46 protein-coding genes and 1 pseudogene are annotated in these 57,671 nt (G+C 71.9%); 29 read left to right on the top strand and 18 right to left on the bottom strand.

What is annotated here, in order from left to right; genetic code table 11:
* Positions 1-146: 146 nt before the first annotated feature.
* Genes AB0C96_RS33670 through AB0C96_RS33660 form a run of 3 tightly spaced genes read right to left on the bottom strand, consistent with a single transcriptional unit; the run spans position 147 to position 3,998 of the window.
* On the bottom strand, positions 147-761 hold the full coding sequence (locus AB0C96_RS33670) for a TetR/AcrR family transcriptional regulator (RefSeq protein ID WP_362922792.1): 615 nt from the start codon (positions 759-761) through the stop codon (positions 147-149).
* Between the two features lie 35 nt (positions 762-796).
* Entirely contained in the window at positions 797-3,004 is a 2,208-nt protein-coding gene (locus tag AB0C96_RS33665; protein WP_362922790.1) for a YhgE/Pip domain-containing protein, read from the bottom strand.
* Positions 2,976-3,998 carry an ATP-binding cassette domain-containing protein gene (locus AB0C96_RS33660; protein WP_362922788.1) on the bottom strand — a complete coding sequence of 341 codons (1,023 nt, stop codon included), beginning with the start codon at positions 3,996-3,998 and terminating at the stop codon, positions 2,976-2,978. Before AB0C96_RS33660 ends, AB0C96_RS33665 begins: the two co-directional genes overlap by 29 nt.
* Before the next feature lie 270 nt (positions 3,999-4,268).
* On the opposite strand from AB0C96_RS33660, the gene AB0C96_RS33655 reads away from it, so the two are divergent.
* The 3 genes from AB0C96_RS33655 to AB0C96_RS33645 all read left to right on the top strand — a co-directional run bounded on the left by AB0C96_RS33655 (position 4,269) and on the right by AB0C96_RS33645 (position 6,570).
* Positions 4,269-4,754: an SAV_6107 family HEPN domain-containing protein gene (locus AB0C96_RS33655; RefSeq protein ID WP_362922786.1), complete on the top strand. Its 486-nt coding sequence runs from the start codon at positions 4,269-4,271 to the stop codon at positions 4,752-4,754.
* 390 nt (positions 4,755-5,144) lie between these two features.
* Positions 5,145-5,900 (top strand): methyltransferase, encoded by a 756-nt coding sequence (locus AB0C96_RS33650; protein WP_362922784.1) that lies wholly within the window; start codon positions 5,145-5,147, stop codon positions 5,898-5,900.
* Positions 5,901-6,159: 259 nt separating this feature from the next.
* Positions 6,160-6,570: a DUF3040 domain-containing protein gene (locus AB0C96_RS33645; RefSeq protein ID WP_362922782.1), complete on the top strand. Its 411-nt coding sequence runs from the start codon at positions 6,160-6,162 to the stop codon at positions 6,568-6,570.
* A 284-nt stretch (positions 6,571-6,854) separates the two neighbouring features.
* Here AB0C96_RS33645 and AB0C96_RS33640 read toward each other — a convergent pair whose 3' ends face one another.
* The 4 genes from AB0C96_RS33640 to AB0C96_RS33625 all read right to left on the bottom strand — a co-directional run bounded on the left by AB0C96_RS33640 (position 6,855) and on the right by AB0C96_RS33625 (position 12,639).
* Positions 6,855-9,287, bottom strand: coding sequence for a DUF3488 and transglutaminase-like domain-containing protein (locus tag AB0C96_RS33640; protein ID WP_362922780.1), 2,433 nt, complete (start codon positions 9,285-9,287; stop codon positions 6,855-6,857).
* Between the two features lie 121 nt (positions 9,288-9,408).
* Complete coding sequence (locus AB0C96_RS33635; protein ID WP_362922778.1) at positions 9,409-10,806, bottom strand: DUF58 domain-containing protein; 1,398 nt, start codon at positions 10,804-10,806, stop codon at positions 9,409-9,411.
* Positions 10,806-11,837 carry a MoxR family ATPase gene (locus AB0C96_RS33630; RefSeq protein ID WP_362922777.1) on the bottom strand — a complete coding sequence of 344 codons (1,032 nt, stop codon included), beginning with the start codon at positions 11,835-11,837 and terminating at the stop codon, positions 10,806-10,808. Before AB0C96_RS33630 ends, AB0C96_RS33635 begins: the two co-directional genes overlap by 1 nt.
* A gap of 241 nt (positions 11,838-12,078) precedes the next feature.
* Positions 12,079-12,639 carry a carbonic anhydrase gene (locus tag AB0C96_RS33625; protein WP_362922775.1) on the bottom strand — a complete coding sequence of 187 codons (561 nt, stop codon included), beginning with the start codon at positions 12,637-12,639 and terminating at the stop codon, positions 12,079-12,081.
* Between the two features lie 422 nt (positions 12,640-13,061).
* Between AB0C96_RS33625 and rsmH the strand changes: the two genes are divergently transcribed.
* From rsmH to AB0C96_RS33545, 16 genes are all read left to right on the top strand, one after another.
* Complete coding sequence (gene rsmH, locus AB0C96_RS33620) at positions 13,062-14,039, top strand: 16S rRNA (cytosine(1402)-N(4))-methyltransferase RsmH (RefSeq protein WP_362922773.1); 978 nt, start codon at positions 13,062-13,064, stop codon at positions 14,037-14,039.
* Positions 14,036-14,776, top strand: a complete 741-nt coding sequence (locus tag AB0C96_RS33615) for a septum formation initiator family protein (RefSeq protein ID WP_362922771.1) — start codon at positions 14,036-14,038, stop codon at positions 14,774-14,776. Before rsmH ends, AB0C96_RS33615 begins: the two co-directional genes overlap by 4 nt.
* A gap of 7 nt (positions 14,777-14,783) precedes the next feature.
* Positions 14,784-16,802 (top strand): penicillin-binding protein 2, encoded by a 2,019-nt coding sequence (locus AB0C96_RS33610; protein WP_362922769.1) that lies wholly within the window; start codon positions 14,784-14,786, stop codon positions 16,800-16,802.
* A gap of 18 nt (positions 16,803-16,820) precedes the next feature.
* Positions 16,821-18,581 (top strand): UDP-N-acetylmuramoyl-L-alanyl-D-glutamate--2,6-diaminopimelate ligase, encoded by a 1,761-nt coding sequence (locus AB0C96_RS33605; protein ID WP_362922767.1) that lies wholly within the window; start codon positions 16,821-16,823, stop codon positions 18,579-18,581.
* 107 nt (positions 18,582-18,688) lie between these two features.
* Positions 18,689-20,146 carry a UDP-N-acetylmuramoyl-tripeptide--D-alanyl-D-alanine ligase gene (gene murF, locus AB0C96_RS33600; RefSeq protein WP_362922765.1) on the top strand — a complete coding sequence of 486 codons (1,458 nt, stop codon included), beginning with the start codon at positions 18,689-18,691 and terminating at the stop codon, positions 20,144-20,146.
* A 5-nt stretch (positions 20,147-20,151) separates the two neighbouring features.
* Complete coding sequence (gene mraY, locus AB0C96_RS33595) at positions 20,152-21,216, top strand: phospho-N-acetylmuramoyl-pentapeptide-transferase (RefSeq protein WP_362922817.1); 1,065 nt, start codon at positions 20,152-20,154, stop codon at positions 21,214-21,216.
* On the top strand, positions 21,213-22,676 hold the full coding sequence (murD, locus tag AB0C96_RS33590) for a UDP-N-acetylmuramoyl-L-alanine--D-glutamate ligase (protein ID WP_362922763.1): 1,464 nt from the start codon (positions 21,213-21,215) through the stop codon (positions 22,674-22,676). Before mraY ends, murD begins: the two co-directional genes overlap by 4 nt.
* Positions 22,677-22,739: 63 nt before the next feature.
* Positions 22,740-24,212 (top strand): putative lipid II flippase FtsW, encoded by a 1,473-nt coding sequence (gene ftsW, locus AB0C96_RS33585; protein ID WP_362922761.1) that lies wholly within the window; start codon positions 22,740-22,742, stop codon positions 24,210-24,212.
* Between the two features lie 6 nt (positions 24,213-24,218).
* Positions 24,219-25,310, top strand: a complete 1,092-nt coding sequence (gene murG, locus AB0C96_RS33580; RefSeq protein WP_362922759.1) for an undecaprenyldiphospho-muramoylpentapeptide beta-N-acetylglucosaminyltransferase — start codon at positions 24,219-24,221, stop codon at positions 25,308-25,310.
* Between the two features lie 22 nt (positions 25,311-25,332).
* Positions 25,333-26,148 (top strand): FtsQ-type POTRA domain-containing protein, encoded by an 816-nt coding sequence (locus AB0C96_RS33575; RefSeq protein WP_362922757.1) that lies wholly within the window; start codon positions 25,333-25,335, stop codon positions 26,146-26,148.
* A gap of 283 nt (positions 26,149-26,431) precedes the next feature.
* Entirely contained in the window at positions 26,432-27,664 is a 1,233-nt protein-coding gene (gene ftsZ, locus AB0C96_RS33570) for a cell division protein FtsZ (protein WP_362922756.1), read from the top strand.
* Between the two features lie 14 nt (positions 27,665-27,678).
* Entirely contained in the window at positions 27,679-28,419 is a 741-nt protein-coding gene (gene pgeF / locus AB0C96_RS33565) for a peptidoglycan editing factor PgeF (protein WP_362922754.1), read from the top strand.
* Complete coding sequence (locus AB0C96_RS33560) at positions 28,416-29,156, top strand: YggS family pyridoxal phosphate-dependent enzyme (protein ID WP_362922752.1); 741 nt, start codon at positions 28,416-28,418, stop codon at positions 29,154-29,156. The genes pgeF and AB0C96_RS33560 overlap by 4 nt, the downstream gene beginning before the upstream one ends.
* Before the next feature lie 123 nt (positions 29,157-29,279).
* The gene (sepF, locus tag AB0C96_RS33555) at positions 29,280-29,900 is read left to right on the top strand and encodes a cell division protein SepF (protein WP_362922750.1); all 621 of its coding nucleotides are present in this window, start codon (positions 29,280-29,282) and stop codon (positions 29,898-29,900) included.
* A gap of 72 nt (positions 29,901-29,972) precedes the next feature.
* Positions 29,973-30,266 (top strand): YggT family protein, encoded by a 294-nt coding sequence (locus AB0C96_RS33550; protein WP_030415214.1) that lies wholly within the window; start codon positions 29,973-29,975, stop codon positions 30,264-30,266.
* 49 nt (positions 30,267-30,315) lie between these two features.
* On the top strand, positions 30,316-31,410 hold the full coding sequence (locus AB0C96_RS33545) for a DivIVA domain-containing protein (RefSeq protein WP_362922749.1): 1,095 nt from the start codon (positions 30,316-30,318) through the stop codon (positions 31,408-31,410).
* Positions 31,411-31,618: 208 nt separating this feature from the next.
* Here AB0C96_RS33545 and ileS read toward each other — a convergent pair whose 3' ends face one another.
* The gene (ileS, locus tag AB0C96_RS33540) at positions 31,619-34,756 is read right to left on the bottom strand and encodes an isoleucine--tRNA ligase (protein ID WP_362922747.1); all 3,138 of its coding nucleotides are present in this window, start codon (positions 34,754-34,756) and stop codon (positions 31,619-31,621) included.
* A gap of 619 nt (positions 34,757-35,375) precedes the next feature.
* Between ileS and AB0C96_RS33535 the strand changes: the two genes are divergently transcribed.
* The 4 genes from AB0C96_RS33535 (at position 35,376) to AB0C96_RS33520 (ending at position 39,613) form a co-directional block, all read left to right on the top strand.
* Positions 35,376-36,113 carry a TraR/DksA C4-type zinc finger protein gene (locus AB0C96_RS33535; protein ID WP_362922745.1) on the top strand — a complete coding sequence of 246 codons (738 nt, stop codon included), beginning with the start codon at positions 35,376-35,378 and terminating at the stop codon, positions 36,111-36,113.
* A 127-nt stretch (positions 36,114-36,240) separates the two neighbouring features.
* Positions 36,241-36,843, top strand: a complete 603-nt coding sequence (gene lspA, locus AB0C96_RS33530; protein WP_362922743.1) for a signal peptidase II — start codon at positions 36,241-36,243, stop codon at positions 36,841-36,843.
* Positions 36,844-36,970: 127 nt separating this feature from the next.
* Positions 36,971-37,912, top strand: coding sequence for an RluA family pseudouridine synthase (locus tag AB0C96_RS33525; protein WP_362922741.1), 942 nt, complete (start codon positions 36,971-36,973; stop codon positions 37,910-37,912).
* A 90-nt stretch (positions 37,913-38,002) separates the two neighbouring features.
* Positions 38,003-39,613, top strand: coding sequence for a Na+/H+ antiporter (locus AB0C96_RS33520; protein WP_362922740.1), 1,611 nt, complete (start codon positions 38,003-38,005; stop codon positions 39,611-39,613).
* A gap of 7 nt (positions 39,614-39,620) precedes the next feature.
* On the opposite strand, the pseudogene AB0C96_RS33515 reads toward AB0C96_RS33520, so the two are convergent.
* A pseudogene (locus AB0C96_RS33515) lies at positions 39,621-40,491 on the bottom strand (mechanosensitive ion channel domain-containing protein).
* 111 nt (positions 40,492-40,602) lie between these two features.
* Here AB0C96_RS33515 and AB0C96_RS33510 point away from each other — a divergent pair.
* On the top strand, positions 40,603-41,208 hold the full coding sequence (locus AB0C96_RS33510) for a dienelactone hydrolase family protein (protein WP_362922738.1): 606 nt from the start codon (positions 40,603-40,605) through the stop codon (positions 41,206-41,208).
* A 70-nt stretch (positions 41,209-41,278) separates the two neighbouring features.
* On the opposite strand, the gene AB0C96_RS33505 is transcribed toward AB0C96_RS33510, so the two are convergent.
* From AB0C96_RS33505 to AB0C96_RS33480, 6 genes are all read right to left on the bottom strand, one after another.
* Positions 41,279-42,922, bottom strand: a complete 1,644-nt coding sequence (locus AB0C96_RS33505; RefSeq protein WP_362922737.1) for an alkaline phosphatase D family protein — start codon at positions 42,920-42,922, stop codon at positions 41,279-41,281.
* A gap of 89 nt (positions 42,923-43,011) precedes the next feature.
* Complete coding sequence (locus AB0C96_RS33500; protein ID WP_362922735.1) at positions 43,012-43,935, bottom strand: thioredoxin domain-containing protein; 924 nt, start codon at positions 43,933-43,935, stop codon at positions 43,012-43,014.
* Between the two features lie 39 nt (positions 43,936-43,974).
* Entirely contained in the window at positions 43,975-44,295 is a 321-nt protein-coding gene (locus AB0C96_RS33495; RefSeq protein ID WP_362922734.1) for a hypothetical protein, read from the bottom strand.
* Between the two features lie 249 nt (positions 44,296-44,544).
* Positions 44,545-45,399 (bottom strand): thioredoxin domain-containing protein, encoded by an 855-nt coding sequence (locus tag AB0C96_RS33490; protein WP_362922733.1) that lies wholly within the window; start codon positions 45,397-45,399, stop codon positions 44,545-44,547.
* A 147-nt stretch (positions 45,400-45,546) separates the two neighbouring features.
* Positions 45,547-46,206, bottom strand: a complete 660-nt coding sequence (locus AB0C96_RS33485; RefSeq protein WP_362922732.1) for a hypothetical protein — start codon at positions 46,204-46,206, stop codon at positions 45,547-45,549.
* A 153-nt stretch (positions 46,207-46,359) separates the two neighbouring features.
* Positions 46,360-47,721 carry a DUF2252 domain-containing protein gene (locus AB0C96_RS33480; RefSeq protein ID WP_362922731.1) on the bottom strand — a complete coding sequence of 454 codons (1,362 nt, stop codon included), beginning with the start codon at positions 47,719-47,721 and terminating at the stop codon, positions 46,360-46,362.
* A gap of 265 nt (positions 47,722-47,986) precedes the next feature.
* On the opposite strand from AB0C96_RS33480, the gene dnaE reads away from it, so the two are divergent.
* Positions 47,987-51,529, top strand: coding sequence for a DNA polymerase III subunit alpha (gene dnaE, locus AB0C96_RS33475; protein ID WP_362922729.1), 3,543 nt, complete (start codon positions 47,987-47,989; stop codon positions 51,527-51,529).
* A 156-nt stretch (positions 51,530-51,685) separates the two neighbouring features.
* On the opposite strand, the gene AB0C96_RS33470 is transcribed toward dnaE, so the two are convergent.
* Positions 51,686-51,853, bottom strand: a complete 168-nt coding sequence (locus tag AB0C96_RS33470; protein ID WP_362922728.1) for a hypothetical protein — start codon at positions 51,851-51,853, stop codon at positions 51,686-51,688.
* Positions 51,854-52,126: 273 nt separating this feature from the next.
* On the opposite strand from AB0C96_RS33470, the gene AB0C96_RS33465 reads away from it, so the two are divergent.
* From AB0C96_RS33465 to AB0C96_RS33450, 4 genes are all read left to right on the top strand, one after another.
* Positions 52,127-53,425, top strand: coding sequence for an NYN domain-containing protein (locus AB0C96_RS33465; RefSeq protein WP_362922726.1), 1,299 nt, complete (start codon positions 52,127-52,129; stop codon positions 53,423-53,425).
* A 142-nt stretch (positions 53,426-53,567) separates the two neighbouring features.
* Positions 53,568-54,500, top strand: coding sequence for an ABC transporter ATP-binding protein (locus AB0C96_RS33460; RefSeq protein WP_362922816.1), 933 nt, complete (start codon positions 53,568-53,570; stop codon positions 54,498-54,500).
* A gap of 88 nt (positions 54,501-54,588) precedes the next feature.
* The gene (locus AB0C96_RS33455; RefSeq protein ID WP_362922814.1) at positions 54,589-55,389 is read left to right on the top strand and encodes an ABC transporter permease; all 801 of its coding nucleotides are present in this window, start codon (positions 54,589-54,591) and stop codon (positions 55,387-55,389) included.
* Positions 55,390-55,457: 68 nt separating this feature from the next.
* On the top strand, positions 55,458-56,153 hold the full coding sequence (locus tag AB0C96_RS33450) for an ABC transporter permease (RefSeq protein WP_362922724.1): 696 nt from the start codon (positions 55,458-55,460) through the stop codon (positions 56,151-56,153).
* Between the two features lie 57 nt (positions 56,154-56,210).
* Here AB0C96_RS33450 and ybaK read toward each other — a convergent pair whose 3' ends face one another.
* Complete coding sequence (gene ybaK, locus AB0C96_RS33445; RefSeq protein WP_362922723.1) at positions 56,211-56,705, bottom strand: Cys-tRNA(Pro) deacylase; 495 nt, start codon at positions 56,703-56,705, stop codon at positions 56,211-56,213.
* Between the two features lie 16 nt (positions 56,706-56,721).
* Positions 56,722-57,462, bottom strand: a complete 741-nt coding sequence (locus tag AB0C96_RS33440) for an LON peptidase substrate-binding domain-containing protein (protein ID WP_362922721.1) — start codon at positions 57,460-57,462, stop codon at positions 56,722-56,724.
* Positions 57,463-57,671 lie beyond the last annotated feature (209 nt).

Below are 57,671 nucleotides of genomic sequence, written 5' to 3'. Positions count from 1 at the left end.
CTGCCCTGGTCGGATCGGCGGGGGAACGATCTGTGCCAGGGCGGCGCACTCTTTGGTGCGGGCCCACGGGGGAATCGCGGGTGCGCACCGTACCTGACCAATGCGGTGCGCACTCACTCCCCTCGGACGGCCGAGGCGCCCACCCCCTACGCGGGCGGGCCGCCGACCCGCCCCTGAAGCAGCCGCGACAGCGCCGCGTGCACCTCGTCGATCGACCGGTCGGGCTGGTACGACTGCCAGTCCAGCGCGGCCACCAGCACCATCCCGAACAGCGCCGAGGCGGTCAGCGGGATGTCGATCTCCTCGCTCAGCTCGCCGTCCGCCACCGCCTCCCGCAGCACGTCCTCCACCACCGTGATGGCCCGCTGCCGCACCACCATCAGCGTCGACTGCCAGGCCCGGTTGGTGCGCCACAGCTCGGCGACGTAGAGCTGGGTGAGCGCCGGGTAGCGGGAGATGAAGTCCAGGCCGGCCCGGATCATCGCGTCCAACGCGTCGATGCGGCTGCCGCCCCGCTCCGTCACCTCCTCCGCGGCCGCCTGCAAGGAGGTCGCCAGCAGCTCGATGCCGTGCCGCAGCAACTCCTCGAAGAGGACGTTCTTGCTCGCGAAGTTGTAGTAGACGGTGCCCTTCGCGACGCCCGCCCGCTCGGCGATCTCGTCCACCGTGGTGGAGGAGAAGCCCTGTTCGGCAATGAGCGTGACCGCGGCCTCGAAGAGTTTGCGGCGGGTGGCGTCGCGACGTGTGCTGGAGCTGTCCATGGGGGCGATTCTGCCGGTACCGGCGTTCTCCGCGCTCACAGGCTCAGCTCCGGGTGGAGATCCTTCATCCGCACCACCTGGCGGCCACGCGCCGACAGCGACGTCAGCGCGAGCGCCCCGACCGTGAACGCCACCAGCACCACACTGCCCTGCCACACCGGCGCGAGCTCCCCGCCGGTGATGAGCCGGCGCAGCCCCGCCACGATGTAACTCATCGGCAGATAGGGGTGGATGGCGCCGAAGAAGCCGGGGCTGGTCTGCACCGGGTACGTACCGCCCGCCGAGGTCAGCTGGAGCATCAGCAGCGCCAGCACCAGGATCCGCCCGGCCGGCCCGAACTGTGCGTTCAACCACTGCACGATCGCCGAGAAACAGGCCGTGACCAGCACCAGGAAGCCGAGCGTACCGGCCGCCCGGGCCATCTGAAGGCCCAGCGCGAAGTGCAGCACGGACATCAGGGCCGCGGTCTGCAACACCCCCACGCCGACCACCGGCAACCACCCGGACACCGCCACCCGCCAGGAGGACGCGCCCATCGCCAGCGCCCTCCTGTTCAGCGGCTGGATCAGCATGTACGCCACCATGGCGCCGACCCACAGCGACAGCGGGATGAAGTACGGGGCGAACCCGGTGCCGTAGTTCGGCGCCTTGTGGGCGGAGTCCGAGGCGAGTTGCACCGGGTCGGACATGACCAGGGTGCGCGCGTCGCGGTCCCTCTTGCCGTAGTCGGGGATCTGCTTCACCCCGTCGTGCAGCCCGCCGGCCAGCTTTCGCGAGCCGTCGGAGAGCTTGAACAGCCCGCCGTCCAGGGTCTGCGCGCCGCTCTTCAGCTTGCCCACGCCCGAGTCCAGGTCGCCCATGCCGGAGGCGGCCCGGCCCGTGCCGTCGTGCAGTCGGTGGGCCCCGTCGTCGAGCTTGCCCGCACCGGCGGCCAGTTGGGCGTTCCCGGCGGCCAGCCGGTGGGCGCCCGCGGCCACCTTGTGCGCGCCGTCGTTGAGGTCGTTGATCTTCTTGACCGCGGCGTCCATGTCGGCGCCGAGCGTCGGGCCGTGCTTCGCCAACTCGCTCGCCAGGTCGTGCAGGGTGGCCAGGTCCCGGTCCAGCCGGTCCAGGTTCTTCTGGTCGTGGGCGTACCCGCTGATCTCCTCGGCCTTGTCCGCCGCGGCGGCCGCGTCGTCCTTGAGCTGCTTCAGCTCGTCGCAGGAGGTCTCCAGGGTGATGCCGCTCTCACAGCGCGCGTGGTAGTACCTCGCCAGGTGGTCGGAGATCCCCCGGGAGAGCTTCGCCCCTGTGGAGGCCGCCGCCGGGAGCGCGCCCAGGTGGTCACGGACCGCCTGCGAACCGTCCGCGACGAGCTGCGCCGCCTCGCCGATCTCCTTGCCGTGCGCATGGATGAAGGGCCCCACCTTGCCGGCGATGCCGTTGACGGTGTCGGCCAGCTGCTGGGTGCCGTCGGCCACCTGCCGGGAGCCGTCGGCCAGTTGGCGCGATCCGTCGGCCGCCGTACCGGCTCCCCGCGCCAGGTCGGAGCTGCCTCGGGAGAGCCGCCCGGCGCCCGCGTCGAGGTCGCCCAGGCCGGTGACGAGTCGGCCGCTGCCGTCCTTCGCGGTGCCCAGCCCGTCGGCCAGTTTGCCCGCGCCGTCCTTGGCCCGCCCGATGCCGTCCCTGAGGCGGCCGGCGCCGTCCGCGGCCTCCTGGGTCTTGTCGTGCAGGGTCGAGAACGAGACGAAGATCTTGTCGAAGAAGGTGCGCGAGGCCTTCTTCGAGGCCGCCGCGCGCACCTCGGAGAACACCGTCCGGGAGATCTGCCCGACGATGTAGTTGTTCGCGTCGTTCGTCCGCACCTTGAGGGCGCCGGTCTCCGGGTGGTCACCGGAACTGGAGGCGATCCGCCGGCTGAAGTCCTTCGGGATCGACAATGACAGGTAGTACGTGCCGTCCTCGACGCCCCTGGCGGCCTCCTCGGCGTCCACCGGGCGCCAGTCGAAGGTGTGGCTGTCGGCCAGCCCGTCGACGATGCCGTCGCCCGCCGAGATCCGCTTCCCGTCGACGTCGGCGCCCTTGTCCTCGTTGACCAGCGCCACCGGGATCTTGTCCAGCCGCCCGTACGGGTCCCAGAAGGACCACAGGTACAGCGCGCCGTACAGCAGCGGCAACAGCAGCAGGGCGACCAGCGCCGCGCGCGGCAGCTTCCCCCTCCCGAACCGCTTCAGCTCAAGCGCGGCCAGCTTGGGCGAGCGCATCGGCCGCCCCCTCCTTGTCGTGGTCCCGGTCGTCGTCGCTGTCGTCGGTGCCGGTGTCGTTGCCGTTGCCGTTGCCGTCGTTGGTGTCGGTGTCGGTGTCGGTGTCGGCGTTGGTGGCGTCCGTGGTGGTCGTGGTGTCGGTGTCGGCGTTGGTGGCGTCTGTGGTGGTCGTGGTGTCTGCGTCGGTGGTGGTGGTCGTGTCGTTCGAGGCAGTCGTGGTGGTCGTGTCGTTCGAGGCAGTCGTGGTGGTCGTGGTGGTCGCGGCGTCCGTGGTGGCCTCCTCCGGGCGGTCGCCCGTGCGCACCAGCACCAGGTCCGTGCCGTCCTCGGGTGGCTCGCTGCACACCGCCAGCACCGTCGTGCCGGCCGCCGCGAGGCCGCGCAGCATCGCCCAGGCCGCCGCGCGCTCCTCGTCGGACAGCTTCAGATCGGTGTCGTCGACGGCCAGCAGCCGCGGTCCGCCGATCAGCGCCAGCGCCACGGACAGCCGCAGCGCCTCCAGCCGCTCCAGGTCGCGCACGGAGGTGCGGATCCCCTTGGGCAGCGACTCCAGGTCGAGCCCGGCGGCCTTCAGGGCGCCGTCCACCAGGGCGCGGGCCTCGGCCCGGCGCTCCCGGCGAGGCCGCAGCAGTTCCCGCAGCGAACCGCCGAACCGGCCCTGCAACAGGGCGCGTTCCCGCAGGTGCTCGCCCACGGTCAGCGCGGGATCGAGCTCGGCGACCCCCGGCACGTGCGCGAGCGCGGTGACGGACCGGACCGCGGCCATCTTCTTGGGCAGCGGCAGCCCGCCGACCTCGGCACCGCCCGCGGCGGATTTCATCCGGCCGGTGAGCGCGAGCAGCAGACACGTACGGCCCGAGCCCGAGGGGCCCTGTACGGCGATCAGTGAGCCGGGCCCGGCGGTGATGTCGACGTCCCGGAATGCCCACCCGCGGGGGCCCTTGACCCCGAATCCCACGGCCGAGACCGCCGCCCCGTGCGAGGTGCTGTCCACGATCCCTCCCTGAACTGACTGGTCAGTTCAAAAAGTATGCAGCATCCCACCCCCCGTTCCGCAAGGGCTGGTGGGCAATTCCGCGCCACAGCCACTCCCGACCCGCCCCCAACCCACGCCCAGCCCACTCCCAGCCCACTCCCACAACCGTCCCCAATCCGACGAAAGTGCAGCTCAGGGCCGATTGTCAGTGGTGTACCTCACGATGGGCTCATACGGTCCGAATCAGCATTCGGCCCCGAACCGGCATGCGACGACAGGAGGTTCGTCATGGCAGCTCGTCCCACCGGGGGCAGCTCCGCTGCGTACGGTCCCCCGAGCGATGTCCACCCCGTCCTGCGCAGAGCGACCGCACCACGCGCCGCCCTCGACCTGCTCGCCCAGGCCCAGCAGGGTCTCGACGAAGCACAGACCCTCGACACCCCCAACGAGCAGTTCGCCACGGCCCATCTGGCCGCACTGCGCACCGCCGCCGCCGTCCTCGCCGTCCGCGGCCGGCCGGAGACCACCGTGCGCCGCAGGCAGCGTATCCGCAGCGCCTGGGAGGTCCTCCCCGAGGTCGCCCCCGAACTCGCCGAGTGGAGCGCCCTGTTCGCCGCCGGGGCCGACCGCCGCGCCAAGGCCGAGGCCGGTATGGCCGGTGCGGCCAGCCGCCGCGACGCCGATGATCTCCTGCGCGATGCCGCGATGTTCCTGCGCCTGGTGGAGCGCATGCTGCTCCTCCAGTCGTCACTGCCGCCCCAGCGCGCGGGGTGAACGACCGGACGGGCCGGCCTGCGGTACGACCCCATGGCGCAGATCGGGGGCGCTGAGGACACAGACCTCCGGCCCTGAGAGCACAGACCTGCGGCCTTGAGGGCGCAGAACTGCCGGCCTTGAGGGCGCAGACCTGTGGCCCTGAAGGGGGAGGCGGCGCCCGGCGGGGGAGTGGTGGAGGAGCGGGGTGGGTGGGTTGGGGCGGGGCCCCGGGGGAGGGGAAGGGAGAGGAGCGCGCCTCCCGCCGCGGGAGCCGAGCGCCTCCCGCCAACCCCCCTCACCTGCCCGTCCCACGTCCCTCCCGACGGCGCCGCGATCGGCGGATGGCGTGGGACGGAATAGGGTGGTGGGCAACTGGATGTTCATGCCCCCGCCGAGGAGCCACCCGCCGTGTCTGACCCGCTGCGCCCGCGCGCATCCCTTCGTACCGCCGTGGTCTGGGACGTCCTCAAGGACGCCCTGGAGCGCCGGGTCAAGGCCGCCGGGCGCGACGCCCTGGACGTCCTCGACACCGGCGGCGGCTCCGGCAACTTCGCCGTGCCGGTCGCCCGCCTCGGCCACCGCGTCACGGTCGTCGACCCCAGTCCCAACGCCCTCTTCGCCCTGGAGCGCCGCGCCGCCGAGGCCGGCGTCGCCGACCGGGTGCGCGCCGTCCAGGGCGACGCCCACGGCCTCTTCGACGTCGTCGAGCGCGGCGGCTACGACGCCGTGCTCTGCCACGGCGTGCTGGAGTACGTCGACGACCCGGCCGAGGGCATCCGCAACGCCGTCGACGCGCTGCGCCCGGCCGGCACGCTCAGCCTGCTCGCCGCCGGCCTGGGCGGCGCCGTGCTGGCCCGTGCGCTGGCGGGCCACTTCACCGAGGCCCACCGGGCCCTCACGGACCCCGCCGGACGCTGGGGCGAGGGCGACCCGATGCCCCGCAGGTTCACCGCCGACCAGCTCACCGGCCTGGTCTCCGCCACCGGGCTCCAGGTCGGCGCGGTGCACGGCGTACGGGTCTTCGCCGACCTGGTCCCCGGCGTACTGGTCGACACCGAGCCGGGCGCCATGGACGCGCTGCTGAAACTGGAGGCAGCCGCCGCTGAGCAGCCCGCGTTCCACTCCGTAGCCACTCAGCTGCACGTCCTCGCGGAGCGCGACTGACCCGGCGGCACCCCCCGATCACCGCGTGCAGTCGGCCACAGGCCACCCGATCAGCCCCTTCGCCCCGTATGATCGGGGTACGACGTTCCGGCATGACGGACCGGCGGGTGGGGAATGCAGGCAGCATCACCACCGGCCGTCGCGGCGGCCTGGACAGTGAATTGGCGTCGAGGGGCGGGTTTCACGGGGGCGATTCGCTGCCTATCCTGAAAGGGTCGCACCCCGGTCGCCCCCCGCGACCGACGAGTAGGAGGACTCCGTGCCGCTCTCGGAGCACGAGCAGCGCATGCTCGAGCAAATGGAGCGAGCGCTGTACGCCGAAGATCCCAAGTTCGCGACAGCGCTTGAGGGAAACGGGCTGCGTACGTACACCCGGCGACGGGTCTACCAAGCGGTCGCGGGCTTCCTGGTGGGTATCGCCCTGCTCATGGCCGGTATGGTCGCGCAGCAGATCTGGATCAGCGTGGTGGGCTTCCTCGTCATGCTCGGCTGTGCCGTGCTGGCCGTCACCGGCTGGCGCAAGGCTCCCCGGACCGCTGACCAGCGCGGCGGCGCGGGCTCCGGAGGCACGGGCGCCCCGGCGCGCCGCCAGCCCCGGCAGCGCCGCTCGATGATGAACCGCATCGAGGACCGCTGGCAGCGTCGCAGGGACGAACAACAGGGTCACTGAGACCGGCTCGGCGGCGTTCTTCGCGCCGCACAACCTTCTCCGTGCTGCGGCCGCCCGACAGGATCGGGCGGCCGCAGCACTTTTCTGTACGGGGTGTCCACCCGCACATGGCTCCCTTGCACGGGCTTCCTTTGCACGCGCTTCCACCGCACCCGGTCCCGGCGGGGCACCGTGCCGTCGGGCCCGGTGCCCCCGGCTCCGCACCTGCGTCCGCGCACCGGCTCCGCGGCACCTCCGCACCTGCGTACCGCGCCGCCGGACGCGGCGTGCTCCCGCCGGGCCGGCTACGCCCGTTGCCGGCCCGGCCGGAACGCCGTCACGGTGCGGCGCAGCGCGGCCACCGGGCGGCTCGTACGGCACCTGAGCAGCAGGGACGTCCAGCGGGCGGCGCAGGCCCAGCGCAGGCGGGCCGCGGAGCGCGGGGCGAGCTCGGCGCGCAGCCGTAGCGCCCGGGTCGCGCCGGACCGCAACCCGGCCCGCACCCGCTGTACGTCCGCGGTGAGGCCGGACACCGGCTGGGGCTGCGGGGCGTACAGGACCTGCTCGACCGCGGCCGCGACGCGGTGCGCCGCCGTGGCCGCCTCGGGTTGCAGTTCCCCGATGCGAATGATCCGCGCGGCCGCCTTGCGCGGGGTCAGCGACTCGTCCGGCACCACGCCGAAGTCCCAGGCGGTGTCCAGCAGCTCCTGCCAGGCGGCGAGGATGCTCGCCGCGGCGTCCCGGCCCGGGCCGCCGCTCGCCGCCAGCCGTCGGGCGCGCACCTTCAGCCGCCACAGCAGTGGGACCGCGGGCAGCAGCAGGACCAGCAGCGCGGCCAGCGCGATGCCGGCCACCGCCCACGGTGACGGGCCGCCCTCCGTGGGGTGGGCGCCGGACTCCGCGGGCAGCGTCACACAGGCCGACGAGGATCCGGACGGCTGCTCACCGGGGCCGCAGGAGGGGGCCGCCGACGGGTCGTCCGCGGGGGCCTGGGGCCGGGACGGCTCGGGCGCCGGGCGGCCGGGATCCGTCGTGCCCGGGGTGTCGGGGTAGGCGTAGTCCGGGATGCTGCCCCGGCTCGGGGTGGGCTCGAAGCGGGTCCAGCCGATGCCCTGGAAGTACAGCTCGGGCCAGGCGTGCGCGTCCTTGAGGCTGACCGATGTGGTGCCGTCGGGCTGCTTGATGCCCGGGGTGAATCCGACCGCCACCCGGGCGGGGATGCCCAGGGTCCGGGCCATCGTCGCCATCGAGAACGAGAAGTGGACGCAGAAGCCCTCCTTGTCCTGGAGGAACCGCGCGATCGCCTGGGTACCGCTGCCGGCCCGGACCTGGGTGTTGTAGCGGAAGCCGCCGTAGAGGGCGAACCAGTCCTGGAGCTTGACCGCCTTGGCATAGGCGGTCGGCGCGCCATGGGTGATCTTGCGGGCGGTGGCCTTGACGACCGGCGGCAGCGAGCCCGGGACCTTGGTGTACTCGCGCACCAGGCCCGCGGGCGGCGCCGGGGCGCCGGCCAGCTGCTGGGACGTGGGGCGCACCTGGAGGCTCTCCACCTGGTACTGGAGCCCGCGGGTGTTCTGTCCCCGGTCGCCGACCAGCGTGCGGCCCTGGGGCTCGTAGCGCCAGCGGCCGGAGATGTCCACCCGGGACGCCGGATACGGGAGCGGCAGCCAGTTCTGGGCGTACCACGGCGCGGTGGAGATGGAGGTGTTGATCCGGTTGCGCTCGACCGCGGAGCTCAGGCCGGGCGGCTCCGGCAGCCGCTCCGGGACGTCCGTGACCGTGCGCTCGGACGGCTTCCAGGCCGCGCCGTCGAACTGGTCGAGGGCGACTATCCGCAGATACAGGTCACGGCTGTCGGCGGCCGTGGTGCGGTAGTTGAGGACCTCCTTGTCCTCGGGTTGGTTGAGGCTGTCCTGGAGCGACACCAGCGGGTTCACCGCGGAGATCGTGCCGCCCCCGCCGCCCGGGCCCCCGCCGTTGCCGGAGGGGCCGATCAGCCCGCCGCCCAGGGAGGGCAGCACGGCGGGCACCACCAGTGCGATGCCGAGCGCCAGGGCGCCGATCCTGCGGCCCGTACGGACCGGGGCCAGCGCCGGTCCGGCGGCCCCGGCGGCGAAGCCCGGCCCGCCGCCCGGCCGGTCCGTACCGCCGAACACCCGGCCCCACTGGGAGAGCCGGTCACGGCCCTCCGCCAGCAGGAGCAACAGATAGCCGGCCGCGGCGACCAGGAACCACAGCCAGCCCGCGCCGCCCTGGGACAGCCCCGCCGCCACCGAGTACAGCGCCAGCAGCGGTAGCCCGGCGGGCGCGGCGCTGCGGTACGTGACCGCCAGCGCGTCCACGATCAGGCCGATGACCAGGACGCCGGCGACCAGCAGCAGCCGGATGCCGGGGGTGACCGGGGCGGGGATGGCGTAGCGGCCCACGTCCTGTACGCCGCTCTGCACCAGCCGGCTGAACTCCGCGATCGCGTCCGGGCCCGGCACCAGGCCGAGGATCGCCTCGCCCGGGGTGAAGAGCACGGTCATCAGCGGGACGGCGACCAGGGCCTGGACGGCGACGGTGAGCGGTCTGGCGAGCGGCACCCGACGGGCCAGCGCGCCCACGCCGGTCACGATCGCCAGCAGGACCGCCACCTGGAAGATCCAGTTGATCGGGTCCACCAGCGGCAGCAGCGCGCAGGCGGCGCACAGGGTGGCCACCACGGCACACAGCGCCAGTCGCGCCCGACCACTCATGCCGCCACCTCGCCGCGCTCCGTCAGGGCCGACGCCCCGCTGCGCGCCGGACCGTCCCCGAACGCCGGACCGTCCCCGTACGTCCACGTCCCGCGGCTGCCCACCACGCCCATGCTCCCCTTCACAACCGTCCCCCGGCCACCGTCTCCGGACCGGCGCCCGGGCTCCCGCTCCGCTCCGCCGGCCGCTCGGCCGCGGCCCCCGAGCGGTCCGCCGCCGCCCGCCACAGGTCGGCCAGGGCGTCGCCGGGCCGCACCGGCACGGCCGTCCAGCCCGCCCGGCGCAGCAGCCGCAGCCGCTCGGCCATCGGGACCTGCCCGGTGGCGAACCTGATGCCGCCGGGGCCCCGGCTCCAGGCGTCGCCGTCCAGGACGAAGGCGATCGCCGCGCCGCTGCGCCGGCGCATCTGCCCGGCGACCGCGGCCTGTGCCTCGTCCAGATCGCCGAAGATGGCCACCAGCAGCCCTTCGCCACCGGCGCGCAGCACGTCGTACGCGGCCGAGAGTCCGGCCTCCTCGGAGTGCTCCACGACGGCGAGGGTGTCCAGCACCAGCCCCACGGCGTCGGCGGACTCCGTGCCGCCCGCGAAGCTGCCGGCGCCGTCCGGGCCCGGCACGGAGCTGCCGGTGTCGGTCAGCAGGCGGACCGAGAAGCCCCGCTCCAGTAGGTGCACCGCGGTCGAGGCGGCCGCCGACACCGCCCATTCGAAGGCCGAGTCGGGCCCGCTCCCGGAGTGGGCGACGTCGCGGGTGTCGAGCAGGACCGTGCACCGCGCCTTCTGCGGCTGCTCCTCCCGGCGGACCATCAGTTCGCCGTAGCGCGCCGTGGACCGCCAGTGGACCCGGCGGAGATCGTCGCCGTGCCGGTAGCCGCGCGGGATGAGGTCGTCCTCGCCGGCCAGCGCCAGCGAGCGCTGCCGTCCGTCGCCGTACCCCGCGGCCTCGCCCGCCAGCCGGACCGCCGGGAGCGGTTCGACCCGCGGTACCACCGTCAGGGTGTCGAACGCGCTGAAGGAACGGGTCAGTTCGCACATTCCGAACGGGTCGGAGAGCCGCAGCTGGAGCGGGCCCAGCGGATAGCGGCCGCGCAGGTCGGAGCGGACGCGGTAGGAGACCTCGCGGCGGCCGCCGGCCTCCACCCGGTCCAGGACGAAGCGTGGCCGGGGCCCGAGGACGTACGGCACGCGGTCCTGGAGCATCAGCACGCCCGTGGGCAGCCGGGAGACGTTCTCCATCCGCAGCAGGACCCGGGATTCCGCGGCCGCGGGGACCCGGGCGGGGGAGAGCGTACGGCTACCGGCGACGCGGTAACGGGTGCGGTGCAGGACCAGGACGCACACCAGCGGCAGCGCGGCGAGCAGCAGCCCGACCCGCAGCAGATCCGTCTGCCCGAGCACGTACGAGCACGCCGCGGCGGCCATCCCGGCCGCCAGGAACGACCTGCCGCGCGTCGTCAGTCCCCCGAGGGCCGCCCGCAGTCCGCCCCGCTCCGGCGTGCCCTCGCTCCCCCCGTCGGCCATCACAGCCCCCGTACGCCGGGCGGCTGCCGGCCGTGCGTGCGCCACGGCTGCGGGTCGGGGATCCTCGGCCCGTCCGAGACCGGGACGCGCTGGAGGATCTCCAGCACGATCTGCTCGGCGGTACGGCGGTTCAACTGCGCCTGGGCGGTGGGCAGCAGACGGTGCGCGAGCACCGCCACCGCCAGCGACTGCACATCGTCCGGCAGGGCGTACTCCCGCCCCAGGAGCGCGGCGGAGGCCTTGGCGGCGCGCAGCAGATGCAGGGTCGCCCGCGGGGAGGCGCCCAGCCGGAGCTCGGGGTGGCTGCGGGTGGCGGTCACCAGGTCGACCGCGTACCGGCGCACCGGCTCGGCGACGTGGACCTCGCGCACCGCGTCGATCAGCTTCAGGATCTCGTGGGCGTGCGCCACCGGCTGGAGGTCGTCGAGCGGGGAGGCGCCGCCGTGCACGTCCAGCATCTGGAGCTCGGCCGACGGGCTGGGGTAGCCGATCGACACCCGTGCCATGAAGCGGTCCCGCTGCGCCTCGGGGAGCGGATAGGTGCCCTCCATCTCCACCGGGTTCTGGGTGGCGACGACCATGAAGGGACTGGGCAGTTCGTAGGTCTGCCCGTCCATGGTGACCTGACGCTCCTCCATGGACTCCAGGAGCGCGGACTGGGTCTTGGGCGAGGCGCGGTTGATCTCGTCGCCGATGACGATCTGGGAGAAGATCGCGCCCGGCTTGAACTCGAAGTCCCGCTGCTGCTGGTCGAAGATGCTGACGCCGGTGATGTCGGACGGCAGCAGGTCGGGCGTGAACTGGATGCGCCGCACCGAGCAGTCGATGGAGCGGGCCAGCGCCTTGGCGAGCATGGTCTTGCCGACGCCGGGTACGTCCTCGATGAGCAGGTGCCCCTCGGCCAGCAGGACGGTCAGCGCGAGCCGTACGACCTCCGGCTTGCCCTCGATCACGCTCTCCACCGACCGGTGCACCCGCTCCGCGGTGGTGGTCAGATCGTTGAGGCTCGCTCGTTCGTCATACGTCGTCACTCGGCCCTCCTCGGCCCTGTGCTGCGGGCCGATGCCCCCTGTGCGGACCCGGCCCCTCCCCGAAAGCGCGTCGTGCCCGGCCACGGTCAGGACGACGTCACCTACGCATTCTTGCCGCCCGCGAGGCTTCGCGTCATGGGCTGTGGATAACTCGCCACGTTATGCGCCGATCTTCCCGGCGAACCCGACGAAGCCGGCGTTCCGGGTCGTCCCGGAACACCGGCCGGACCGGCCCCGCCGGTCAGGACTGCGGGTCGATCTCCCGCAGCAGGCCCGTCTTGACGTCGAACACAAAGCCGCGGACGTCGTCGGTGTGCGGCAGGAAGGGCGAGGTGCGCACCCGCTGCATGGACTGCCGGACGTCCTCGTCGAGGTCCTTGAACGCCTCGACGGCCCAGGTCGGGCGCTGGCCGACCTCGGCCGCCAGCTCGTGGCGGAAGTCCTCGGTCAGGCTGAGCAGACCGCATCCGGTGTGGTGGATGAGGACGACGGAACGGGTGCCGAGTGCGCGCTGGCTGATCGTCAGGGAGCGGATGATGTCGTCGGTGACCACACCCCCGGCGTTGCGGATGGTGTGGCAGTCGCCGAGTTCGAGGCCGAGGGCGGCATGCAGGTCGAGGCGGGCGTCCATACAGGCCACGACGGCGACCTTGAGGACCGGCCGGGCGTCCATGCCGGGGTCGGTGAAGGCGGCGGCATAGCGCCGGTTCGCCTCGACGAGGCGGTCGGTGACCGTGCCACCGGTAGGGACGGCGGCGCTGTCGGCGGACGGGGGCAGCGGCTGCGACGCAGGTATGGGCATGCATTCACGGTAATCGTCATGGCCTCTTTCAGCCGCATGAGAGGCCGGGCATAGGGGGCAACGTCACTCCTTGTGAGGTATTGCACAGGCCGCCCGTGCCCCGCCGTACGGGTGAGAAGCCGGTCTCCGAGGCCTCCGGAAAGCCGTCGCGGGACGCGCGCGACCAGTTGATTGACCGGGGCAGCCGGTGGACTAAAGTGGCGCGAAGTGGGAGGCGTGACGCTCTCCTTGGATACCGAACTCCTCGCGTGCGCGAAGCGCACGTACGGCTCGGCCTCCTCCCGCTCCCTTGGGTCTCCGACGGCACTTCCCCGTCGCCGGAGGGCCACTTCCCCTTCAGAGCGGGCGGGGACCCAGCGGTACGTGCGGCGTCCCCCAGCCAGCGGCCGGGGACCCCCCTGCCGTCCACCATCGGAAGGCGCATGAGCAGCAACACCCGCCACGTACCCGTCATGCTCCAGCAGTGTCTGGACATGCTCGCCCCCGCGCTCACCGAGCCCGGTGCGGTCGTCGTCGACTGCACGCTCGGCCTCGGTGGCCACAGCGAGGCGCTGCTCTCCACGTTCCCGTCGGTCCGGCTGGTCGCGCTCGACCGCGACCCGGCCGCGCTGAAGCTCGCGGGGGAGCGGCTCGCGCCGTACGGCGAGCGCGCCACCCTGGTGCACGCCGTCTACGACGAGCTCCCCGAGGTCCTCGACCGGCTGGGCATCCCGCGGGTCCAGGGCGTGCTGTTCGACCTCGGGGTCTCCTCCATGCAGCTCGACGAGGCCGACCGCGGCTTCGCGTACGCCCAGGACGCCCCGCTGGACATGCGGATGGACCAGACGACCGGCATCAGCGCGGCCGAGGTCCTCAACACCTACCCGCCCGGTGAGCTGGTCCGGATCCTGCGCTCCTACGGGGAGGAGAAGCAGGCCAAGCGGATCGTTGCGGCCGTGGTGCGCGAGCGCGCCAAGGAGCCGTTCACGAACAGCGCCCGCCTCGTGGAGCTGATCCGGGACGCGCTGCCGCAGGCCGCCAAGCGCACCGGCGGCAACCCCGCCAAGCGCACGTTCCAGGCCCTGCGCATCGAGGTCAACGGGGAGCTGGCGAGCGTGGAGCGCGCCATCCCGGCCGCCGTCGACGCGCTTGCGGTGGGCGGCCGGATCGCCGTGCTCGCCTACCACTCGCTGGAGGACCGCCTGGTCAAGCAGGTCTTCGCGGCCGGCGCGAGCAGCACGGCGCCGCCCGGGCTGCCGGTCGTGCCCGAGCGCTACCAGCCCCGCCTGAAGCTGCTGACCCGTGGCGCCGAGCTGCCCACGGAGGAGGAGATCGCCGAGAACCGCCGCGCCGCCCCCGCCCGGCTGCGCGGCGCCGAGCGCATCCGCGCCAAGGTCGAGAACGCCGTGGACACCGCGTGAGAGGCCAGGGGCGGCGCCCGCGCGGCAGGCAGAAACGACTCTCCGGGCTGTTTCCCTCCCCCGCCGCCCCCGGCACCGCGGCGCGCACCCCCTTCGTCCTCCTCGTCGTCGTCCTGCTCGGCTCCGGACTGATCAGCCTGCTGTTGCTCAACTCCGCCCTCAACCAAGGGTCGTTCGAGCTCAGCACGCTGGAGAAGAAGACCGACGAGCTGACGGAGGAGCAGCAGGCGTTGCAGCAGGAGGTGGACGCCTACTCCGCACCCGGTGCGCTGGAGCGCCGGGCCCGCGAGCTGGGGATGGTCCCCGGTGGCTCCCCGGCGTTCCTGCTCCCCGACGGGCGGGTGCTCGGCAAGCCGGGCGTGGCCACGTCGCAGGGGGCACCGCTGAGCACCGCCGTCAAACCGTCGGCGTCCGCCCTCCTGGGCCTGACCGCACTGACCTCGCCCTCCGGGCCACCGGTCGCGCTGAGCGCTCCCGCCGGTCCGCCGGCCGCAGCGCTCCTCGCGCCGTCCGCCCGGCCGCCGGCACCGCCCGCGTCCGCCGCGCCGGACCCGCAGGGCCCACCCGCCCCGTCGGACCCGCACCACCGTCCCGCCCCACCGGCCCCCACCACCGACCAGGGCACCGGCGCCGCCCCCGCCCCCCTGGCTCCCACCGCACCGCGCGCCCCGTCGGAAACCAGCGCCCCCGCGCCCCCCTCGGCGCCCGCCCCCGCCCCGACGACCTCCGGCAGGTGACCGCGGTATGACCGACCCAAGGGACCCCCGCCGGGTACCGCGCCCCGCCAGGCGCACCGGCCAGGCCCCGCCCCGCAGCGGCCGCCCGGCCGCCGCCAAGCGCCCCGCGCCCCGGCAGGGCACCGCCCGGCCCGCCGCCCGCCGTCCCGCCCAGGGCTCGGCCCGCCCGCAGCGCCCCCGCTCCGGACCCCCGGCGCTCCGGCTCGGCAGCCCGCGCCCCCGGCTGCGGCTGGTCGCCCTCGGACTGACGCTGATCATGCTGGTCTTCGTCGTACGCCTCTTCCAGGTGCAGGCGGTGGACGCCGGGGCGTACGCGGCCAAGGCCAACGAGAACCGGTATGTGCCGGTCACGCTGGCCGCCGAGCGCGGTGCGATCACCGACCGCAACGGCGTGGACCTGGCCACCACCGTGGACGCCTACGACATCACCGCCGACCCGAGCCTGCTGGCGCCCGAGAAGACCAAGATCCGCGACGCCCCGCGGCGGGCCGCCGCGCTGCTCGCGCCGATCCTCCAGGCGGACGAGGCCACCCTGGCCCGGAAGCTCGACCAGCCCACGGTGCGCTACGTCCTGCTCGCCCGGCAGCAGACCCCGCAGGTCTGGAAGCGGATCAAGGACCTCCGCAAGACCCTCGACGCCCGGGCCGCCGCCGCCCCCAAGAGCGCGCCCCGCCCCGACGTCCTGGTCGGGATCTTCGCCGACAAGCACAGCAAGCGCATCTACCCCAACAAGAACCTCGCCTCCGGCGTCCTGGGCTTCGTCAACGGCGCGGGCAAGGGCCGCGGCGGTCTGGAGGCGCTGCTGAACAGGCAGCTCGCGGGCAAGGACGGCAAGCTCGTCTACGCCCAGTCCGGCGGCCGGCGGGTGCCCACCGCCGACACCCACGAGTTCCCCGCGGTCCCCGGCACCGACGTCGAGCTGACCCTCGACCGCGACATCCAGTGGGCGGCCCAGCAGGCCATCACCAAGCAGGTCGCCAAATCCGGGGCCGACCGCGGCTACGTCGTCGTCCAGGACACCCGCACCGGCGAGATCCTGGCGCTGGCCAACGCGCCGGCGTTCGACCCCAACGACATCTCCCGGGCCGACCCGGAGACGCTGGGCAACCCGGCGCTGTCCGACGCGTACGAGCCGGGGTCCACCAGCAAGCTGATGTCGATGGCCGCGGTCCTGGAGGAGGGCGTGGCCACGCCGGCCACCCGGGTCACCGTGCCCAACCGCCTGCACCGCGGGGACCGGCTCTTCGCGGACGACGTCGACCACAAGACCTGGCACCTGACGCTCAACGGCGTGCTCGCCAAGTCCAGCAACATCGGCACCATCCTCGCCACCGGCCAGCTCGGCCCGACCCAGCCCAAGGCCAACCAGGTCCTCTACTCCTACCTGCGCAGATTCGGCATCGGCCGGCCGACCGGACTGGGCTTCCCCGGGGAGACCGCCGGCATCCTGGCCACACCGCAGCACTGGAACACCTCGCAGCAGTACACGATCCCGTTCGGCCAAGGCCTGTCCCTCAACGCCGTACAGGCCGCCTCCGTCTACTCCACGATCGCCAACGGCGGCGAGCGCATCACCCCCACCCTGGTCCGCGGCACCACCGGCCCCGACGGCCACTACGTCGCGGCGCCCCGGCCCGACCGGCAGCGCGTGGTCAGCACCGCGACCGCGCGCACGCTGGCCACCATGCTGGAGTCGGTGGTCGACGACGAGGAGGGCACCGGTGCGAAGGCGAAGATCGACGGCTACCGGGTCGGCGGCAAGACCGGCACCTCCAACCGGGTGGACCCCAAGACCGGCAGGTACCACGGCTACACCGCCTCCTTCGCCGGCTTCGCGCCCGCCGACCGGCCCCGGATCACGGTCTACTGCGCCGTGCAGAATCCCACCAGGGGCAGCTACTTCGGCGGCCAGGTCTGCGGCCCGATCTACCAGCAGGTCATGGCGTTCGCGCTGAAGACCCTCCAGGTACCGCCGACCGGCGCCAAGCCCCCGCGGCTGCCGGTCACCTTCACGCCAGGCCAATGAAATCGAGGCAAATCCGCCGTGACGACCATCACCCCCGACGGCCCCCCGGAACCGCGCGACCGCACCTCCCCACGGCCCTCACTTCGCCCCGGGACCGATCGGACCGGTACGCTCACCGCCGTGTCACACGCTGATCAGTCCCCGAAAGCCCAGCACGCTGAGCAGGGTGGCCCCGGCAAATACCCCGGAGCGCCGCGCCCTGAGCAGGTCCGCCCCACCCCCCTGGCGGACCTCGCCGAGCAGCTGGGCACCCCGGCCCTCGCAGCACCCCCTGCGGATGTCGCCGAGGTGTCCGTCACCGGCATCACCCACGACTCCCGGGCCGTCCGGCCCGGTGACGTCTACGCCGCGCTGCCCGGCGCCCGTCTGCACGGCGCCGACTTCGTCGCCCAGGCCGCCGACCTCGGCGCCGCGGCGATCCTGACCGACCCCTCGGGCGCCGAGCGGGCCGCCGCGACCGGCCTGCCGGTCCTGGTCGTCGAGAACCCGCGGGCACGGATGGGCGCCCTGGCCGTCTCGATCTACGGCGCACCCGGTGAGGACCTGCTCCAGATCGGCATCACCGGCACCTCCGGCAAGACCACCACCGCCTACCTCATCGAGGGCGGACTGCGCGCCGCCGCGGCCCGGCGACCCGACGGGGGCCTGACGGGCCTGATCGGCACGGTCGAGACCCGCATCGGCGACGAGCGCATCAAGTCCGAGCGCACCACCCCCGAGGCCACCGACCTCCAGGCGCTGTTCGCGGTGATGCGCGAGCGCGGCGTCCGCGCCCTCGCCATGGAGGTCTCCAGCCACGCCTTGGTCCTGGGCCGGGTCGACGGCTGCGTCTTCGACGTCGCGATCTTCAACAACCTCAGCCCGGAGCACATGGAGTTCCACTCCGGCATGGAGGACTACTTCCAGGCCAAGTCGCAGCTGTTCACCAAGGCCCGCAGCCGGGCCGGCGTGGTGAACCTCGACGACGAGTACGGGCGGCGGCTGGCCGCGGGCGAGTCCGAGGTCCCGGTGACCACCTTCTCCGCCGAGGGCCACCCGGACGCGGACTGGCGCGCCGCCGACGTCGAGGTCGGTGCGCTCGGCTCGACCTTCACCGTGCACGGTCCGGAGGGCCAGACCCTGCGCGCCGCATCCCCGATCGCCGGCCCGTTCAACGTCGCCAACGCGCTGGCCGCGATCGTCTCGCTGGTCGTCGCCGGCGTCGACCCGCAGACCGCGGCCGACGGCGTCGCCGCGGTGCCCGGAGTGCCCGGCCGGCTGGAGCGCGTCGACGCCGGCCAGCCGTACCTCGCGGTGGTCGACTACGCCCACAAGACCGACGCCGTCGAGTCGGTCCTGCGCGCCCTGCGCAAGGTCACCGACGGCAAGCTGCACGCCGTGCTCGGCTGCGGCGGCGACCGCGACCCGCACAAGCGCGCCCCCATGGGCGCCGCGGTCGCCCGCCTCGCCGACACGGCCATCCTGACCTCCGACAACCCGCGCACCGAGGACCCGCTCGCGATCCTCGCCACCATGCTGGCGGGCGCCGCGGAGGTGCCGATCCACGAGCGCGGCACGGTGCTCGTCGAGGAGGAGCGGGCCGCCGCCATCGCGGCCGCCGTCGCCCGCGCCCGGCCCGGCGACACCGTGATCGTCGCGGGCAAGGGCCACGAGCAGGGTCAGGACATCGCCGGAGTGGTCCGCCCCTTCGACGACCGCCAGGTGCTGCGCGAGGCGATCGAGTCCGCCATGGCAGCGCAGCAGTCGCAGCAGTCACCGCAGCCGAACCACCAGGGATGACACACCGCCATGCGCGCTCAATCCTTCCGCCCGCCCGTCGCCCACCACCCTCCGGTGGAAGCCCTTCGGGCCCTTCTCGACTGCCCGGCCCGCACCGGGGGTGACCTGTGATCTCCCTGTCCCTCGCCGAGATCGCGAGCATCGTCGGCGGGCAGCAGTACGACATACCGGACGCCGGCCGAACGGTCACCGGGCCCGTCGTCGCGGACTCCCGCGCGGTACGCCCCGGCGGCCTGTTCGTGGCCTTCGCCGGGGAACGCGTCGACGGCCACGACTTCGCAGCGGGCGCCGTCGAGGCGGGCGCGGTGGCCGTCCTGGCCGCCCGTCCCGTCGGCACCGCGGGCCGTCCCGTTCCGGCGATCGTCGTCGACGACGTCACCGCCGCGCTCGGCGCGCTGGCCCGTGCCGTCGTCGAGCGGCTGGGCACCACCGTCGTGGGCCTGACCGGCTCGGCCGGCAAGACCAGCACCAAGGACCTGATCGCCCAGCTGCTGCAACGGCACGGCCCGACCGTCTGGCCCGAGGGCAACCTCAACAACGAGATCGGGCTGCCGCTGACCGCGCTGCGCGCCGACGACACCACCCGGCACCTGGTGCTGGAGATGGGCGCGCGCGGCGTCGGCCACATCCGCTACCTCGCCGAGCTGACTCCGCCGCGGATCGGCGTGGTGCTCAACGTCGGCAGCGCGCACATCGGCGAGTTCGGCGGCCGCGAGCGGATCGCGGAGGCGAAGGGCGAACTCGTCGAGGCGCTGCCGACGGCCGAGGACGGTGGGGTCGCGGTGCTCAACGCCGACGACCCGTACGTCCGCGCCATGGCCGCGCGCACCAAGGCCCGCACGGTCCTGTTCGGTGAGGCCGAGGACGCCGCGGTACGTGCCGAGAATGTCCGGCTCACGGACCTCGGACAGCCCGCTTTCACGCTTCGCACACCCTCCGGGTGCAGCGATGTGACCATGCGGCTGTACGGTGAGCACCACGTGTCGAACGCGCTCGCCGCGGCCGCCGTAGCCCATGAGTTGGGCATGCCCGTAGACGAGATCGCCATCGCGCTCTCCGAAGCCGGCACGCTCTCCCGCTGGCGTATGGAGGTCACCGAGCGCGCGGATGGCGTGACGGTCGTCAACGACGCCTACAACGCGAACCCCGAGTCCATGCGAGCGGCGCTGCGGGCGCTGGTCGCCATGGGCGCCGCCGGCAAGGCGAAGGGGGGTCGTACGTGGGCGGTGCTCGGTGAGATGGCCGAGCTCGGTGAGGAGTCACTCGCCGAACACGACGCGGTCGGGCGGTTGGTCGTCCGGCTCAACGTCAGCAAGCTCGTGGCAGTCGGCGGCAGGGAAGCGGCCTGGCTCGACATGGGCGCCAAGAACGAGGGTTCGTGGGGTGAGGAGTCGGTGCACGTGTCCGACGCGCGGGCGGCGGTCGACCTGTTGCGCAGCGAGCTGCGACCGGGAGACGTCGTACTGGTGAAGGCGTCCAGGTCGGTGGGGCTGGAGCGGGTCGCCGCAGCATTGCTGGACGACGGGGGCCTGATGGGCGCTGAGGGTGGAGCCGCGTCCCGATGAACTCGATGAAGCAGATCCTCTTCTCCGGAATGATCGGGCTCTTCCTGACCCTGATCGGCACCCCGCTGCTGATCAAGCTGCTGGCCAAGAAGGGGTACGGGCAGTTCATCCGCGATGACGGTCCGCGCACCCACGGCAGCAAGAAGGGCACGCCCACCATGGGCGGTATCTCCTTCATCCTGGCCACGATCATCGCGTACGCCCTGACGAAGGTGATCACCTCCAGCGATCCGACCTTCTCCGGTGTGCTGGTGCTCTTCCTCTTCGCGGGGATGGGCCTGGTCGGCTTCCTGGACGACTACATCAAGATCGTCAAGCAGCGTTCGCTGGGCCTGCGGGCCAAGGCGAAGATGGCCGGCCAGTTGATCGTCGGCATCGCCTTCGCAGTGCTCTCGCTCCAGTTCGCCGACATGCGCGGACAGACCCCGGCCTCGGACCGGCTGTCCTTCACCCAGGACTTCGGCTGGCAGATCGGCCCGGTGATCTTCGTCATCTGGGCGCTGTTCATGATCCTGGCGATGTCCAACGGCGTGAACCTCACCGACGGCCTCGACGGCCTGGCCACCGGCGCCTCGGTGATGGTCTTCGGCGCGTACACGTTCATCGGCATCTGGCAGCACCAGGAGTCCTGCGCCAACCAGATCACCGCCGGACCGGGCTGTTACGAGGTCCGGGACCCGCTCGACCTCGCGGTCGTCGCCTCCGCCCTGATGGGCGCCTGCTTCGGCTTCCTGTGGTGGAACACCTCGCCCGCCAAGATCTTCATGGGCGACACCGGCTCGCTGGCCCTGGGCGGCGCGCTGGCGGGCCTGGCGATCTGCTCCCGCACGGAGCTGCTGCTGGCCATCCTCGGCGGCCTCTTCGTCCTGATCACGATGTCCGTGGTCATCCAGGTCGGTTCCTTCCGGCTCACCGGCAAGCGGGTCTTCCGGATGGCACCGCTGCAACACCACTTCGAACTCAAGGGGTGGTCGGAAGTCCTTGTGGTGGTCCGGTTCTGGATCATTCAGGGCATGTGCGTCATCGTGGGACTCGGCATCTTCTACGGCGGCTGGCAGGCAGCGAAGTGACCACGCACGACCCGACCTGGCATCCCGAGGGGTTCGCCGGTCGACACCTCACCGTCGCCGGCCTCGGCGTGAGCGGCGTTCCCGCCGCCCGCGCCCTGGCCGGCCTCGGCGCGCACGTCACCGTCGTCAACTCCAGCGACGGCGAGCGCGAGCGCGCGCAGGCCGCCGAGCTGGAGGCGCTGGGCGTCACCGTCCGCCTGGGCGACGGCGACACCCTCCCCGAGGGCACCGAGCTGATCGTCACCACCCCCGGATGGAAGCCGACCAGCCCGCTGTTCCTCGCGGCCGAGAAGGCGGGCATCGAGGTGTGGGGCGACGTCGAGCTGGCCTGGCGGCTGCGCGGCCCCGACTCCGCCCCCTGGCTGGCGGTCACCGGCACCAACGGCAAGACCACCACCGTCCAGATGCTGGCGTCGATCCTGACGGCCGCAGGTCTGCGCACGGCCGCCGTCGGCAACATCGGCGTCCCGCTCGTCGACGTGGTGCTCGGCGAGGGCCGCAAGGACGGCGCGTCGTACGGGCCCTATGACGTGCTCGCCGTCGAGCTCTCCAGCTACCAGCTGCACTGGGCGCCCTCGGTGCGGGCGCACTCCGCGGCCGTCCTGAACCTCGCCCCCGACCACCTCGACTGGCACGGCTCCATGGAGGCGTACGCCGCCGACAAGGGCCGCATCTACGAGGGCAACACCGTCGCCTGCGTCTACAACGTCGCCGACCCGGCGACCGAGGACCTGGTCCGGGCGGCCGACGTCGAGGAGGGCTGCCGGGCCATCGGCTTCACCCTCGGCACTCCGGGCCCGTCCCAACTGGGCGTCGTGGACGGCATCCTCGTCGACCGCGCCTTCGTCGAGAACCGGCACCAGCAGGCCCAGGAGTTGGCCGAGGTCTCCGACGTCCGGCCGGCGGCCCCGCACAACATCGCCAACGCCCTCGCGGCGGCGGCGCTGGCCCGGGCCTTCGGGGTGCCGCCGACCGCCGTGCGCGACGGGCTGCGCGCCTTCCACCCGGACGCCCACCGCATCCAGCACGTCGCGGACGTCGACGGCGTCACGTACATCGACGACTCCAAGGCCACCAACACCCACGCCGCCGAGGCGTCGTTGGCGGCGTACGAGCACATCGTGTGGATCGCCGGCGGGCTGGCCAAGGGCGCGACCTTCGACGACCTGGTGCGGAAGTCGGCGGACCGGCTGCGCGGGGTGGTGCTGATCGGCGCCGATCGGGCGCTGATTCGCGATGCCCTGGCGCGACACGCCCCCGAGGTCCCGGTGGTCGACCTTGACCGGACCGACACTGGGGCGATGCCTCAGGCGGTCCGGGAAGCGACCCGCCTGGCCGAGCCCGGCGACACGGTTCTGCTGGCTCCGGCCTGTGCCTCGATGGACATGTTCGTCAATTACAACAAGCGGGGCGACGCCTTCGCCGATGCGGTCGGAGCCCTGACCGCACAGGATCACTAGCCCGGTTTCTCCCCGCTGTCGCCGCGACCCGACGGCGAGCACACCTGTGGAGGGACGACGAGGATGACGGCCCGATCGGCGAAGACAGGGCGGGCGGGTGGGAGCTCGGCTGCGCGGGCGGGTGGGAGCTCGGCTGCGCGGGCGGGTGGGAACTCTTCCGCTCGGGCGGGTGGTGGTTCCTCCGCACGGGCGGGAAAGGGCACGGCCGCCGCGGCGCGTCCGCCCCGCCGGACGCCCTCGGTGCGCCCGCCGCGCGGTGGACGCACCCTGGGCGGTGCGCCCCGGCGCCTGCACACCCGGCTGAGACGGGCCTGGGACCGTCCGCTGACCGCGTACTACCTCATCCTCGGCGGCAGCCTGCTGATCACGGTCCTGGGGCTGGTGATGGTCTACTCGGCGTCCCAGATCAAGGCGCTGCAATCCGGCCTGGCCCCGACGTTCTTCTTCCGCAAACAGCTGCTCGCCGCCGCTCTCGGGGGCGGGCTGCTGCTGTTCGCCGCCCGGATGTCGGTGCGTGTGCACCGCACGCTGGCCTATCCGCTGCTCGCGGCCTCGGTGCTGCTGATGTCCTTGGTGCAGATCCCGGACATAGGGGTCGCGGTCAACGGCAATCAGAACTGGATCAACCTCGGTGGGCCTTTCCAGATGCAACCGAGCGAGTTCGCCAAGCTCGCGCTGGTGCTGTGGGGCGCGGACCTGCTGGCCCGCAAGCAGGACAAGAAGCTGCTGGCGCAGTGGAAGCACCTGCTGGTGCCCTTGATCCCGATGGCCTTCCTGCTGCTCGGACTGATCATGCTCGGCGGTGACATGGGCACCGCAACGATTCTCACCGCGATCCTCTTCGGCCTGTTGTGGCTGGCCGGGGCGCCGACCAGGCTGTTCGTGGGGGTGCTGGGCAGCGCCGCGGTGCTCGGCGCGCTGTTGATCGGCACCAGCGCCAACCGCATGTCCCGGCTGGCCTGCATCGGCGCGACCGATCCCGGCCCCGGTGATCAGTGCTGGCAGGCCGTGCACGGGATCTACGCCCTCGCCTCCGGCGGATTCTTCGGTTCCGGTCTCGGCGCGAGTATGGAAAAATGGGGTGAACTCCCTGAACCGCACACCGACTTCATCTTCGCCATCACCGGGGAGGAACTGGGTCTGGCGGGGACGCTGTCGGTGCTCGCCCTGTTCGCGGCTCTAGGCTATGCGGGTATCCGCGTGGCCGGACGCACGGAGGACCCCTTCGTACGGTACGCCGCGGGAGGCGTGACCACCTGGATCACGGCCCAGGCCGTGATCAACATCGGTGCGGTGCTCGGTCTGCTGCCGATCGCCGGTGTCCCGCTCCCGCTGTTCTCCTACGGAGGCTCCGCCCTGCTGCCGACGATGTTCGCCGTCGGGCTCTTGATCGCCTTCGCGCGTGACGAGCCCGCCGCACGGGCGGCGTTGACGGCCCGGTCGGCGCGGAAGCCGGTCTCCGGTAGGAAACCGGCTGGGGTGAGATGGAAGACGATGAGACGGCGCGTCAAGAAGCGGCCGTCCGGAGAGCGGTGAATTTCGGTGCATGTCGTACTCGCCGGTGGGGGGACCGCCGGCCACATCGAGCCCGCGCTCGCCCTCGCGGACGCACTGCGGAGGCAGGACCCCACCGTGGGGATCACGGCACTCGGCACGGAGAAGGGCCTGGAGACCCGGCTCGTCCCCGAGCGCGGCTATGAGCTCGGCCTCATCCCGGCCGTACCGCTGCCGCGCAAGCCCACGCCCGAACTGATCACCGTCCCCGGGCGGCTGCGTGGCACCATCAAGGCCGCCGAGCAGATCCTGGAGCGCACCAAGGCCGACTGCGTGGTCGGCTTCGGTGGCTACGTCGCGCTGCCCGGCTACCTGGCCGCCAAGCGGCTCGGCGTGCCGATCATCGTCCACGAGGCCAACGCCCGCCCCGGTCTGGCCAACAAGATCGGCTCGCGGTACGCCACGTTCGTCGCCGTCAGCACCCCCGACAGCAAGCTGCGCGGCGCCCGCTACGTCGGCATTCCGCTGCGCCGCACCATCGCCACCCTCGACCGTGCCGCGGTCCGCCCCGAGGCGCGCGCCGCGTTCGGCCTCGACCCCAACCTGCCGACCCTCCTGGTGTCCGGCGGTTCCCAGGGCGCCCGTCGCTTGAACGAGGTCATTCAGGCCGCCGTTCCGGCCCTCCAGCGGGCCGGCATCCAGGTGCTGCACGCGGTCGGCCCCAAGAACGAATTGCCGCATGTGGACAACATGCCGGGCATGCCCCCCTATGTCCCGGTACCGTACGTGGACCGGATGGATCTCGCGTACGCCGCGGCCGACATGATGCTCTGCCGTGCGGGCGCGATGACCGTCGCCGAGTTGTCCGCCGTCGGGCTCCCGGCCGCGTTCGTCCCGCTGCCCATCGGCAACGGCGAGCAGCGGCTGAACGCCCAGCCGCTGGTCAACGCCGGCGGGGGCCTGCTGGTCGACGACGCCCAGCTGACCCCGGACTGGGTGCAGGGCCATGTGCTCCCGGTCCTCTCGGATCCGCACCGGCTGTACGAGATGTCCCGCGCGGCCTCCGAGTTCGGCCGCCGGGACGCCGACGAGCTGTTGGTCGGCATGGTGTACGAGGCGATCGCGCAGCGGAACAAGTAGCGCACGAGAGAAGGCAGGGAGCGTGGCCGGACCGACGACCGCCCGGCGCGGCGAAAAGAAGTCACCGTCCGGCCCGCCCTCCGCCGAGGCGCCGGCCGGACGAAGATTCCGGTGGGTGCGCGGTCCCCTCCGCGCGCCGGGCCTCCGCGGTCTGATCATCATCACGGTCCTCGCGGTGCTGCTCGGCGGGTTCGGCGTCTGGGCCCTGTACGGCTCGAACTGGCTTCGGGTGGAGCGTGTCCAGGCCACCGGCACCGACGTGCTGACCCCGCACGAGGTCGTGTCCGCGGCCCACGCCCCGCTGCACGCCCCCCTGGTCTCGGTGGACACCGATGCCCTGGCGCGGCGGCTGAAGTCCCGGTTGTCGCGCATCAAGACGGTTGACGTCGAGCGGTCCTGGCCGCACACGATCGGTCTGAAAGTGACAGAAAGGACGCCGGAACTGGTGATGCGAGAGGGCGGAAAGTTCGTCGAAGTGGACGTCGAGGGCGTCCGATTCGCCACCGTCGCCGCCGCCCCCAAGGGCATTTCGCTTCTGGAAATGGCCGTTTCGGACTCCCCGAGCCTGCGCCGGTTCGGAATCGAGCGTCTGCGACGGGCCGGGGTCGAGGTCTCCCGGGACCTGCCCGCGGCCGTGCACAAGGACCTGCGTGCAGTCCGGGTGCGGTCCTACGACTCCATCACCCTCGAACTGGCCGACGGACGCACGGTCGCCTGGGGCAGTCGCGAACAGGGCGCCGAGAAGGCGAAGGTGCTCACCGCGCTGCTGAAAGCGGCACGTGACGCGCGCCACTTCGACGTGTCCGTCCCCAGTGCCCCCGCAACGTCGGGGAGTTGACGTACGGAGTCGCAGGCCAGCACCCTGGATGGCTACGACTATGGGTGATCACATAGGGTGAAAAGAAAAACGGGAGGTTCGGCGTGTTCGTTGAACGCGCGCGCCTTGTCGACTTAGTGTCTCGTTCCAAAGGGACTATGGAACCGAGGAACACAGGCACACGTAACCCTAAACTTCAACGTTAGGGTTCGGGTCGGCGATACGGACCGTCCCATCGGCATCAGTCGGCGTCCACACGCACAGTGCGGCGACGACACGTAACTCGAGGCGAGAGGCCTTCGACGTGGCAGCACCGCAGAACTACCTCGCAGTCATCAAGGTCGTCGGCATCGGCGGCGGTGGCGTGAACGCCATCAACCGGATGATCGAGGTCGGGCTCAAGGGCGTCGAGTTCATCGCGATCAACACCGATGCGCAGGCGCTGCTGATGAGCGACGCCGACGTCAAGCTCGACGTCGGTCGCGAAATGACCCGCGGCCTCGGCGCCGGCGCCAACCCGGATGTGGGGCGCAAGGCGGCCGAGGACCACCGCGAGGAGATCGAGGAGGTCCTCAAGGGGGCCGACATGGTCTTCGTGACCGCGGGCGAGGGCGGCGGCACCGGCACCGGCGGCGCACCCGTCGTCGCCAACATCGCGCGCTCGCTGGGCGCCCTGACGATCGGTGTGGTCACCCGGCCGTTCACCTTCGAGGGCCGCCGTCGCGCCAACCAGGCCGAGGACGGCATCGCCCAGCTGCGCGAAGAGGTCGACACCCTCATCGTGATCCCCAACGACCGACTGCTGTCCATCTCGGACCGCCAGGTGAGCGTGCTGGACGCGTTCAAGTCCGCGGACCAGGTGCTGCTGTCGGGTGTCCAGGGCATCACCGACCTGATCACCACCCCGGGCCTGATCAACCTCGACTTCGCCGACGTCAAGTCCGTGATGTCGGAGGCCGGCTCGGCCCTCATGGGCATCGGTTCGGCGCGTGGCGACGACCGCGCGGTGGCCGCCGCGGAGATGGCGATCTCCTCGCCGCTCCTCGAGGCCTCCATCGACGGCGCCCGCGGGGTGCTGCTCTCCATCTCCGGCGGTTCCGACCTCGGTCTCTTCGAGATCAACGAGGCCGCGCAGCTGGTCAGCGAGGCGGCGCACCCGGAAGCCAACATCATCTTCGGTGCGGTCATCGACGACGCGCTGGGCGACGAGGTCCGGGTGACGGTCATCGCCGCGGGCTTCGACGGCGGCCAGCCGCCGGCCCGTCGCGATGCGTCCGCGCTCTCCTCCCCGAAGCGCGAGGAGCCCGCCCCGGCGCCGAGCCGTTCGACCGCCCCGCCGGAGCCGCGGACCTCCTCGTCCTTCGGCGGCCTCGGTTCGGTTCCGGTACGGGACGAGGAGCCGGCCCCGGCCGAGTCCTCCCCGTCGCTGGGCGAGGTCTCGACGTCCCCCGCGAGCGCTCCGCAGGTTCCCCCGGCCCGTCCGTCGTACTCCGACGCCGCGGCCGAGGAACTGGACGTTCCCGACTTCCTGAAGTGACGTAAAGCACCGAAGTGATAGGGCAACAGCACCACGAGAGCGGCGCGCACTTCGCCTTCACCGACAGGTGGGGCGGGGTGAGCGCCGCTCCGTATGAGCAGCTCAACCTGGGCGGTGCGGTCGGCGACGACCCGCAGGCCGTGCACACCAACCGGGCCCGCGCGGCCGCGGAGCTCGGCCTCGACCCGGCCGCGGTGGTCTGGATGAACCAGGTCCACGGCCGGGACGTGGCGGTGGTCGACGGGCCATGGGGCGAAGCCGACATTCCATGCGTGGACGCGGTGGTGACGACCCGCCGCGGTCTGGCGCTCGCCGTTCTGACCGCCGACTGCACCCCGGTCCTGCTGGCCGATCCGGTCGCGGGGGTCGTGGGCGCCGCGCACGCCGGCCGGCCCGGTCTGGTCGCCGGGGTGGTGCCGGCGGTCGTCGCGTCGATGGTGGAACGGGGCGCCGAGCCGTCCCGGATCCTCGCCCGCACCGGCCCCGCGATCTGCGGGCGCTGTTACGAGGTGCCCGAGGCGATGCGCTCCGACGTCGCCGCGGTGGTGCCCGAGGCGTATGCGACGACCAGTTGGGGAACCCCCGCGGTGGACGTCACCGCCGGGGTGCGCGCCCAACTCGCCGCGGCGGGCGTGGAGATGGGTGACGATCCCCACATCTGTACCCGCGAATCCGCGGACCACTTCTCTTATCGGCGCGACCGCACGACCGGACGGCTCGCGAGTTACGTATGGCTGGGGGAGACGGAGCGGTGACGGACGACGACGACCGTAGAACGCAGCTGGCGAACAACCTGGCGCGGGTGGAGGATCGTATCTCCGCCGCCTGCGCCAAGGCCGGTCGGCCGCGTGACGGGGTGGAACTGATCGTGGTCACCAAGACCTACCCCGCGAGCGACGTCCGACTGCTCGCGGAACTGGGGGTGCGCCAGGTCGCGGAGAACCGTGACCAGGAGGCGGCGCCCAAGGCCGTGGATTGCGTTGATTTGCCGCTTACTTGGCACTTCGTTGGACAACTACAGACCAACAAGGTGCGGTCTGTGGCCGGTTATGCCGGAATTGTTCAGTCGGTCGACCGGGCCAGACTCGTCGCCGCGCTCTCCAAGGAGGCGGTGCGTGCCGAGCGCGAGCTGGGGTGCCTGATCCAGGTGGCGCTCGACGCGGAGACGGGGCTGGGGGGGCGGGGTACTGCCGAGCGGGGCGGGGTGGCACCGGGCGGTGTGCCGGCGCTCGCCGAGGCGATCGCGGAGGCCCAAGGGCTACGCCTGGACGGTGTGATGATGGTCGCGCCGCTGATCGGACCGTATGCCGGGCGCCAACTCGCCGCATTTGAACGACTCATGGAAATCTCAACCGACCTGCGCGCCACCCATCCTGCTGCCAACATGGTGTCAGCAGGCATGAGCGCGGACCTTGAGGATGCCGTGGCGGCCGGTGCGACACATGTGCGCGTCGGCACTGCGGTACTCGGAGTCCGACCACGGCTCGGGTAACGTCGCCAAGCAAGTCGGACCACAGCACAAAATATGGTCATTTCCGCAGAAAGCGGAAATGGCACGTGGATCCAAGGCCCCTGGTGACGGAGCCGATCCACCACAGAGCGGAGGACGCAGAGAATGGCCGGCGCGATGCGCAAGATGGCGGTCTACCTCGGCCTCGTGGAGGACGATGGGTACGACGGCCGGGGGTTCGACCCCGACGACGAGTTCGAGCCCGAGCTTGACCCGGAACCCGATCGGGGGCGGCGGCAACAGCACCAAGTGCCCGCCGAAACACGCCCGGAACGGGACGAACCCGTCCGAGCCGTGACGCCTCCGGCGCAACGCGAGCCGGCTCCGCTCACCGTGGAAAGTGGACGACCCGCCCGAATCGCCCCCGTGGCATCCATCACACCTGAACGACCAAATCTGGAGAAGAACGCACCGGTGATCATGCCCAAGGTCGTGTCCGAGCGGGAGCCCTACCGCATCACCACGCTGCATCCGCGGACCTACAACGAAGCCCGTACCATCGGGGAACACTTCCGTGAGGGCACTCCGGTGATCATGAATCTCACGGAGATGGACGACACCGATGCGAAGCGACTTGTCGACTTTGCGGCCGGATTGGTGTTTGGTCTTCACGGCAGCATCGAGCGGGTGACGCAGAAGGTGTTCCTGTTGTCGCCTGCTAACGTCGATGTCACGGCGGAGGACAAGGCCCGTATCGCAGAGGGCGGGTTCTTCAACCAGAGCTGAGACGCAACACCGGGCACACCGCGGCCGTGAGGCCAACACAGCAGCAAGGGCAAGGGGAGAGGGAAGCGCGAGATGAGTGTCGCTGGTCAGGTGATCTATATCGCGCTGTACTGCTTCCTGATCGTGTTGATCTTCCGGCTGGTGATGGACTACGTGTTCCAGTTCGCCCGTTCATGGCAACCCGGCAAGGCGATGGTGGTCATTCTTGAGGCCGCCTACACTGTCACTGATCCGCCACTCAAGCTTCTGCGGCGGGTAATCCCGCCGCTGCGTCTCGGGGGCGTGGCGCTCGACCTGTCCTTCTTCGTATTGATGATCATCGTCTACATCTTGATCACCGTCGTGAGGTCGGTGTTGTTGGTGTGAACGATACGGTCTTGCCGATTGCCGACGACTACGTTGAGGTGAAGTAGAGATGCCGTTGACCCCCGAGGACGTGCGGAACAAGCAGTTCACGACCGTCCGCCTCCGAGAAGGCTATGACGAGGACGAGGTCGATGCCTTCCTCGACGAGGTCGAAGCCGAACTGACCCGGCTCCTGCGGGAGAACGAGGACCTCCGCGCCAAGCTGGCCGCCGCGACCCGCGCCGCTGCGCAGAACCAGCAGCAGGGTCTGCGCAAGGGGCCGGACCAGCAGCAGGAGCAGCAGCAGCGTCCTGGGGCTCCGGTGCCCGCCGCCATATCCGGTCCGCAGCCGGTCCCGCCGCAGCAGCAGGGGATGGGTGGCCCGCCCCAACTGCCCGGTGGTGCACCGCAGCTGCCTCCCGGTCCCGGTGGCCACGGCCCGCAGGTTCCGCACGGCCCCGGCCCGATGGGCCCCGGCGGTCCGATGGGCGGCCCGATGGGCCCCGGCGGACCGCAGCTCGGCGGCGGCCAGCAGGGCGGCCCGGGCGGTGACAGCGCGGCCCGCGTGCTGTCGCTGGCACAGCAGACCGCCGACCAGGCGATCGCGGAGGCCCGTTCCGAGGCCAACAAGATCGTCGGCGAGGCGCGCAGCCGTGCCGAGGGCCTGGAGCGCGACGCCCGCGCCAAGGCCGACGCGCTGGAGCGGGACGCGCAGGAGAAGCACCGCGTGGCGATGGGCTCGCTGGAGTCGGCCCGCGCGACGCTGGAGCGCAAGGTCGAGGACCTGCGGGGCTTCGAGCGGGAGTACCGCACGCGGCTGAAGTCCTACCTGGAGAGCCAGCTGCGTCAGCTGGAGAACCAGGCGGACGACTCGCTGGCCCCGCCGCGGACCCCGGCGGCCCCTTCGCTGCCGCCGTCCCCGTCGATGGCGTCGGCCGGTGCCGGCACCATGGGCGGCAACCACACCATGGGGGGCGGCCAGCCGATGGGCGGCAACCACACCATGGCCGGGCAGGCCAGCAGCGCTCCGTCCTACGGCGGTCAGCAGCAGATGTCGCCGGCGATGACCCAGCCGATGGCTCCGGTGCGGCCGCAGGGCCCGTCGCCGATGCAGCAGACGCCGTCGCCGATGCGGGGATTCCTCATCGACGAGGACGACAACTGAGGTCCGCCTAGCGCGTACCGTCGGCAATCAGGGCCGGGCCCCGAGGGATTCCCTCGGGGCCCGGCCCTTTTGTGTGTCCGCGGTGGGCCCGGCCGGCCGGCCGGTTCGGCCCGGCGCGGCGCGGGCACCGGGCGGACGGGGCAGGGGCCCGGAGAATGCCGCGTGCCCCGGCGCGGGTGGCGCCGGGGCACGTGTGCGAACCGCGGGATTACGCCTTACGGAGGTGGAACGTCAGTGCCAGGGCCTCGTCGGTGAAGGCGGGTCCGTAGGCGTCGTCGGGCTCGCCGGGGGCGAAGTCCGTGGCGAGGACCTCGTCGGCGATCAGGCCGGCGTGGTCGGTGAGGGCCGTGCGGACCTCGTCGTCCGTGGACTGCCAGCGCAGCGCGATCCGGTCGGCGACGTCCAGGCCGCTGTTCTTGCGGGCCTCCTGGATCAGCCGGATCGCGTCGCGGGCCAGGCCCGCCCGGCGCAGCTCAGGGGTGATCTCCAGGTCGAGGGCGACCGTGGCGCCCGCGTCGGAGGCCACCGACCAGCCCTCGCGCGGGGTCTCGGTGATGATCACCTCGTCGGGCGCCAGGGCGACGGTCTCGCCGTCGACCTCGACGCTCGCCGTTCCCCCGCGCAGCGCGAGCGAGAGGGCCGCGGCGTCCGCGGCGGCGATGGCCTTGGCGACCGCCTGGACGCCCTTGCCGAACCGCTTGCCGAGGGCGCGGAAGTTGGCCTTGGCGGTGGTGTCCACCAGGGAGCCGCCGACCTCCGACAGCGAGGCCAGGGAGCTGACGTTGAGCTCCTCGGTGATCTGCACCCGCAGGTCCTCGGGCAGGTCCGCGAAGCCCTGGGCCGCGACCAGCGCACGGGACAGCGGCTGGCGGGTCTTGACGCCGGACTCGGCGCGGGTGGCCCGGCCCAGCTCGACCAGGCGGCGGACCAGCAGCATCTGGGCGGACAGGGTCGGGTCGATGGCCTCCTGGTCGGCGACCGGCCACGACGACAGGTGGACGGAGTCCGGCGCGTCCGGGGTGACCGGGACGATCAGGTCCTGCCAGACCCGCTCGGTGATGAACGGGGTCAGCGGCGCCATCAGGCGGGTGACCGTCTCGACGACCTCGTGGAGCGTGCGCAGCGCGGCCGCGTCGCCCTGCCAGAAGCGGCGACGGGAGCGGCGGACGTACCAGTTGGAGAGGTCGTCGACGAAGGACGACAGCAGCTTGCCGGCGCGCTGGGTGTCGAAGGACTCCAGCGCGTCGGTGACCTGCTCGACCAGGCTGTTCAGCTCGCCGAGCAGCCAGCGGTCCAGCAGCGGACGGTCGGCCGGGGCCGGGTCGGCGGCGGACGGCGCCCAGTTCGACGTCCGGGCGTAGAGCGCCTGGAAGGCGACGGTGTTCCAGTAGGTGAGCAGGGTCTTGCGGACCACTTCCTGGATGGTGTTGTGCCCCACCCGGCGAGCGGCCCACGGGGAGCCGCCGGCGGCCATGAACCAGCGGACCGCGTCGGCGCCGTGCTGGTCCATGAGCGGGATCGGCTGGAGGATGTTGCCCAGGTGCTTGGACATCTTCCGGCCGTCCTCGGCGAGGATGTGGCCGAGGCAGACCACGTTCTCGTACGAGGACTTGTCGAAGACCAGGGTGCCGACGGCCATCAGCGTGTAGAACCAGCCGCGGGTCTGGTCGATCGCCTCGGAGATGAACTGGGCCGGGTACCGCTTCTCGAACAGCTCCTTGTTGCGGTACGGGTAGCCCCACTGCGCGAACGGCATCGAGCCCGAGTCGTACCAGGCGTCGATGACCTCCGGGACGCGGGTCGCGGTTCCCTGGCAGGTCGGGCAGGCGAAGGTGACCTCGTCGATGAACGGGCGGTGCGGGTCCAGGCCCGACTGGTCGGTGCCGGTCAGCTCGCCGAGCTCGGCGAGCGAGCCGACGCAGGTCAGGTGGTTCTCCTCGCAGCGCCAGATGGGCAGCGGGGTGCCCCAGTAGCGGTTGCGGGAGAGCGCCCAGTCGATGTTGTTGTTGAGCCAGTCGCCGAAGCGGCCGTGCTTGACCGACTCGGGGAACCAGCTGGTGTTCTCGTTCTCCCGGATCAGGGCGTCCTTGACCGCGGTGGTGCGGATGTACCACGACGGCTGGGCGTAGTAGAGCAGTGCGGTGTGGCAGCGCCAGCAGTGCGGGTAGCTGTGCTCGTAGGCGATGTGCCTGAACAGCAGGCCGCGGGCGTCGAGGTCGGCCACCAGCGCGCCGTCGGCCTTCTTGAAGAACTGACCGCCGACCAGGGCCAGTTGCTCCTCGAAGGTGCCGTCCGGGCGGACCGGGTTGACCACCGGCAGGCCGTACGCCCGGCAGGTCTTGAGGTCGTCCTCACCGAAGGCGGGCGCCTGGTGGACGAGGCCGGTGCCGTCGTCGGTGGTGACGTACTCGGCGTTGACGACGAAGTTGGCGCCCTCCAGCTCGACGAGGGAGAACGGGCGCTCGTAGGACCAGCGCTCCATCTCGCGGCCGGTGAAGGACTGGCCGGTGGCCTCCCAGCCCTCGCCGAGGGCCTTCTCCAGGAGCGGCTCGGCGACGACCAGCTTCTCCGCGCCGTCGGTGGCGACGACGTAGGTGACGTCCGGGTGGGCGGCGGCGGCCGTGTTGGAGACCAGGGTCCAGGGGGTGGTCGTCCAGATGAGCAGGGCGGCCTCGCCGGCGAGCGGGCCGGAGGTCAGCGGGAGCCGGACGTACACCGAGGGGTCGACGACGGTCTCGTAGCCCTGCGCCAGCTCGTGGTCGGACAGGCCGGTGCCGCAGCGCGGGCACCAGGGGGCGACGCGGTGGTCCTGGACCAGCAGGCCCTTGGTGAAGATCTCCTTCAGCGACCACCACACCGACTCGATGTAGTCGGGGTCCATCGTGCGGTACGGGTTGTCCAGGTCGGTCCAGTAGCCCATGCGCGTCGTGAGCGCGGCGAAGGCGTCGGTGTGGCGGGTCACCGACTCCCGGCACTTGGCGTTGAACTCGGCGATGCCGTACGCCTCGATGTCCTTCTTGCCGTTGAAGCCCAGCTCCTTCTCCACGGCCAGCTCGACCGGGAGGCCGTGGCAGTCCCAGCCGGCCTTGCGGTCGACGTGGTAGCCCTGCATCGTGCGGAACCGGGGGAAGACGTCCTTGAAGACGCGCGCCTCGATGTGGTGCGCGCCGGGCATGCCGTTGGCCGTCGGGGGGCCCTCGTAGAAGACCCACTCGGGTCGGCCCTCGGACTGCTGGAGGGTGCGGGCGAAGACCTTCTGCTCCTGCCAGAACTCGAGCACCGCGTGCTCAAGGGCGGGGAGGTCTACCTGGGCGGGTACCTGGCGGTACAAGGGCTGCTCACTCATCGGGGGCTTCCTCCGGCGGACACCTGCTGCTTCTCCGTCCGGAGGGACGAGAGCCCTGGCTCCCGCGGTACCACCCTCCTTGGCGGTGCGTGCCGCACCGCCCCCTCATTGGGGTCGCGCTGCCGGTTCTACTCGCCCTGGGCGGCCCGAGGCCCGTGGGCGGAGCCCACTGTCCAGAACTTTCTTCCGGCGACTCCGGGGTGATCTTCACGTCGCGCACGCCCCCGGGCTTCCACCGTCCCCGGGTCGCTGCTGGCTGCGTACGACGCTACTCGTCCCATCGATGCCTGTCGCTCCGCCCAGTGTACGGGGCCGGGCCGACAGCGGCCGACCGAATTCCGGCGGCAGGGGGCGGGAGGGTCGTCATGGGCGCCGCGCGGAGCCGCCCGGCGGTTCCGGCGGGCCCGTGGGGCGGTGACCCGAATGGCCAGAAGACGGGTCTCCGATCACCCGGCGGATTACCGGGCGGGCAGCGGGGCACAACCGAGGCAGACCGGACCTTCGGGCCGGGTGGCAGGACCCGTCGGGGCGGTGCGTCCCGTTGCCGCACGCTGTGCGGCGATTTATCGTTCCCGTCACGATTCGCGAACAAAGTCACATATGTGAAGGGGTCGCGGCCATGGTGGCGAAGAAGACCGCCGCGGAGAACAGCACGACGCCTGCCGACGAGGCCGTCGCGCAGCAGCCTGCCTCGAAGAAGGCCGCCCCGAAGAAGACCGCCGCCAAGAAGACGGCGGCCGCAGCGACCCCGGCCACGAAGGTGGCGGCCAAGAAACCAGCGGCCAGGAAGACCGCCGAGAAGACCACGAAGAAGACCGCGAAGAAGGCTCCGGCCAAGAAGGCCGTGGTGCCCGCGAAGAAGACGGGAGCCAAGACGGTGGTGGCGAAGAAGACGGCGGCCGCAACGGCCGAGGCGCAGGGAAACGACTCCGCGGTCCCCGTGGCCCGCACGGCCGCGGCGCCGGGCGAGCTCGCCGTACGTCCCGGCGAGGACCCCTGGACGCCGGCCGAGGTCGCCGAGGCGCGCACCGAGCTGATGGACGAGGCGGTCCGGCTGCGGGCGGAGATCACCTCGGCCGAGGACGCCATCGCCGGCCTGATGCGCGACTCCGGCGACGGCGCCGGTGACGACGAGGCCGACACCGGCAGCAAGAACATCACCAGGGAACACGAGCTGGCGCTCGCCTCCAACGCCCGCGAGATGCTCCTCCAGACCGAGCGGGCCCTGGGGCGCCTCGACACCGGCACCTACGGGCTCTGCGAGAACTGCGGCAACCCCATCGGCAAGGCCCGGATGCAGGCCTTCCCGCGGGCGACGCTGTGCGTGGAGTGCAAGCAGCAGCAGGAGCGCCGCTGAGGCGGGGCTCCGGCGGCCCGTCGCGGGGCGGCACCCGGAACGCCCGGCTCCGTACGGGTGTGCCGTACTCTCGTGGTTCAGCCAGGCGCGGCCTGGCCGCGGACACAACGGGCTGAGGGACTCACACGTGGCAGAGGCGGAGCGCATCACCGGTACGCCGGAACCCGAGCCGGGCTCCGGAGCGGAACCCGCACCGGGATCCGAAGGGGGAGGGCCGGCGGAGTCGGAGCAGGGCGCCGGCCGCGGCAAGCGGCGGATCGCCGCGCTGTTGCTGGTCGCGCTCCTGGTCTACCTGCTCGACCTGGGCAGCAAGCTCCTGGTCGTCGCCAAGCTGGAGCACCACGAGCCCATCCAGGTCATCGGCACGCTGCTCCAGTTCAGCGTGATCCGCAACCGCGGTGCCGCGTTCAGCATCGGCGAGGCGCTGACGATCTTCCTCACGATCATCGCCGCCGTGGTGATCGTGGTGATCGCCCGGATCGCCCGCAAGCTCTACAGCCTGCCCTGGGCCATCGCGCTCGGGCTGCTGCTCGGCGGCGCCTTCGGCAACCTCACCGACCGGATCTTCCGCTCGCCGGGCGTCTTCGAGGGCGCGGTGGTCGACTTCATCGCCCCCGCGCACTTCGCGGTCTTCAACCTCGCCGACTCCGCGATCGTCTGCGGCGGCATCCTGATCGTGATCCTCTCCTTCCGGGGGCTCGACCCCGACGGCACCGTCCACAAGGACTGACGGGCCGTTCGAGGGCGAACGGCGCACCGGGGCCTGACGGGCCGTCGCCACCGGGCGTTGCCCGGGCGGTCGCCCGCCCCCCCGGCCGCCGGGCGGGACACCACGGAGCAACTGCCATACTCGTGGGGTGAGCACCATTCCCGAGATCCGCACCCTGCCCGTACCGGACGGCCTGGAGGGCGAGCGCGTCGACGCCGCGCTGGCCCGGATGTTCGGCTTCTCCCGTACGAAGGCGGCCGAACTCGCCGCCGCCGGAAAGGTCCGGGTCGACGGGGCCGAGGTGATGAAGTCCGAGCGGGTGCGCGGCGGCGCCTGGCTGGAGGTCGAGATGCCGCAGGCCGCGCCGCCCGTCGAGATCGTCGCCGAGCCCGTCGAGGGCATGGAGATCGTGCACGACGACGAGGACATCGTGGTCATCGTCAAGCCGGTGGGCGTCGCCGCGCACCCGAGCCCCGGCTGGAGCGGTACGACCGTGATCGGCGGGCTGGCCGCGGCCGGCTACCGGATCTCCACCTCCGGTGCCGCCGAGCGCCAGGGCATCGTGCACCGCCTCGACGTCGGCACCTCCGGCCTGATGGTGGTCGCCAAGTCCGAGCGTGCCTACACCCTGCTCAAGCAGCAGTTCCGCGAGCGGACGGTCGACAAGCGCTACCACGCCCTGGTCCAGGGCCACCCGGACCCGATGAGCGGCACCATCGACGCCCCGATCGGCCGGCATCCGCAGCACGACTACAAGTGGGCGGTCACCGCCGAGGGCAAGCCGTCGGTCACGCACTACGACCTCATCGAGGCGTTCCGCGCGGCCAGCCTGCTCGACATCAAGCTGGAGACCGGGCGCACCCACCAGATCCGGGTGCACATGTCCGCGCACCGCCACCCCTGCGTCGGTGATCTCACCTACGGCGCGGACCCCACCCTCGCCAAGCGGCTGGGCGTCGGCCGGCAGTGGCTGCACGCGGTCCGGCTGGGCTTCGAGCACCCCTCCGACGGCCGCTGGGTCGAGTTCGCGAGCGCCTACCCGGACGATCTCCAGCACGCCCTCGACACCGTGCGTGACGAGAGCGGCTGACACCGGGGCTGACACCGGGACGGATCGGTCGATCGTGGCACCCTTGGGGCGGAAAGTGATCGAAATCGACCATCCCGGAGCGTAGCCACCGTGGACCAGCTGGCTCTGCTGTTCGTCCTGCTGCTCGGAGCCGTGGTCATGGTCCCGGTCGGCGACCGGCTGGGGCTGCCGTCGCCGGTGCTGATGACCCTGGCCGGCGCCGTCCTGGCGCTGCTGCCGTTCGTCCCCAACGTCCACGTCCCGCCCGCGTTCATCCTCCCGGTGGTGCTGCCGCCGTTGCTCTACGCGGCCGTGCAGCGCACCTCCTGGCGGCAGTTCACCGCCAACCTCCGGCCGATCTTCCTGCTCGCCGTGGCGCTGGTCTTCGCCAGCACCGCCGCGGTGGCCGCGGTCGCCCAGGCCGTGGTGCCCGGGATGCCGCTGGCCGCCGCGGTGGTGCTGGGCGCACTGGTCGCCCCGCCCGACCCGGTCGCCGCCACCGCCGTCGCCGGCAAGCTGGGGCTGCCCCGCCGGATGGTGTCGATCCTGGAGGGCGAGGGGCTCTTCAACGACGTCACCGCGATCGTGCTCTACCACGTCGCGCTCGCCGCGGCGGTCAGCGGCAGCTTCTCGGTGCCCGGAGCGCTCGGCTCGCTGGTGCTGTCCGCGGTGGTCGCGACGGCGGTCGGTCTGGTGCTCGGCTGGGTCACCAACAAGCTGATGGGGCTGCTCGGCGACCCGACGCTCCAGATCGGGCTGACGCTGCTGGTGCCGTTCGTGGCGTACGTGCTGGCCGAGGAGTTCCGGGGCTCCGGGGTGCTGGCGGTGCTGACCTGCGCGCTCTTCCTGGCCGAGTACGCGGTGGACCCGGACGACGTGATGGGTCGGCTCGCCGGTTACACCTTCTGGGAGGTCGTCGACACTCTCGTCACCGGCGTCGCCTTCGGGCTGATCGGGCTGGAGCTGCACAACATCTTCGGCGCCGCCGCGCACCACTGGGGAACGCTGCTGGGCGCCGGCGCCGCGGTCGTCGGCGTGGTCGTCGCCGTCCGCCTGGTGTGGCTGCTGCCCGCCGCCTGGCTCGCCAAGCGGATGCACAAGCGGCGCGACTACGACGAGGACATCCCGATGAGCTGGCGGGAGACGGTCATCGTGTGGTGGTCGGGGATGCGCGGGGTGGCCTCGGTGGCGCTGGCGCTGGCCATTCCGTACACCGTCGACGGCGGCGGTGCGTTCCCGGCGCGGGACGAGATCCTCTTCATCGCCTTCACGGTGGTGCTCTGCACCCTCCTCGTCCAGGGCCTCACCCTGCCCTGGCTGGTGCGCACGCTCCGGGTGCGGGCCGACACCGACGCCGTGGACGCCCAGGAGCGGGAGCTGGCGCTCCGGGTGATCAAGGCGTCCAAGCGGCGGCTGAAGGAGATCCTGGAGGTCGAGGAGCTGCCCGAGGAGGTCAGCGACCAGCTGGCCCGCCGGGCCTACGACATCGGCGCCCGGATCGCGCCGGACATCGTCGACGAGGAGCGGCGCGAGCTCTTCGAGAAGCGCCTCACCCGGTTGAAGAAGGTGCAGCGCATCCAGGGCGAGATGCTCTCGGCGGCCCGGCACGAGGTGCTGGCGGCGCGCAACGAGCCGGGCGCGGACCCGGAGGTCGTGGACCGGGTCCTGCGCCACCTGGACGTGCGCAGCCTGCGCGGCGGCGTGGTGGGGCCGCACTCCTGACGAGTCGTCAGTTCCCCGGATCCAGGGCCGGGTGCGCCGTCGCCGCGGGTCCGGTGCTGATCCGCGGCAGCGCGTAGGCGTGCTCGGTCCGCAGCCACTCGATCATCCGCTCGCGGACCTCGCAGCGCACCGTCCAGATGCCGTCCGCGTCCCGGGCGGTCACCAGCGCGCGCACCACGATCGTGGACGGCGTGGTGTCGGTGACCACCAGGCACCAGGACCGGCCGTCCCAGTCCGCGCACTCCTGGAGGACCTCGTGCAGCCGCTGGCGCATCTTCTCCACCGGCGCGCTGTGGTCGAGGTGGAACAGCACGGCGCCGGTCATCTGCGCACCGCCCCGCGACCAGTTCTCGAACGGCTTGCCGGTGAAGTACGACACCGGCATGGTGATCCGCCGCTCGTCCCAGGTCCGCACGGTCAGGAACGTCAGGGTGATCTCCTCGACGGTGCCCCACTCGCCGTCCACGACGACGGTGTCCCCGATCCGCACCATGTCCCCGAAGGCGATCTGCAACCCCGCGAAGAGGTTGCCGAGGGTGGACTGGGCGGCGACACCGGCGACGATGCCCAGCAGCCCGGCCGACGCCAGCACGGACGTGCCGACCGCCCGCATCTCCGGGAACGCTCAGCGCCCGGCCGATCCCCGTCCCGTGCTCCCGGGCCACGGCCAGCCCGCTCTCGCCGTACGAGGCCCGGAGCAGGGCCGCGCACAGCGCGATCCGCAGCGGTATCCGGCAGCGCCGCAGCAGCCCCCACAGCGGGGTCTCGGGGTGCGCGGCATCGATCCGGCAGAACGCCCGGTCGGCGAGCCGGACGATGACGAGGGTGATCAGGACGGAGCCGCCGATGACGGCGAGCGGACGCAGCACGCCTTCCAGGGACACGGATTCCTCCTCGGGTGAGAGGCGCTGTGGTGTGCTGGTACCCGGTCCCTCGGGACGTAACTGGCACGATGGGGTCACAACGATCCGACCCAGGGAAGTGATGCAGTGCCGGCCTCCACCGAGCCCGCGACCGGCGGGCCCTTGACGATTGCCCTGTTCCATTCGGTGTGCGGGCTGCGCCCGGCGGTGGCCGCCGCGGCCGACCGGTTGCGCGCCGCGGGGCACGAGGTGGTCGTCCCCGACCTGTTCGACGGCCGGACCGCCGCATCCGTGCCGGACGGCATCCTGATCAAGGACGAGATCGGCAAGGAGGAGCTGCTCAAGCGCGCCATCACGGCCGTCGCGCCGTACTCCGACCGCGGGCTGGTCTACGCCGGTTTCTCCTTCGGCGGCTCGGTCGCGCAGAACCTCGCGCTGGGCGACGAGAAGGCCCGCGGGCTGCTCCTGCTGCACGGCACCTCCGACATCGCGGAGGGCGCGGTCGCCGACGACCTGCCGGTCCAGCTGCACGTCGCCGACCCCGACCCGTACGAGCCGCACGACTGGCTGAACGCCTGGTACCTACAGATGCGCCGGGCCGGCGCGGACGTGGAGGTCTACCGCTACGCCGGCGCCGGCCACCTCTTCACCGACCCGGACCTGCCGGACTACGACGCCGAGGCGGCCGAGAGCGCCTGGAAGGTGGCGCTGGGCTTCCTGGCCGACCTGTGACGGCCCCTGCCCGCCGGCCCGGGGGCCGGCGGGCGCCAGGTCTGCCAGCGGGAAGCCTCCTGGGAGCCTGCTAGGCGACCGGTGCGTCCGCCCGCTCGACCTGCTGGCTGCCGGTCCGGGTGCGGTACGAGCGCAGGTGCGTGGTCGTCGCGTGCGGGTCGGTCTTGTCGGAGATGCCGTAGTAGTCCATCTGTGTGCGCTCGGCGTCGACGTCCAGCACGCTGTAGCCGTGCGAGTCCATGTCCAGCCACTTCACGTGCCGGTTGGCGGCCCGGATCGCGGCGACGCCGGCCAGCGAGAGGGTGTGCGGGGCGACGTGGAGGTAGTCGTCCACGTTGTCGGAGGTGACGGAGGTGACCACGAACTCCGTCGCCACCGGCCGGGTGGCGGGGTAGGTCGCCGCCTGTAGCGGTACGTCGTTGGCCCAGGCCATGTGGATGTCGCCGGTCAGGAACACGGTGTTGTCGATGCCGCGGTCGCTGAGGTGGCCGAGCAGTTCGCGCCGGTCGTCGGTGTAGCCGTCCCACTGGTCGGTGTTGATCGCCAGGCCCTCCTTGGGTATCCCGAGGATGTCCGCGAGCGGGCCGAGCAGGTGCGCCGGGATGGAGCCGAAGGCGACCTGAGAGATCATCACCGAGGTGCCGACCAGCCGCCAGGCGGTGTCCGAGCGCTCAAGTCCCGCCTTGAGCCAGTCCAGTTGGGCCCGCCCGGTGATCGTCCGGCTCGGGTCGTCGACCGCGCCGCTGCCCGGCTTGGCCTGCTCGTCGCGGAACGACCGCAGGTCCAGCAGGTGCAGATCGGCGAGGGTGCCGAAGCGCAGCCGGCGGTAGGTGGTGCCGGCGATCGAGGGGCGCACCGGCATCCACTCGAAGTACGCCTGCTTCGCGGCGGCCACCCGCGCGGACCAGGAGCCCTCGGTGCCCGGCGTGTGGTTCACCGCGCCGCCCTTCCAGGCGTTGTCGGCGAACTCGTGGTCGTCCCAGATGGCGATGACCGGGTGGGCGGCGTGCATGGCCAGCGCGTCCGGGTCGGTCTTGTGGACGCCGTGCCGGATGCGGTAGTCGGCGAGCGTGAGCAGCTCGTGGGCGGGGGAGTGCGGGCGGACGACGTACTTGAAGTCGGGGTACTCGCCGGACTTGTACTCGTAGAGGTAGTCGCCGAGGTGCAGCACCGCGTCCAGGTCGGACCGGGCGGCCAGGTGCCGGTACGCCGAGAAGTAGCCGGACTCCCAGTTGGCGCAGGAGACCACGCCGAAGCGGACGTTGCCGGCGGCGGCGTTGTGCGCGGGGGCGGTACGGGTGCGGCCGACGGGGGAGTGCTGCCCGTCGACGGTGAAGCGGTAGTAGTAGGCGGTGGCCGGGCGCAGGCCGCGCACGTCCGCCTTGACGGTGTGGTCGCTGGCCGCCGAGGTGGTCACGCTGCCCCGTGCGACGACGGTGGAGAAGCCCTTGTCGCTCGCCACCTGCCAGCCGACCGTGGTGGTCGGTCCCCGGCCGGAGCCCGGGGTGGCCGACGGGGTGGGGGTGACCCGGGTCCACAGCAGGATGCCGTCCGGGAGCGGGTCACCGGAGGCGACGCCGTGCTGGAAGAACCGGCTCTGGTCCGGGGCCCCTTGGGCGTGTGCGGCGGTGGCGCCGGCGAACGGCAGGAGTGCGGCGGTGGCGGCTACGGCCGTGACGGCAGTGCGGCGCGAGATCTGGTCATGATCGGTCACGGGCGCTCACCTTACTGGCCGGTAAACGGCACCGGGAGGGCGATGACCGGGAATCCCGAGAATTCGCCCGCCCGTTGCCGATTCGCCGCTCAGCGAGTGCCCGAGGGGTCCTTTTCGCCCTCGCGGATACCCTTTCCTCCGCCCTTGCCGGAGTCCTTCCCGGCGCCGGCGCCCTTCGCCGGACCGAACTCCTTGTCGATCATCTTCTTGAAGTTGTTCAGGGCGAGCTGGTTGTACTGGGCCGGCGTCATCTGGCGCTGCGGGATCTGGTCCATCACCAGCTTCTTGTCGCCGTGCATGAACGTCGGGGTGCCCTTGACGCCCTTGCGGCCGAACAGCGCCGTCATGTCCATCGCCCAGCGGTCGTAGGTGCCCTCCTTGACCGCCTTCTCGAACGCCTTGTTGCCCTTCAGCTCCGGCACGTCGGCGGCGACCTTGAGCAGCTCGGAGTCCTTGGCGTAGAGGTCCTCGCGCTCGTCGGGGTGGTACTTCGTGGAGTACAGCGCCGACTTGTACTTCAAGAACGCCTCCGGGCTGATGTTCAGCGCCGCACCGAGCGCGCTCAGCGCGTTCTTCGAGCCCTCGCCGCCCGACATCCCGTCGATGAAGGTGTACATCGTGAAGCGGACCCGGTAGCGGCCGTCCTCGATGTCCTTGAGCAGCGCCTGGCCGCTGCTCTGCTCGAAGGCCGCACAGGCCGGGCAGCGGACGTCCTCGAAGACCTCCATGGTCTCCTTGGCCTTCGGGTCGCCTATCAGGATCTCGGTGTGGTTCTTGCCCTGGGTGTGCGCGGGGGCGATCTGCTTGGCCTCCTTGGCGGCCTCCCAGCCGGTCGGTTCGTTCGCCTTCATCACGGCGTAGCCGATGCCGCCGGCCACGGCGAGGACGCCGACGACCGCGCCCGCCACGACGAGTTGGCGGCGCAGCCGTTCCTTCTTCTGCTGCCGTTCGCGCTCGGCGCGGATGCGCTCGCGGGCGGCCGTCTTGCCGGCCTGGCTGTTGCGGTTGCTCATGGGGGGTTCCTCAGGGGTCTGTTGGCTCGTACGAACTGGTCAGGCAGTGGCAGGAGGCGGCGGTCCGCGGCGCAGCAGGCAGTGCACGAGGAAGGGGAGGGGGCGGGCCGGCGGCAGCGGATCCAGCAGGCGGATCCGCCGGCGGGACGGGGTGAGCGCGGCGTCGGCCACCGCGGCAGCGGTCCGCAACGGGCGGAAGGTGGCGGCCGCGGCCGCGCGCAACAGCGCGTCCAGCGCGACCTCTCCGCGGTACAGCCACCCCGCGGCCAGCAGGCCCACCGCGAGGTGGGCGGCGGGCAGCAGCCAGGGCGCCGCGGCCGGCACGGCCGGCGGCAGCGGGGCCCCCGGGTGGGTGGCCACGCGTGCCAGTGGGGTGCCCAACTCCCCGCCGTGGCACAGCAGATGGACGCCGAGCGGACAGGGTGGTGCACAGCGCGGTGCACAGCACCGCCCGTACCACCCTCAGCTCCGCCTCCGGCCCCCCGGGGCGCCCTCCCGTCGCCTGCATGGGCCGGAGTCTGCCATGGGCACGGCAAAAGACCGGGTCAAGATTTGGCATCGGCCGGCGCGCGGTCCGCGCGCCGGCCGTATGTCAGGCTCGGGTCCGGGTCACTTCTTCAGGTGCTGGTCGACCATCGAGTTGAAGGTGGGCACGGTGGACGGCGCGGCCTTGCCCTGCGCGGTGTCGTTGCCGATCACGGTGTCGTTGACCTTCACGGTCGGGGTGCTGCTGACGTCCTTGTGCGTGTTGAACTCGTCGGACATCTCCAGCGCCCACCGGTCGTAGGTACCGGCCGTGACGGCCTTCTGGAAGGCGGCGTTGCCCTTGAGCGCCGGGATGGTGTCGGCGACCTTGAGCAGGTAGCTGTCGTCGGCGAACTTGTCCGGACCGGTCTCCTCCGGGTGGTACTCCTTGGAGTACAGCGCGTACTTGTACTTGAGGAAGGCGTCCGAGCTGACGTTGAGGGCGGCGCCCAGTGCGCTCAGCGCGTTCTTGGAGCCGGTGCCCTTGAGGTTGGCGTCGAGGAACGTGCCCATGTGGTAGGCCGCCTTGTACTTGCCGTCCTTGATGTCCTTCTCGACGGTGGCGCCCACGTTCTGCTCGAAGTTGGCGCAGCCGGGGCAGCGCGGGTCCTCGAAGAAGCTGACGGTGTTCTTGGCGTCCGCCTTGCCGATGACGATGGTGGTGCCCTTGGCGCCGCTGGTGTTCGCCGGCTTGACGAGCGCGGCCTTGGCGGCCTTCTCCCAGACGCTGCTGCCGCCCGCGGCCTGCTGCGCCCCGGAGTCGCCGCCCGAGGTGGCGACCGCCACCCCGATGCCGGCGGCGATCGCGAGGACGCCGACGATCGCCCCGCCGACGATCAGCTGCCGGCGGACCCGGTCCTTCTTCGCCTGCCGCTCACGCTCGGCGCGCAGCCGGTCGCGGGCTGCCTGCTTGTTGGCCTGGCTGTTGCGGTTGCTCATGACAGTTCCTGCTCCGTGGGAATCCGTGGGACGTGGTGTGCGTGCTGTCGGAGGCGCGCGCGCCGTGCGGGGCGCGCATACGCGCTGCGGGGGCCGGGGTGCGGCGGGCCGGGGCAGAGCCCTGCGGGCCGGGTGATGGTCCGGCGCTCACGCAGCGAGCGCGCAGGGCGGTCCACGGCGTACGACGCAGTGCACGAGCAGGGGGAGGGCCCGGGCCGGGCGGTCGGTCCGGACGGGGGCGGGGGCCGGGCGGCGCGGAGCCGTCGTGGCTCCGACGACCGCGACCGCGATCAGCAGTGGGCGGAAGGCGAAGCCGGCCACCGCGCCCAGCAGCTGGACCAGCGCGGCCTCACCGCGCCGCAGCCAGCCGGCCGCCAGCAGCCCGACGACCACGTGCGCCGCGAGCAGCAGCAGCCACGTCGCGGCGGGGGCGAGGGTGTCCTCGGAGAGTCGGGACAGGGGGGTGCCGACGTCGCCGCCGCCGCAGAGCAGGTCCACGCCCAACGAGCGCAGCGGGCCGGCCACCGGGCCGCCGGCCCGGCCGTAGCAGGCGTGCTGGCCGATGCTGAAGACCAGGTCGGCGGCGAGTTCCAGGGGGACCAGCAGCGCCGCGATCCGCCAGTAGCCGCGCTCCCGGCCGGCCAGCGCGTAGGCGAGCGCGAAGACGGCTGCGCAGAGCGCGGCGACGGTGGGCAGGGGCAGCGGCATACGGGACAGCAGCACATGGGACGCCGAGGACAGCGTCACGCACAGCGCCGCGAAGAGCGCTGCGCGCAGTGCCCGCAGGTGTGCCGCAGAGATGTCCATTGCTGCCGAGTGTGCCATGGGCGGGGATAAGCGGCGCCTAAGGGGGCCCGAAGCTGCATGAACCAGGAAATCCGGGAAATCCGGGAAATGCCGGAAAAGCGGAAGAAAGCGGCACATGCGGACTCATCGGGCGCCCCCTGGTGCCCTCGGCCCTTACAGGCCCGGTATGCGGCCGTTGCGGAAGAGGTCCACGAAGATCTGGTGGTCGGCGCGGGCCCGGGCGCCGTAGGAGTGCGCGAAGTCCACCAGCAGCGGCGCGAAGCCGTCCTCGTCGGCCGCGATGGCCGCGTCGATGGCCCGCTCGGTCGAGAACGGCACCAGGGAGTGGCCGCTCTCGTCGTCCGCCGCGGCGTGCATGGTGGCCGTCGCCCGGCCCAGGTCGGCGACGACCGCGGCGATCTCCTCCGGGTCGTCGATGTCCGACCAGTCCAGGTCGACCGCGTACGGCGAGATCTCGGCGACCAGCTGACCCGCGCCGTCCAGCTCGGTCCAGCCCAGCCACGGGTCGGCGTGGTCCTGGAGGGCGCGCTGCGAGATCACCGTGCGGTGGCCCTCGTGCTGGAAGTAGCCGCGGACCGCGGGATCGGTGACGTGCCGGGAGACGGCCGGGGTCTGCGCCTGCTTCATGTAGATCACCACGTCGTTCTCCAGGGCGTCGCTGTTGCCCTCCAGGAGGATGTTGTACGACGGCAGGCCGGCCGACCCGATGCCGATGCCGCGGCGGCCCACCACGTCCTTGACCCGGTAGGAGTCGGGGCGGTTCAGGCTCGACTCCGGCAGCGTCTCCAGATAGCCGTCGAAGGCGGCGAGCACCTTGTAGCGGGTCGCCGCGTCCAGCTCGATGCTGCCGTCGCCCCCGGTGAACCGCCGTTCGAAGTCGCGGATCTCGGTCATCGAATCCAGCAGCTCGAAGCGGGTCAGCGACCGGGCGTCGCGCAGCGCGCCCAACAGGGGGCCCTCGGCGCTGTCCAGGGTGAACGGCGGCAGCTCCTCCCGGACGGAGCTCTTCGTGCCGGAGGCCAGCGCGTGGATGCGCTCCCGGTAGGCGGCGGCGTAGGTCCGCACCAGGTCGGTGATCTGCTCGTCGCTGAGCGCCTTGGCGTAGCCGACCAGCGCGACCGAGGCGGCGAACCGCTTGAGGTCCCAGGTGAACGGGCCGACGTAGGCCTCGTCGAAGTCGTTGACGTTGAAGATCAGCCGACCGGTGGAGTCCATGTACGTGCCGAAGTTCTCGGCGTGCAGATCGCCGTGGATCCACACCCGGCCGGTCCGCTCGTCCAGGTAGGGCCCGCTGCCGGTGCCGCCGTCCTGCGCGGCGTACGCCGCCAGGTCCCGGTAGAACAGGCACGCCGTGCCCCGGTAGAAGGCGAAGGCGGAGGCGGCCATCTTCCGGAACTTCACCCGGAATGCCGCGGGGTCGGCGGCGAGCAGCTCTCCGAAGGCGGTGTCGAAGACGGCGAGGATCTCCTCGCCGCGCTGCGCGGCGTCCTGCGTCGGGGCGTGCTGGGACGGCATCGCTGGGTGCCTCCTGAAGTGCGGAAAGTGGTACGGAGAGCCGTGGTGGACCGGCGTCGTGGGCCGGTGCCGCGGATCTGCCACGGACAACGGCCGAGGCTACTCGTGAGTGCCCCGTAATGGTCCCCCCGAGGGCCGGGCGGCTGTCAGTCCTGAGGATCGGGCGACTGTCAGTGGGGAGTCGTAGACTTCGAGACCGTTCCACCTCCCTGGCCGACGACGCCAGGAGGTGCCCCCCGTCGAGAGTTCCCGGAGGTCTTCCGCCGTGGCCAAGCCGCCGTTCACGCACCTGCACGTCCACACCCAGTACTCGCTGCTGGACGGTGCGGCGCGGCTGTCGGACATGTTCAAGGCGGCGACCGATATGGGCATGACGCACATCGCCATGTCCGACCACGGCAACCTGCACGGCGCGTACGACTTCTTCCACTCGGCGAAGAAGGCGGGGGTGACGCCGATCATCGGCATCGAGGCGTACGTCGCCCCCGAGTCGCGGCGCAACAAGCGCAAGATCCAGTGGGGCCAGCCGCACCAGAAGCGCGATGACGTCTCCGGTTCCGGCGGTTACACCCACAAGACGATCTGGGCGGCGAACAAGACCGGTCTGCACAACCTCTTCCGGCTCTCCTCGGACGCCTACGCCGAGGGGTGGCTCCAGAAGTGGCCGCGGATGGACAAGGAGACCATCGCCCAGTGGTCCGAGGGGCTGATCGCCTCGACCGGCTGCCCCTCGGGCGAGCTCCAGACCCGCCTGCGCCTGGGCCAGTACGAGGAGGCGCGGCAGGCGGCCTCGGACTACCAGGACATCTTCGGCAAGGGCCGGTACTTCCTGGAGCTGATGGACCACGGCATCGAGATCGAGCGCCGGGTCCGCGAGGACCTGCTGAAGATCGGCAAGGAGCTCGGCATCCCGCCGCTGGTGACCAACGACTCGCACTACACCTACGCGCACGAGTCGACGGCACACGACGCCCTGCTGTGCATCCAGACCGGCAAGAACCTCTCCGACCCGGACCGCTTCCGCTTCGACGGCACGGGCTACTACCTCAAGTCCACGGAGGAGATGTACGCCATCGACTCCTCGGACGCCTGGCAGCAGGGCTGCGACAACACCCACCTGGTCGCCGAGCAGGTCGACGTCACCGGGATGTTCGAGAAGCGCGACCTGATGCCGAAGTTCGAGATCCCCGAGGGGTTCACGGAGGTCACCTGGTTCCAGGAGGAGGTCCGGGTCGGCATGAAGCGCCGCTTCCCGGGCGGCGTCCCCGAGGACCGCCAGAAGCAGGCCGAGTACGAGATGGACGTCATCATCCAGATGGGGTTCCCCGGCTACTTCCTCGTCGTCGCCGACTTCATCATGTGGGCCAAGAACAACGGCATCGCGGTCGGACCGGGCCGAGGCTCCGCGGCCGGTTCGATCGTCGCCTACGCGATGGGCATCACCGACCTCGACCCGATCGAGCACGGGCTGATCTTCGAGCGCTTCCTCAACCCCGAGCGCGTCTCCATGCCCGATGTCGACATCGACTTCGACGAGCGCCGGCGCGTCGAGGTGATCCGCTACGTCACCGAGAAGTACGGCGCCGACAAGGTCGCCATGATCGGCACGTACGGCAAGATCAAGGCGAAGAACGCCATCAAGGACTCCGCCCGCGTCCTCGGCTACCCGTACGCGATGGGCGACCGCCTCACCAAGGCCATGCCCGCCGACGTCCTCGGCAAGGGCATCGACCTCGACGGCATCACCAACCCCAGCCACCCGCGCTACAACGAGGCGGGCGAGATCCGGTCGATGTACGAGAACGAGCCGGACGTGAAGAAGGTGATCGACACCGCCAAGGGCGTCGAGGGCCTGGTCCGGCAGATGGGCGTGCACGCGGCCGGCGTGATCATGTCCAGCGAGCCCATCGTCGACCACGCCCCGGTCTGGGTGCGGCACACCGACAACGTCACCATCACGCAGTGGGACTACCCGCAGTGCGAGTCGCTCGGCCTGCTGAAGATGGACTTCCTGGGCCTGCGCAACCTCACCATCATGGACGACGCCGTCAAGATGGTGAAGAAGAACAAGGGCGTCGAGCTGGAGCTGCTCTCCGTCCCGCTGGACGACCCCAAGACGTACGAGATGCTCTGCCGCGGTGACACGCTCGGCGTCTTCCAGTTCGACGGCGGCCCGATGCGCTCGCTGCTGCGGCTGATGAAGCCCGACAACTTCGAGGACATCTCCGCCGTCTCGGCCCTGTACCGCCCGGGCCCGATGGGCATGGACTCGCACACCAACTACGCGCTGCGCAAGAACGGCCTCCAGGAGATCACCCCGATCCACCCGGAGCTGGAGGAGCCGCTCAAGGAGGTCCTGGGCCTCACCTACGGCCTGATCGTCTATCAGGAGCAGGTGCAGAAGGCCGCCCAGATCATCGCCGGGTACTCCCTCGGCGAGGCCGACATCCTCCGTCGCGTCATGGGCAAGAAGAAGCCCGAGGAGCTGGCGAAGAACTTCGTGCTCTTCCAGGAGGGCGCGAAGAAGAAGGGCTTCTCCGACCAGGCGATCCAGGCGCTGTGGGACGTCCTGGTCCCCTTCGCCGGCTACGCCTTCAACAAGGCGCACTCCTCCGCCTACGGCCTGGTCACGTACTGGACCGCCTACCTCAAGGCCAACTACCCGGCCGAGTACATGTCCGCGCTGCTGACCTCCGTGCGCGACGACAAGGACAAGTCGGCGGTCTATCTGAACGAGTGCCGGCGGATGGGCATCAAGGTGCTGCCGCCGAGCGTCAACGAGTCCGAGGCGAACTTCGCCGCGCAGGGCGACGACGTGATCCTCTTCGGCCTCACCGCGGTCCGCAACGTCGGTCAGAACGTCGTCGACTCGATCATCCGCTGCCGCAAGTCCAAGGGGAAGTACGCCTCGTTCCCCGACTACCTGGACAAGGTCGACGCGGTGGTCTGCAACAAGCGCACCACCGAATCGCTGATCAAGGCCGGCGCCTTCGACGAGCTGGGCCACACCCGCAAGGGCCTGATCGCGCACTACGAGCCGATGATCGACAACGTGGTGCAGGTCAAGCGCAAGGAGGCCGAGGGGCAGTTCGACCTCTTCGGCGGCATGGGCGACGACAGCGCGGACGAGGGGCCCGGCTTCGGCCTGGACATCGAGTTCTCGGACATCGAGTGGGACAAGACCTACCTCCTGGCCCAGGAGCGGGAGATGCTCGGTCTCTACGTCTCCGACCACCCGCTCTTCGGCCTGGAGCATGTGCTGTCCGACAAGGCGGACGCCGCCATCGCCCAGCTCACCGGCGGTGACTACTCGGACGGCTCCATCGTCACCATCGGCGGCATCATCTCCGGCCTGCAACGCAAGATGACCAAGCAGGGCAACGCCTGGGCCATCGCCACCGTCGAGGACCTGGCCGGCTCCATCGACTGCATGTTCTTCCCGGCCACCTACCAGCTGGTGTCCACCCAACTCGTCGAGGACACCGTGGTGTTCGTCAAGGGCCGGCTCGACAAGCGCGAGGACGTCCCGCGCCTGGTCGCCATGGAGATGATGGTCCCGGACCTCTCCGAGGCCGGCACCAACGCTCCCGTGACGATCACCATTCCGACAGTGAAGGTCACCCCGCCGATGGTCGAGAAGCTCGGCGAGGTCCTCAACAGCCACCGCGGCTCCACGGAGGTGCGGATCAAGCTTCAAGGGGCGCGCAAGACCACGGTGCTGCGACTGGACCGGCACCGGGTCACGCCCGACCCGTCGCTCTTCGGCGATCTCAAGGTGCTGCTCGGCCCGTCCTGCCTGGCCGGCTGAGCCCCGGCCGGCCGCCGACCGGTGCCCGCCGGTGGCCCGCCGCCGTAGTGCCGTAGTGCCGTACCGCCGTATTGCCGTACGGCCGTAGTGCCGTACCGAGCTGCCCGAGGGGCGCGTCCGTCGTGGACGCGCCCCTCAAACCATCTGCGGCGTAGGTCAGTTGTGGCCGAAGCGCCGCTCGCGGTTCTTGCGTGCGAGGTCCCCAGGGGTGGCTCCGGTGGACTTGGCCTGTGCTTCCATTGACGACTTCTGGGCATCCTGCTGGCCGCGTTCCGCCTGACTGGCGGACTTCTGGTTGCGCTCGCGGTTCTTGTTCTTGGCCATGACCGTTGCCTCCTGAGGGGGAATCTGGGATCGGGGCCGCGACCAGACTTACATGCCGGACAGAAGCGTGCATTTCGGGCAATTACCCTCCGTTATTCGGCTGATCACGCGCTGTACTCAAGATCCCCGCCGAATCCGCCACGCCGATGATCGAGTTCGGGCAGATAACCCCCGTACGGTCGGGCAGACTCGAAGGAAAGCCGAAGGAAACTCGTGCCACGGGCCGAGCCGGGGGGCGACCGGGCTTCAGCACCTCAGGGAAGAGGGTGGAACGTGGACCGTTGCGTCGTCCTGGTGGACGCCGGGTACTTGCTCGGCGCCGCCGCGAGCCTGCTCGCCGGAGAGCCCGTCCGATCCCGGATCACCGTCGATCACGCCGCCCTCATCCAGGGTCTGCGGCAGCGCGCCGAGGCGGACACCGAACGCCCGCTGCTGCGCATCTACTGGTTCGACGGCGCCCCCGACCGGGTCCCACAGCCCGAGCACCGCCGACTGCGGGTGATGCCCCGGGTCACCGTCCGACTGGGTGCCCTGACCCGCAGCGACGGGCGGTGGGCGCAGAAGGGCGTGGACGCCGCCATGCACGCCGAGCTGACCGAGCTGGCCCGTAACCGCGCCTGCTCCGACATCGTCCTGGTGACCGGTGACGGCGATCTGCTGCCCGGCCTGATGTCGGCGAAGGAGCACGGCGTCGCCGTCCACCTGTGGGCCGTCCAGGCCGCCGACGGCGACTACAACCAGTCCGAGGACCTGGTCGCCGAGGCCGATGAGCGGCGGGTGCTCGACCGGACCTGGATCACCCGCGCGGTACGCGCCAAGGAGCTCGGCGGGCCCTGCGCCTCGCCGCCCGCGCCCCGCCCCGAGATCGCCGCGATCCTCTCCGCCCCCCTGCCCGAGTCCGCGGTCGCCGCTGCCGCCGCAGCGGCAGCGGCCGCCGGTACCGGCCCGGACACCGCCGACCGTGGGCACGAGCACAACGGCTCCAACGGGACGGCGCGGCCCGCAGTCGGAGCCGGCGAGCGGACGGCCGGCACTGAGCCGGGCGCCGTCGGCACCCGGGGCGTCCCCACCCCCAAGGACCTCGCCGGGCTCGGTCGGGACCGTGCGGCCGGCCAGCAGGGCGCCGGCAACGGTGCCCAGCCGGCGGCCGGCGCCACCCTGCGCTGGTCGTCCGACAAGGGCTGGGTGGAGCGCGGCGGCCCGGTCGGCGAGCCCGCCGAGACCGCCACCCTGCCCACCCTCGCCCAGCTCACCAGTGCCGAGCAGCGCTGGGCGGACCGCGAGGAGGACATCACGGCCGTCAGCGGCGATCCCTTCGAGGTCGGCCAGGTCTTCGCCCGCCGCTGGACCGAGCGGCTCTCCGACCCGACGCACCTGACGCACCTGTCCACGGAGTACCCGCGCATCCCGCACCGCATCGACGGTGAACTGCTCCGCTACGCCGCCCGGTTCGGGCTGCTGGCCCACAAGGACGACCAGATCGACGAGCACGACCGCTATGCGATCCGGGCCGGATTCTGGCGCGAGGTCGATCTGCGGACGGCCGCCGAACACGCGCCGGCCGGGGACTGACGGCCGCCGCACCGGCTCGCCCCCGGTGCCGATCCCGGGCCGGGGACGCGTACCCTCGTAGCTCGTGAGGACGGGCGCAACACAGGCGGAGCGCGGCGTGCCGGTGTGCGCCGTGCGGGATCTGGTCAAGACGTACCCCGCGATGCGCGGGCGCCGCGGTGCGGCACAGCCGCCCGCCGTACGGGCCAACGACGGCATCACCCTGGACGTGCGCCGCGGCGAGATCTTCGGACTGCTCGGCCCCAACGGCGCCGGCAAGTCCACCCTGGTCCGCCAGCTGACCGGACTGCTGCGCCCGGACTCCGGCAGCATCGCGGTACTCGGCCACGACCTGGTCCGCCACCCCGAGCGGGCGGCCCGGCTGCTCGGCTATCTGGGGCAGGAGTCCACCGCACTGGACGAGATGACCGTCACCCTCGCGGTGGAGACCACCGGCCGGCTGCGCGGCCTCGGCGCCAGGGAGGCGCGCGCCGAGCGGGACGCGGTGCTCGACGAGCTGGGTCTGGCGGACATCGCGGGCCGCGCCCTGAAGAAGCTCTCCGGCGGGCAGCGCCGGCTGGCCTGCTTCGCCACCGCGCTGATCGGCGAGCGACCGCTGCTGGTGCTGGACGAGCCGACCACCGGCATGGACCCGGTCGCCCGGCGCGCCGTCTGGGCCGCGGTGGACCGGCGCCGGGCCGAGCGCGGCGCCACGGTGGTGCTGGTCACCCACAACGTGCTGGAGGCCGAGAGCGTGCTCGACCGGGTCGCGGTGATCGACCGGGGTCGGGTCATCGCCTGCGACACGCCCGGCGGGCTGAAGGACATGGTGAGCGACGAGGTCCGGCTGGAGCTGGTCTGGCGCGACCGCCCGCCGCTGGACGTCCCCGAGGTCGCCGCCCTCGAAGCCGACGCCCGCACCTCCGGCCGCCGCTGGACCCTCCGCCTCCCCGCCGACCGGGCCCGCTCCGCCGTCGCCGCGGTCACCGCGGGCCCCGCCTTCGCGGCCCTCGACGACTTCACCCTGGCGACACCGAGCCTGGAGGACGTGTACCTGGCCCTGGGCGGTCGGGCCGAGGGATTGGTGAAGGCGTGAACGGGGGCGGGTACGGCGGACGTACCGAGTACTGCGGATACCGCGAGGAAGGCCGGGTGGCAGGGTGAGTGTGGTTCCCGCGCAGGCGGTGGCCGGGGCGACCCCCGGCGCCGGGGCGTGGTCCGAGGACGGGGGCGCCCCGCTGGCGCCGCGCGCCCGCTTCGCGCCCGCGCTCGGTGCCGTCTACCGTGCCCAGCTCTCCCGGGCCCGGGTCGCACGGATACCGCTCCTCTTCGTCGCCACCTTCCAGTCCATCGGGATCATGGTCCTGCTGCGCGGGGTGGTCGACGGCGGTGACCCGGCGCGGTCGGTGGTCTCCGGCTCCAGCGTCCTGGTCGTCGCCTTCGTGGCGCTCAACCTCCTCGCCCAGTACTTCGGCCAGCTCCGGGCCGGCGGCGGACTCGACCACTACGCGACGCTGCCGGTGCCGCCGGCCGCCGTGGTGCTCGGCGCGGCCGCCGCCTACGCCTCCTTCACCGTCCCGGGGACGATCGTCACCGCGGTCGCCGGCTGCGTGCTCTTCCAGCTGCCGATGGCCCATCTCTGGGTGCTGGCGGCCGTGCTCCCGCTCGCCGGAGCCGCCCTGGCCGGTCTCGGCGCGGCCCTCGGGCTGCTCGCCCCGCGCCCCGAACTCGCCACGCTATGCGGCCAGTTGGGCATGTCCGCGGCGCTGCTGCTGGGCGTACTGCCGGCCGAGCGGATGCCCGAGGCGGTCGGCTGGGCCCGCGATCTGCTGCCCTCGACCTACGGCGTGGAGGCGCTGGCGCGCAGCTTCGCCCCGCACCCGGACTGGGTCGCGGTCGCCGCCGACCTGGGCGTCTGTGCGGCCGTCGGCGTGCTCTCGTTGGCCGTCGCGACCTGGGCCTACCGCCGGGCGGCGGCCCGATGACCGACGCCTCCACCCCGAACGGGCGTCCTGCTGCCGGTCCCACCAGCCCCACCTGGCACGATGACGGGGTGACCGCACCGCTGACGCCACCCGACAAGCAACCGCCCGAAGAGCCGCAGCACCCCGAGGCCGCGCCCGCGTGCCACGGAGCCACCGCCGAGCCCGACGGCCCCGAGCTGGGCCCCGAGCTGCGCGAGGCCGCGCTGATCGCGCTCGGGGTCGCGGTGAGCGGCGTCCTCCTCGGCGTGCTCTGGAACTGGCTCGCGCCGCACGTCCCGCTGATCGCGGACACCCGCAACGTCTACCTCAAGAACACCGAGGGCGAGGAGGCGGTCGGCGCCGACGGCACCTTCTTCCTGCTGTCCTTCGGCTTCGGCGTGCTCAGTGCGGCCGTGGTCTTCCTCGTCCGCCGGCGCGGCGGGATCCCGCTGGTCGTGGCGCTCACCCTGGGCGCACTGCTGGGCGCGGCGGTGGGCTGGGTGACCGGCATGTGGCTGGGCCCCACCCCGGACGTGGTCGCCCACGCCAAGCAGGTCGGCCCCGGAGTGACCTTCTCGGGCCCGCTGCGGTTGCAGGCCAAGGGCGTGCTGTTGGCCTGGCCGATCGCCGCGATGCTGACGCACCTGGCGCTGACCGGGCTCTTCGGCCCGCGCGATCCGGAGCCGGAGGCACCGCACTGGCCCGCAGCCCCGGGCCACCCCGACGACCAGGGCCAGAGGCACCCCGACGATCAGAGCAACCAGCACGACGGCCGCGAGCACTGACACCGCCACTCGGGGGCGGCCCGCACCGGGCCGCCCTCTGCGCTGCGCCCGGTCGCCTCAGCTCCGTGCGATCGGCGCGAGCACCGCGTCCGTCAGCGCCACCAGGTCCTTGGGCGACAGCTCGACCTCCAGCCCGCGCCGCCCCGCCGAGACACACACCGTGGGCCGGCCCTCGGCCGACGCATCCACGACCGTGCGCAGCCGCTTGCGCTGCCCCAGTGGCGAGATCCCGCCGAGGACGTAGCCGGTGCTGCGCTCGGCCGCCGCCGGATCGGCCATCACGGCCCGCTTGCCGCCCACCGCGGCCGCCAGCGCCTTGAGGTCCAGCGATCCCGACACCGGCACCACGGCCACCGTCAGGGTGCCGTCGACATCCGCCAGCAGCGTCTTGAACACCTGGTCCGGCGAGACCCCGAGCGCCTCGGCGGCCTCCTCGCCGTAGGAGGCGGTGGCCGGATCGTGCGCGTAGGAGTGCGTCGTGAAGGGGACGCCCGCCGCGGTGAGGGCGACCGTCGCGGGGGTGCCGACGGACTTCTTCGACTTCTTCGCCAATTCCCTGTGCCTCGCGTCAGTTGGGGCTGGTCGGCTGCCGGGTCAGGTCCACGGCCGGCAGCGACGGGAGCTTACCGAGCAGCGCCGACTCCTGGCGAAGGACTTTCAGCTCCTGCCCCAGGCGGGCCGTGGTGTCGGGCGCCTCCAGCAGCCGCTGCTTGGCCGGGACGTCCAGTACGGCGGCCGCGGCGACGAGGTACGACAGCACCGACGGCTCGGCCGGCAGGTCCTGTCCGCTCGACAGGGTCCGCTCGTTCGCCCACGCCAGCCGCTTCTGGTACGTGCGGAAGGCCCGCACCACGCCCGAGGCGAGCGCCCCCGCGCCCTCGCCCTGACTCTCCTCCAGCTCCTCCAGCTCGGCCGTCAGATAGGGGCCGGAGGCGTCCACCGACAGCAGCCGGAAGCGGGTGGTGCCGGTGGCCAGCACCTCGTAGCCGGCGTCGGAGGGCTTCTCCCGGATGGTGGCCGCGTCCGCGATGCAGCCCACGGAGTGGAACGCCCGGATCGGGTCGTCGCCGAAGCCCGCCGCGGGCCCCTGGGCGGCCGGCACCGTGGCGTCCGGCATGCCCTGTGCGGTGGGGGCGACCTCCCGGCCGTCCCGGATCGCGATCACCGCGAAGCGGCGGTCGTCCTCGGGCACCGCACTCAGATCGCGCATCATGGCCCGGTACCGCGCCTCGAACACGTTCAACGGGAGCACGAGCCCAGGGAACAGCACCGAGTTGAGGGGGAAGAGGGGGAGGCGCAGCGAGGTCACAGCCCGTAGCCTAGACGCTGCGCTTGGCTGGCTTCCCACGTGGTCGTCTTTCCCGCCGTGGCCTGGCGGCCGGCGTTCGCCCCACGTTGTTGGCTGTCTCGCCGTGGTGGCTTGTCGCCGTTGCGCCTGCGGCGGGCGTGGTTTGTTGGGTGCGGTGACGGTCCTGCGGGGCAGGGGTGTGGGACTGCTTCGCTTTACGTCCCACACCC

The organism is Streptomyces sp. NPDC048506 (assembly GCF_040651315.1).
In the GTDB taxonomy this organism is placed as follows: Bacteria; Actinomycetota; Actinomycetes; order Streptomycetales; family Streptomycetaceae; genus Streptomyces.
Note: the sequence above shows the minus strand (reverse complement) of the source record. Positions and strands in the feature narration are given on the sequence as shown.

Excerpts from the sequence above, each read along its gene's own strand:
- AB0C96_RS33635 (WP_362922778.1), bottom strand. The coding sequence starts at position 10,806 with ATGGCCGACGGGGGGAGCGAGGGCACGCCGGAGCGGGGCGGACTGCGG.
- AB0C96_RS33550 (WP_030415214.1), top strand. The coding sequence starts at position 29,973 with ATGAGTGTCGCTGGTCAGGTGATCTATATCGCGCTGTACTGCTTCCTG.
- AB0C96_RS33535 (WP_362922745.1), top strand. The coding sequence starts at position 35,376 with ATGGTGGCGAAGAAGACCGCCGCGGAGAACAGCACGACGCCTGCCGAC.
- AB0C96_RS33485 (WP_362922732.1), bottom strand. The coding sequence starts at position 46,206 with ATGGACATCTCTGCGGCACACCTGCGGGCACTGCGCGCAGCGCTCTTC.
- ftsW (WP_362922761.1), top strand. The coding sequence starts at position 22,740 with ATGACGGCCCGATCGGCGAAGACAGGGCGGGCGGGTGGGAGCTCGGCT.
- mraY (WP_362922817.1), top strand. The coding sequence starts at position 20,152 with ATGAAGCAGATCCTCTTCTCCGGAATGATCGGGCTCTTCCTGACCCTG.
- AB0C96_RS33665 (WP_362922790.1), bottom strand. The coding sequence starts at position 3,004 with ATGCGCTCGCCCAAGCTGGCCGCGCTTGAGCTGAAGCGGTTCGGGAGG.
- AB0C96_RS33470 (WP_362922728.1), bottom strand. The coding sequence starts at position 51,853 with ATGGCCAAGAACAAGAACCGCGAGCGCAACCAGAAGTCCGCCAGTCAG.
- AB0C96_RS33610 (WP_362922769.1), top strand. The coding sequence starts at position 14,784 with ATGACCGACCCAAGGGACCCCCGCCGGGTACCGCGCCCCGCCAGGCGC.
- ileS (WP_362922747.1), bottom strand. The coding sequence starts at position 34,756 with ATGAGTGAGCAGCCCTTGTACCGCCAGGTACCCGCCCAGGTAGACCTC.
- AB0C96_RS33500 (WP_362922735.1), bottom strand. The coding sequence starts at position 43,935 with ATGAGCAACCGCAACAGCCAGGCCGGCAAGACGGCCGCCCGCGAGCGC.
- AB0C96_RS33545 (WP_362922749.1), top strand. The coding sequence starts at position 30,316 with ATGCCGTTGACCCCCGAGGACGTGCGGAACAAGCAGTTCACGACCGTC.
- AB0C96_RS33480 (WP_362922731.1), bottom strand. The coding sequence starts at position 47,721 with ATGCCGTCCCAGCACGCCCCGACGCAGGACGCCGCGCAGCGCGGCGAG.
- rsmH (WP_362922773.1), top strand. The coding sequence starts at position 13,062 with ATGAGCAGCAACACCCGCCACGTACCCGTCATGCTCCAGCAGTGTCTG.
- AB0C96_RS33640 (WP_362922780.1), bottom strand. The coding sequence starts at position 9,287 with ATGAGTGGTCGGGCGCGACTGGCGCTGTGTGCCGTGGTGGCCACCCTG.
- AB0C96_RS33655 (WP_362922786.1), top strand. The coding sequence starts at position 4,269 with ATGGCAGCTCGTCCCACCGGGGGCAGCTCCGCTGCGTACGGTCCCCCG.
- AB0C96_RS33670 (WP_362922792.1), bottom strand. The coding sequence starts at position 761 with ATGGACAGCTCCAGCACACGTCGCGACGCCACCCGCCGCAAACTCTTC.
- AB0C96_RS33490 (WP_362922733.1), bottom strand. The coding sequence starts at position 45,399 with ATGAGCAACCGCAACAGCCAGGCCAACAAGCAGGCAGCCCGCGACCGG.
- AB0C96_RS33460 (WP_362922816.1), top strand. The coding sequence starts at position 53,568 with ATGCGCGGGCGCCGCGGTGCGGCACAGCCGCCCGCCGTACGGGCCAAC.
- sepF (WP_362922750.1), top strand. The coding sequence starts at position 29,280 with ATGGCCGGCGCGATGCGCAAGATGGCGGTCTACCTCGGCCTCGTGGAG.
- AB0C96_RS33625 (WP_362922775.1), bottom strand. The coding sequence starts at position 12,639 with ATGCCCATACCTGCGTCGCAGCCGCTGCCCCCGTCCGCCGACAGCGCC.